Consider the following 57,671-nt stretch of genomic DNA (forward strand, 5'->3'; position numbering starts at 1 on the left):
GTGAAAAGTGAAGCTAGCTTCACTTTTCACATACCAAATCATTATAAATTCATACTGGATAAACCAATGTATTGGGCCTTATCAAATTACACAGACTTCTTGACGGAACCCTTATATCAGCGATTTTTTCATTATATCGACGATTCGACACAGAATATCGACTTACCGACATTTTTCGACAATCAATTTTCATCTATATACCTCCGCTCGGAATCCGAAACGAAACGTGTGCCCCGCCTCTCACCTCACTATTTTCTACCTGAATTTTACCACCATGCTTCTCAACGATTGTCTTAGTAATATATAACCCGAGTCCAAAATGCTCCTTGCTTCCTGAACGCGACTGATCTCCCTGATAAAAACGTTGTAATACTTTTTTAAAATCTCCTTCTTGAAAACCAGGCCCTGAATCATATACATGAAACTCTATTGCTTCATGCCAAGCACATACTTTCAAAAGCATCTTCCCTGACACCGGAGTAAATCGAACTGCATTCATTACGATGTTGTCCATTACTTGACTGATTCGCTCTTGATCAAATACTAAGCTTTGTATATCCTCATTATTTTCAAAGATGACATCCCAATCAATTTCTTTTTTTCTAGCTATGCATTCATATTCTTCTAGTTTTTTAAGAAAGAATGAATTTATATGTACTTTATTTAAACGTAATTGAAATGAGAAACTCTCTAGCTCATTTACTATTTGGAACTCCTCAAGAAGCTTTGTCATTCTGTTTGTGTTTCTTTCAATCGTTTGTAAATACCGATGTAACAAATCTTCATTTTTCCATAAACCACTTTGCAAACCTTCTGTATGACCTTGCACAATCGTTAATGGCGTTTTCAAATCGTGAGAAATAGCTCTAATATATTCTCTCCTTTCTTCTTCTAACTCCCATTGTCGTGACAAACTAGTAGCTAGCGCTGCACGCATATTTTCAAACGAACTGACTAATTCACCAATTTCATTTTTCGCGTTGTACTCTAAATGAAAATTTAAATCCTGCTCTTGAATTCTTTTTGAGGCCTCTGATAGTTCAACTAGTGGTTTCTTTATTCTTTTTCCCATTCGATTTGAAATAATGTAGGACAAAATTGTAATGTATATAAAGGGTGAAGCTAAAAATAAGATTACAAAAAAGGAATCAACTGCCGAAGCAGTAGATATTGTTAAATGATAATTAAACCCTATCGCTCCTTGTAAATCTCCATTCCTATCTACTAAAGGCAGATATGTCGTAACTTCATTATCATCTTCTTCACCATAAATATTTGTATTAATAACACTCGAAATCGGTCTCTCATTTGTTATTAATTTCTTGTTATATGTACCATAAGAAATATCTCCTTGCCTATTAACAATTTGATATTTAATTCCCTCTTTAGGGACAATTTTCTCTAATCCATTTCGCTCTTTCTCATTTAACAATAGTATGCCTTTATCTTTTACATATTCTTTTATCATAGGGATTTTCTGTTCATAATAATTCGCAGGAAATACTTTCCCATTCTTCGTTAGCCAATACCAACCACTAGCCGCTGTTAAAACCGTTAGTATTAAACTACCAAGTAGAACTATTAAGAAGCCAGCTACTAGCTGTTGTTTAATCCTTAACCTTTGCATCAATTCTGTACACTCCACTTATATCCAATTCCCCACACCGTTTGAATATATGTATTTTCTCTGTCATATACACTAAGCTTTGTTCTAATTTTCTTTATATGCTCAACTACAGTAGAGACATCACTTTCACTATCATATCCCCAAATCTTTTCAAACAGCTGCTCTTTCGTCAAAACTTGACCAGCATGAAGTGCTAACATTTTCACAACTTCATACTCTTTCTTTGTAAAATGAATTTTTTCTTTCCCATTCATTATTTCGTAGTTTTGCAAATCTATTAATATACTTCCATAGCGTAGAAATTCCTTTTGATCTACCATTCTTAAATCTGTCGTACGGCGCAAATTGGCAACAATTCTTGCTTTCAACTCTTTTAAACTAAATGGCTTACTAATATAATCGTCTCCACCAATCAATAAACCTTCTATCCGAGACCGTTCACTACTATCCGCACTTAAAAATAAGATTGGGCATGCATAAGACTCTCTCATCTTCTCGCAAACTTTAAACCCATTCATATCTGGCAACATAACGTCTAAAATAATGAGATCCACGCTATTATCTAATTTCTTCAAAGCTTCTTCACCACTTAATGCACTTCTTACTTCATATCCTTCCATGACAAGACTATCTTCAATAAATGTAAGAATATCTGGTTCATCGTCTACAAGTAGTATTTTGCTCGTCACGGCAAGTCCCCCCTAATTAAATATATCTTTTTTACACCAACTAAACATAGCCGCTATTGCACATCCTCCTAAAATTGTACCATTTATCAGGTAAAATGTTCCTTTCCCCTCACTTAATATTCTTAGAATTGATCCACTTCCAATTACAAAATAACTTAATTCTTCATTCACATATAAACTTGCTACTAATAAACCAACTATTACAAAATACGTAATGATAGCGTTTTGAAACCACAGACTTACAAAACTACTCAACATTGTTAAAGCACTTGCTATAAACCATAGTATTAAATAATATTTTACAGTATATAAAATAGAAGCATTCGCACTATAAATGACTTGTTTATCTAAAAAGAATGTCTCTTCTGCACGCCTTATAAAAAATGTTCCATATATATAACTCTCAATGAATGCCATTAACAAAAACAAACTTACAATGCTCATTTGAGTAATCCATTTCGCCAATAATAATTCCCATCTACCTACGGGACGAATCATAACAAGCCGATACGCACCAGATGAAATTTCACTATTAAAACTATCAATAAATAAGATTGGAAAAATTAATAAGAATAACGTAAAATACCATTCTCTTGTAACTGCGACAGGAAAGTTTAAATTACTTAAGATTGCTTCTGTTCCTTTTGTATCATAAATGGCAACTCCAAAAGTATGAACCCATACGCTATGCAAAATAAGTAGCAGCCCAAAAATAACTATTAATGCTTTCGTCTTTTTTCTATTAAAAATCCGTTCAAATTCACTTATAAGTATTTGTCTCATTCTTCACACCTCACACAAAATTATCTTTTTTCCCTATCCAATAAACTGTTACAGTATTACAAACAACAATGTATAGTAGTAAAACTACAGATCCAAAAAGAATCATTCTTGAACTACCAGATAAAGATATAGCAATTCCTTCATGTTGCAATTTAATTAAAGAAGAATAATTAATATAAAGAAAAGTCGGGGATTGGCCTATCACTAACGCCATCGCTGGGTATCCAAAGGAAAATATAATGAATCCCATACCAAGAAGAGTCGCACTTGTTGTCGATTTACTTATAACCGACAGCATAATTAATATGCTAGCCATTGCTATTAAAGTAAGATAAGCAATTCCGTAATAAGAAATACAGTATAAGAACACGCCAAGTGCATTCGTTTTTTCCGTATGATAAAACAAAAGAATATTCGGTTCATGCTCAAAGAAAATATAGCCAATACAATAACTGCAAATAAAATAAACACTTATAAATAGCAAACTTACCGCTACTATCGTAATTATTTTTGCAATCAAAACCTCCGAATACGTATATGATCTTTGGATTACCATCCTAATTTGACCGCTATGATACTCTTGAGCAAACACAAGAACAATTAAAACGAGTAAAACAAGATTACATATACTCATAAGCATTTCAGATAATGCAAGGACGGGGAACGAATTCGCATATGTATAATCAACCGCTATCCTTTCGACCTCTTGATTATGTTTTAAATAGTACTTAGCAGCCCCAAGTAACATCACTGGTATCATCAAAAAACAAAGCCATGTTACTTTCTTCGCCCAAAGCCGCTCCCATTCCGAGCGTACTAACATCATCATGAGCTCATCATCTCCACGAAAATATCTTCTAATTCTTTATTCCTTCCTTGCAATTCTTCCGTCGTTCCCCGCCATATTAATGATCCTTCTCGAATCATGACCCATGAATCACACATAAGCTCCAATTCACGAATTAAATGACTAGAAATAAAGAAAGTAATTCCCTTCTCACGCTGTAAATCGAGTACAATTTTACGAAGCTGCTTAATTCCAACTGGATCTAATCCATTAGACGGTTCATCCAAAATAATAAAATCTGGATTCCCAAGAAGCGCCTGTGCAATCCCTAAACGCTGCTTCATCCCTAACGAATACGTACCAACTTTATCGTCAGCACGATTTTCTAAACCGACGATTTCTAATACTTGCTGCACTTTATTTTCAAGAACTTCTCCACCAGTACGTAACGTAATCCTCCCTAAATTCCGCAAATTTTTTCGTCCTGACATATAAGGGAAAAAAATTGGAGCTTCTACAATTGCACCTACATGCTGAAGAGCTTCTTTCCGATTTTTTTGTACGCTAATACCATTAACTAATATCTCTCCTTCATTTGGTCGAATTAACCCCATAATTGTTCGAATAAGAGTTGTCTTCCCAGAACCATTTGGCCCAACAAAACCACAAATCTCATTTTTATAAACAGAAAAAGACATATGACTTAGCAACGTTCTCCCCTTCACCTTTTTCGTCACATCTCTTACTTCTAAAACCGCTTTTTTCATCTCTACCGCCTCCTTACTCTAAGAATAGAAGGTAAAAATAAACAATTTATAAACAAATAAAAAGAAGTTACCTTCACGGTAACTTCTTTTCCATATACCCCATCCAGTATCAACCGGATTATATTAACGATTTTTCAAATATATCGACGATTTCTCCACTTATATCAGCGATTTTTTCATTATATCGACGGTTCGACACAGGATATCGACTTACCGACATTCTTCGACAATTAAGACGCTCAACATACCCTATCCCCCAAGCAATTTACTGCCGAACTCTACGATTAAAAAGATAATTAATAAGATCGCGAGTATTTTTAATGCTACATATGCCACTTTAAAAACAGCATAAATGAGCAAGACGATTAAAATAATCGTTAAAATTTCCATCTAGAATTCCTCCAAGCTTTGCTCTTCACATCTTATTTTACTCGCCCCACACTTTTTATGGAACGGCATAAGACGACATAGAAAAAAGAGGATACCTCACCCATCGTAAGATACCCTCTCTTTCAGCTGCTCAAACCATTCTCTCTCTAATTGTAAATATCCCATTTCACTCTTCTCAGCGCTCTTCAATTCTTTATCGGCTTTCCTCATATAAACGTTGGAAGCTTCCATATCGCCCTCTACATATTTCACAATTCCTTGTGTACGATAATACCCATGTAAGTCTATTTTTGTAATAGCCTTTCCACGTTCCTTTGCTTCTTGCAAAGAAAGACGATCCATCTCATAAAGAGCTTTATATAAAAGATACCAACTATGAAAACTACTAACGAAAAACTTATTTTCTTTCGTTACAGGTAGTTGAACAATTGTTTCTACATACAGTATCGCTCTTTCCATTCCCTCTTGATCAGCTCTAGCATAAAAAACGAGCATAAGTCCACTCATTATATCTCTTATACTTTTATCCTCTTTTAATTTTTCCTCACTAAGCTCTATTAATCTCTCATCCCAATCTTTCGGCCTTTTATAACTAAATAATTCACTCGATACTTGAATGTTATATAAATGCTGCCTAGCCTTTTCATCATCTTTAATTAAAATAAGAAATTGCATGCCATCACTCAAAAACGTTCCTTTTATCGGTACGATTGTAGCTGCAAAAATGACAAAGTGTAAAACAGAAAAATATAAAAGATATTGATAATAACTCACCATGTATATGTAACCGGAAGTAATACCAAATAATAAACTCGTAATCGGTCCACCTAAAGTCATCCATGCCCATTTTTTTGAAAGATTCGGTGTCTCTATAGAAGGAGGCACTAACATCGCCACGCCTCCAAAGTACATCCACAATTTATTTTCTCGAATGCGTACTTTCCCCTTCTCTTTTTGAAAAGTAATCGGCCCTACTGTCATAAATTTGAAATTCAAACCGCCTATTAAACCAACTACTACATGTCCTAGCTCATGAATGGTTAACACTAACAATGCAATTCCAACTATTGCCCATAGGTTCAAAATTACTTCTAATTTCCCAGTTCGGATTACTCCGTATAAAATGGACAGAATTAGCGCCACTGTCATTGAGCCAGCTGGCCTTCTTAAAATATCCACCTTTTTCTCCCCTTAATAAATCATTTTTCTATGCATTTCGTACATATATGTTCCAACATGTAAAACCCAAATAAATGAAATCATAATAACCATAAGGAAGTCCTTCCCATCTAACAGCGCATACACAATCGCTACAAACCATGCACAAACAAGTGTCATATTTGTATAGCGATATGCTTTATATCCCGCTTCATGTACAATTTGTTGTTGTCCTTCATCTGCATTTTTCGCCCACATTTCCATTGACTGTGAATACGTTACACTCTGTTCTGGGTATAACGTGTTATATTTCTTTCTCGTTACACTTCCTAACCAAGTCGTTATCATAAAGCCGACTGTAGACAGCGTTAAACTGACGATCACCCAAAATAAATTCCCCGCAGCCACATACACTTTATAAACAGAAATAACAGAACAAACGAACCAGGACATAACGACAATTTCCATTACTCGTAAATAAATGAGTGCGATTCCAAGCCTTCGTCCGCTACTACTTTCTTCTTCATCTCTTGTCTGTAAAAGCGCCCTTGTACGCTTCCCAATATAATATATCGCCCCTACTCCAAGTAGCATCATTATAACAATACTTATAACAGATGGCATTTTGCTAGTACTAGTTGTCGCAATATCTCCTCCTACATACCCTATAAATCCACCAAAAACCGCTCCCACTAACAACTTTACTATTGCTGATTGTTTCCCCTTCACTTTACTCTTCCCCCTCCACCAACTCAAATATTTCCTCCACCGGTACGTTGAAAATTTGTGCAATTTTTAACGACAATACGATAGATGGTGCATAATCCCCGCGCTCAATTAAACTAATCGTTTGCCGCGATGATCCAATCGCTTTCCCTAAATCCCCTTGTGATAAACGATGCTTTGCCCGCAATTCTCTCACTCGATTTTGAAGCTTCATGTCTTCCCTCTTTTTCATTTATTTAATCAAATTGTAAATAATACCCTTATTTTTGTCAATTATAATTGTCATTTTGACGTTAATAATTGACAAAAATAAAGATATATTATGATGGAAATAACCTATATAATGAATGTGAAATATTAAACAAAGGAAGTGACCTATGAGTAAAACATCTACTTTTTTCTATATTCTTACTAAACTTACAGCGACTTTCTTTTTATTATCACTTATAAGCATGCTTCTCTTAACAACTAGTCAACCAACATTATATAGTTTCTTAGCTGGATTACGAGAACTACTATATGTTCCCTTCGTTCCTGTCCTTGCGGTATATGCAATTTTTTGTTCTATTTGCATAGATAAATTGAAATTAAAAACACATACAAGACTGAAGACATTATTACTTTATATTTTTTGCGGCTATTTATTTTTTCTTCCCTTTTTAATATTTAAAGAAGCTGATCTAATACAGTTCTTGTTCCTCGGATCAATCGGAGCAGTATGTTCTCTTTCTTTCTATTTATGTACAGTCATAGCAACAAAATTTAAGTGGATACCGTATTTCGTACCAAGCATTATGTTTATTATATTTATCACAATTCACTTAGTAGATATAGAAAGGGTTGGAACATCAAAAGAACAATGGGTCGAAACAAAAACCGATAACTCTTTCGAAGCATCTTTTCAACATTTTAGTGGTGAACATAAAGTCCCAATTGAATTAAAACGAGGTGATATATTAGAATTCACTATTGAATCACGAACTGATAATTTGAATGGCTACATAGGGGACATAAAAATGGCTAGTGAATTTCAAGAGGAAGAAAATTATTTAGCTCCAGCTGGTCCTAATACGTACCATTTCGCAGCAATTAAGACAGGTACTTATTACATTATAGTTAGCGGAAATCAATTAAAAGGAAAGTTGAAAATAGATTGGAACATCAAATAAAAAAGGCAGTGCATCTGCACTGCCTCCCTAATTTTGGACATAGAATGGATTCCATATTAACTTGCGTTTTGTAAGAATACTCGTTTTAACTGTTTGCGGAAACGAACTCCTAACGTAATTGCTACAATCGCAATCACTCCAAAAATAATTTTACCGATGTGACCTTCTAGCGCTCCAAAAATATCATGCAAGTTTCCACCTAACCAGTAACCACCAATTAAGAAGAATGATACCCAAAATAGAGCACCTGAGTAAATTGTAATTGCAAAACGGCGGAATGGTAAGTTAATAATTCCTGCAAAGTATCCTGTAAAGTGACGTACACCAGGAATAAAGAAACCGATAAAAATCAAGAAGTATCCATACTTATCAAACCACATTCTCGTTAAGTCGATTTTTCTTTGTGTTAAAAATACGTATTTCCCATACTTTTGAACAAAGGGCATTCCTAATTTATTTCCTAAAAAGTATTGGATCGTCATTCCTACACTTGTCCCAATGAAGGATAGGATAATTAAAATCGGTAAACTTAAATCACCTTTATGTGCTAAAAATCCCGCATATGCTAACGTTGGCTCTCCCGGAAACGGAAGTGCAATATATTCTAACAGCAAACCAACAAGTACAACATAGTACCCGTATTGCTGAAATAATTCATGAATCCATTCCATGTCATCTCTCCTCTCAATCACGTGCAACTTCTTACTAATATTGTATAAAAAAATTGTCGAAATAACTATCACAATAGCTTACATTTTTATTACATTTTTGTAAGACTCTCACTAAACTTTTACGTTCATTATGTACTCTCATTTTAAAACAATTTAACAAGTATACACTGCGAAAAATGAGGGCCTTAATATGCACTTTTTATCCATTTTTTAACACTTGAAAATCGTTATATTTTGTTCTTAATAAAAAACCACTACAAACTCATACTAACTTCATATTAGCTTCATATACGTATTGTAAGATTATATCGGAATTTGTTGAAAAATTTAACCAATATATGACTAAACATTAATTTGAATAAATATTAATCGCTTTTCGAAATTGAAAAAAGGGTGAATAAAAAATGGAAGCTTATAAAATGCACGATTTTATTAATACAAATGTTGAATCTCACCAAAATGAAACCGTTTTTAATTTACACATATGTGAAACAAATGAATTTGACGTAAGTTTAACAAAGTCTACAACACTATCTTTTATCGTTTCAAAAAAGAACATTAAGATTGTTACGAAAAAATGGATTAATTCAAATCAAGAAAGCATGATTGGCAAAAGCTACATCATTCCAACGAAAGCTTTTCACTACTTCTTACCAATTATTTCTGAAACGGAAGATGAATTAAATATTCAAGTTCAAAGTTTTGGACTACATGGCGAACTTTTATTAAATGAAAGATTACTTATTGATAAAAACAACAAACACAATGCCAAAATTACTACCTTCTTTGAAACATTAGATGAAAATGTAAATAAAGTATTACGAGGATTGCAAATTCATTGTATGTAAGACTATTACAATAGTAAAAAGGAGAATAAAATGAAAAAACTATTATTAAGCGCACTATTATCATTAGGAGTTTTAACTATTCCATTCACAAATGCTGAGGCAGCTACAACAAATGACCAGCTTATCGTGAATACACAGTTAAATAAAATGGATTACTATCAAAACGGAAAATTCATAAAAAGTTTTACTGTCGCTACTGGAAAAGCAGCTACTCCTACACCTAAAGGTACTTTTCAAATCGTAAATAAAATTAAAAATCGCCCTTATTACACAGGCAAAATTAAAGGCGGCGATCCACGTAATCCGCTTGGTGACCGTTGGCTCGGACTAAACATGGCAGGAACTTACGGAACAACTTATGCGATTCATGGTACGAACAATAATCAGGCAATTGGTAAGTGGACAACACTAGGTTGTATTCGTATGTATAACAATGATATACACTGGTTATTTGAGCGTATTCCCCAGCAAGCTACTGTCACTGTAAAATAACCTCAAAGCGCGATTTACGTGTAGCCAAGAATTTTATGTCTTGGCTTATTTTATTTCTTCATTTACAGTAGCAAAACAACTGTATTTACATATATAATAGGAATAGATTGTGTTAGGTAACATCCAAACATTGATAAACATGGATATTAAAATTATACAGTTATAATATTTTATAAATTTTATAATACATACTATAATAGAATTACTGTAATTCTTAAATATTCAGTTTCACTAAACAACTCCCCTTGCTACTTTCATGATTATTTTATGGCAGGGGCTTATTATATGTATAAACAATCTGAGTCATCGGAAAAATGATGAATTCGAATATTGCAGTTAAAAGCGTTATTTAGGAGGTGTTACTATGACGCATATACTGGTGATTGAAGACAACCCAGATATACAAGAACTAATTCGTGAATTTCTAATGGCACAAAACTTTACTGTTGATGTCGTTGGTGCTGGAACAGAAGGTATACTTCTTTTCCAAAAAAATTCATACGATCTTGTCCTCCTTGATGTGATGTTACCAGATATAGATGGCTATAGTATTTGTAAAATTATGCGAGGACAATCTGATGTACCAATCATTATGTTAACAGGCTTACATAATGAAGAAAGTGAAATTAAAGGATTTGAATTAGGTATTGATGACTATATTACGAAACCGTTCCATTACACCGTATTTATTAAACGTGTAGAAGCTGTATTAAGAAGGGCAGCAACGAAGGAAGCCGAAGCTGCGACTATACTACAATTCCATGAATTGATGTTAAATTCTACAGCATACGCCGCTTATGTTCATGGTAATCAAATTGAATTGACAACAAAAGAATTTGAAATTATTTATACTTTACTGCAAAATCGAGGAAAAGTATTATCAAGAAGTGATTTGTTGAATAAGGTATGGGGCTATGAACATTATGGTGATGTAAGAGTTATAGATACACACATTAAAAACTTACGAAAAAAATTAGGAATTCCTTATATTAAAACGGTGAAAGGCATTGGCTACAAAATCGAATCGTAGCAAAGACAACATCACCAAAAATATTTTCATCAAAACCTTATTATTTTGTATTCTTTTATCACTTTGTCTTTATCAAGTTATTTACTTCTTAGCTTCAAACTACGATAAAGAACGTTTTGCGAAAGAAAATGGAACGCATACTACAGAACAAGCGGATTCAGATGAACAAAACGACCAAAGTAAAATGAATCAAAATAAAGCTGTATCACAGGGGGATATGTTTAATTTCCAATCTTCTATTATAGATTATAATTCTCTCTCTACAGCTATCAACCATCTTTTGCAGCCTAGCCAAACTGCAAAAGCAAAAGAACATACTCAAAATATTTCGGGGAAAAATAGCGCTTCTGCTCCATCTACAGAAACGGAAAAGCAAGTCGCTACTAATGATGCCTTACATAAACAAAATGCAGCAAGTAAAGCAAATGATGCACAAGATGATCCAAAATTAACAGACGCACTGCAGCAGTTAGCTCCACATATTGGCGCGACAATGCTTGCATTATCTTTGCTCGGATCTTTAATTTATGCAAAACTAATTGCTAAACCTTTTCAATATATGAGTGATGCTTTAAAAGATATTATGAATCTTGATTTCTCAGATAAAAAGCTACTCAACAAAAATACGGATCAAACAGATTTTGATTTACAAGTAGCTGCTTCACAAGTACCAAATATAGTGAAGAATTTACATGCAAGCAATCAAGATTTAAGAAATGAACTCAAAAAGGAACAACAATTAGAACAATCTCGTAAAGAATTTATGTCTATGGTTTCCCATGAATTAAAAACACCAATCGCAGCCGTTATGGGACAACTAGATGGCATGATTCACGGAATTGGAGCTTATAAAGATAGAGATAAATATTTAAAACGTTCCTATGAAATGATGCAAGACATTAACATATTAACGGAAAAAATGTCGGAATTATCCAAAATACAAAACCCTCAATTTAAACCTGATTTAAAAGTTATCTCCTTAACTAATATTATTGAGGACGTTATGAAGAAAGTAGATTATTTCGTATCTGTAAAGCAGTTAAATGTTCAATCTAACATTAAACAAGATGTACAAGTTTTAGCTGATCCTAAATTTATTCAAACTGCCATTTTTAACATTATTTCAAATGCAATTCATTATACAATTGACCATCAGCATGTATATATAAAGCTTTATGAAAAGCCAAACGGTTACGCATTAGAAGTATTAAATACAGGTTCACAAATAGATGAGGATAAACTTGCCCATTTATTTGAGCCATTCTATCGCGCAAACCCTGACAAACATGGCTTAGTACAAGGCAGTGGTCTTGGGTTATACATTGTAAAACAAATACTAGATAAACATCAATTTCCTTATGGTATACAAAACACGCCTCAAGGTGTAAAATGTTCTATTGTATTCCCAAAAGCAATGTAAAAACCTACTACAATTTCATATCCCAAATTCATACTTCGTATGAGTGGCGGAATTTTGTAGAGTATATGACTCTGTTTCGTTCGCCCGTTATCCTTATTTAGATAGCGGGCGTTTTTTATTATGTAAAAGGAGGATTTTCATGGAGAAATTTAAGTATTCATTACTCGTTTTATTCGGAGCTTGTAGCTACGGCGTACTTTCAACTATTTTCAAACTCGGATTCATTGATGGATTTTCAGCCCATCAACTATTAGGAGGTCAATATGTCTTCGGATGGATCGGTCTTCTTCTGCTCGTTCTTTTCGTTTCACGTCATAAAGTAACAAAAAAGCAATTCTTTTCCTTACTAACAGTTGGCACAACGATGAGTATGACCGGTATCTTCTACGCTATTTCTGTAGAAGAACTACCAGCATCTATCGCTGTCGTCCTACTTTTCCAATTCACATGGATTGGTGTAGTCATTGAAGCAATTGCAAATCGAACTTTTCCGAGCCGTGAAAAGGTCATATCTATCATTATTTTATTTACTGGTACATTGTTTGCTGGCGGTGTATTTGAAGGCCTCGGACAAAGTTTTTCTACAAAAGGAATTATCTTTGGACTATTAGCCGCTGTCTCTTTTTCATTCTATGTTTTTGCAAGCGGGCGTGTCGCTACAGAAGTTCCGCCTTATACGAAAAGTTTTCTTATGACAACAAGCGCTACTCTTATCGTATGTCTATTCTTCCCGCCAACCTTTTTAACAGATGGTGCCCTGCAAGCTGGCCTATGGAAATATGCTTTCTTCCTCGGTTTGTTCGGTGTTGTCGTACCTGTCATTTGTTTTTCAATTGGCGTACCGAAAGTAGGAACAGGACTTGGTACAATACTAGGAGCAGCTGAATTACCAACCGCCATTATCGCTTCTATTACACTTGTACATGAAGTCGTAACGTTTATGCAGTGGATTGGGATCATCTTTATACTACTTGGGATTTTCACTCCTCAGTTACTTACGGCTAGGAAAGAAAAGAATCAGAGTAGCGTGCATAGCGCATGAAAATAGCAACTTGCATATAAATGTAAATGCAGTTACAATGTGATATAATTTCAAATCTATTTGGAGGTATAAATGACTATTTTAAGCGTAGCCTTTTTTGCTATTATGTGTATCTTCTTCCTAATAAGATATATGAAAGAAAAGAAATTTTACGATGTGCTCCTCATTCCCATTTGCATATATGCTGGGGCAGTCAAAACTCCTTTAGTAGAGTACTTAAACTTTAATACCACATTCAAAATAACATATGATATTGCAGCTATTATTCTCGTAATCCTTGCTGTGCTGTTCTTCTTAAAAGATAAGAAAGAGAATCCTACTGCATAACAAAAGACCTTTCATGTATTTGAAAGGTCTTTTTCTCTATCTCACTTTACTGCTCCATATAATTTCTCTACCTCATGCTCAATTTGTTTTACATCAATTCGCTCAAATAGTGGCTGCACGCTATCAATTCTATTCGGCAACGTGTTTTGAGGCTCCCAATTTCGGTTCACAATCGATAATGTGTTTCTAATTCTTTCACTTGAAAATGGTAAAAACGGTTCAAGGAGATTTACATACGGCCAAGCGCCTCCAATAAAAATACTCATCTTACATTCCTCCTTTTAAATATAAAAAGCCCCGCCCCTATCTAAAAAAAGATAAGGGCGGGGCTGTATAAACAGTCGCGGTACCACCTTATTTCGCCAATTACTCACATAATTAGCCTTAACAAATACGGAGCTATATGCTCTTATACTGTGGTTTTGATAACGAGTACCAACTCTCGTCGCGCCGCCTACTATTATCATTTGATAAGTTCAGGACGAAGCTCAAAGGCCATTGTTCAAATGAATATTCTTGCTTCTTCTCAGCTACCGAAGCTCTCTGGACAGAATGCATTCATTCTACTTTTCCTTTTCAACGCTTTTGTATATAACACGTATTTCACGACTTAATAACAGAAAAATCAAACTTTTATTCAGGAAGAAAAGGAAATCCCATCCCCCTGCCGAATAACTATACGTTCACAAAAGGAGTGATATGATTGAATCAAAAACAACTAAGCGCACGTAATGAAAAAAGCTGGAATGCAGCTGCTTATGAAGCTTGGACGAATCGCCACGGGGCACCAGCTGATTATGCGAAAAAAATCATGGAAGACCCTATGCGCGAGGTAAATCACTATTTACCTTACATACAATCTCCAACAGGAAAACGTATTATTAATTTACTCGGATCAAAAGGGAATAAAGCTGTTGCTCTCGCTCTTTTAGGAGCTGACGTAACAGTTGTTGATATTTCAGCAAGTAATGCAAAATATGCAAATGAACTTGCAGAAGCAGCAGGTGTCTCTATACAGTATGTCGTTTCTGATGTATTACATGCGCAGCTCTCCGAATCATTTGATATCGTATTGCTGGAACTCGGTGTACTCCATTATTTTTTAGATTTAAAACCGCTCTTTCAAAAAATTGCTACTTTACTTAAAGAAGATGGAATGCTGATCCTTCGTGACTATCACCCTGTTTACACGAAATTATTAGGAGTCGACCATCCATCATTTCGGGCCAATGGAAATTATTTTGATAAAGAATTAATTGAAGAGGATGTTGCTTATAGCATCCTTCTTACAGAAGCGCAGAAAGAATCGTTACCGAAAACAACCATCCGTCGCTGGACGCTAGGAGAAATTATTACAACACTTGCGGGGGAACATTTTAAAATTGAAAAACTAGTTGAAGAACACGGGCCTCATCAAAGATGGGTCTTCCCTTCTACTGCACCGGAAGGAATGGAAGAGCGTGTGCCGGGTCTCTATACATTAATTGCGACAGCATGCAAAAAAGGATCCCTTCACGGATAGGATCCTTTTTGCATGCTCACGCATATAAGTTGAGGTTGGAGATTACCATAATTCTGTAGAATAGGACACAAGATATTTCAACATTTCGTCTCTGACTTACGTCGTCAAAAAGGGGTATGACCAACATAACGAAGAGTAATGTTTATAGTTGATACTGATAATCGTTATCAACTAATTAGAAGTATACATGATGTTATTTCAAATTACAATAGCATTTCTCATTTTTATTTATGAATTTTTTGATATACAAATGTATACATTTTAAGAACATTTACTCATATGAATCTGCCATATTCCATTATCTGCTATAATTTTTATTGAACAGATTAATAACTTCATAATGATGTTTTTATTAATTCTGCTCTAAATATTTATAAATTATAATAAACAGTTTTTAAAAGGCAGGGGTAACGATGAAATATGTTAGTATTCGACAAAAACTACTGTTCACACTCTTAAGCATTTCTTCTTTATTTAGCATTGCTCTTATTGTTATTCTTTCATTCGCTATGAGCCAAGCGAGCGAAATTGAAATGTTAAAAAATGACGTATCCAAAAGAGCAACGATTTTAAAAGAACGCGGTGATTGGTTCCAAGCACAAGTTGCTGGTTTACAAGAATATTTACTATCACATGATCAAAAAGGATTGGATAAATTCAACCGAGAAGGAAAAAAACTAGCTGATACGAGAGAAAAAGTAACAAGTGATAAAAAACTCCCAGAAGGAATGAAAGAAGCCATTTTAATGGGCGGAAAATGGCGAAGCGTCATAGATAATGAAGTCCTCCCTCTCGCTCGAGAAGGAAAATGGGACGAAGCATCTAAAATCGCTTTAGCTCAAACTGATTACGTAAACGACCTTTTAAGTCGTTTTACGAAATATGCGAATGAAGAAAATAATAAACGTGACGCATTAATTGCTGACGTGGAATCTTCTTCATCCCTTATTCAATATATTATCTTCTTCTCACTCATTACATGTACAGTAACGTCTATTTTATTAGCATGGTGGTTCTCTGGTAAGCTTGTTAAACCAATACGACAAATTGATGAGAAATTAAAAGAATTAGCTTCGCAAGATGGTGATTTAACTGCTAGATTGCATGTAACGAGTAAAGATGAAATTGGTGATATCGCCAATTCCTTTAATCAAATGCTCGCTAATTTACAACGTATAATAAAACAAGTGCAACAAACATCAACAAGTGTAAAAGAAGCATCTGAAAATGTGTTTATCGAAACAACTGCTTCTATGGAAAATACAGCAAAAACTGAGGAAACTATGAATGCTCTTGAGCATAATATTCGTTCACAAGTCTCCAGCATCGAAGAAAGTTCAACTGCAATGGACGATATGGCAACGAGTGTTCAACGTATTGCAGAATCCGCCTCTTCTGTTGCTAGCCTAGCTGTTACTACTTCAGAAAAAGCTGATAGTGGGAATAAAGTCATTGAGAAATCTATTACACAAATGCATACCATTAATGAAGCTGTGAACGCTACATCACAAGTAGTAGAACGACTCATTACACATACAAATCATATTGATACTGCACTTCAATCTATTTCTAATATCGCGGAACAAACGAATTTACTCGCTTTAAATGCTTCCATTGAAGCGGCTCGTGCTGGTGAACATGGAAAAGGCTTCGCTGTTGTTGCCGATGAAGTACGAAAGCTTGCTGAACAATCTCAGCTAGCAGCAACTGATATTAACCATTTACTTCATCAAATTCAAGCAGATACAAAAATAGCAAATGAAATGATGACGCAAGGTCAGTCAGAGGCTTCTGAAGGCATTACAGTCATTCGTACTGCTGGATCTTCATTCTCAGAAATTGTTAACCACATTAACAAAGTTTCTACACAAATGCAGGAGGTGTCTGCAACTGCTGAAGAAATGGCCGCAAGTTCTGAAGAAATGAATGCAGCTTTAAATAACATCGCTTCTATTTCAAATGAAGTTGCCGCCGAAACATCACAAACAGCAACTTCAGCTGGTGACCAAGTAAACAAAATGAGTGTCGTTGCTAAAAAAGCATCTGAAATGAAAACGACCGTACAAGAACTTGAAGTCCTCGTTTCCCATTTTAAAACAAATGCTTAAAGTGAAAAAAGAGAGATTTACAATCTCTCTTTTTTCACTTTAAAATATCTCTTTCTATCTCTCATTCCGTCTGCTATAATTCCTAAAGGAAAGAAGAAAGCTTTATTCCAAACGGAGTAAAGCTTTCTTTCAATTTTTTACATTAATTAATTCTAATACTATGATTTCACAAAGGAGGATTTTATGATATGAGTTTTATTAGCATTCGAAAAAAACTAATGTTCATGATGGGAACGATTTGCGCTTTATTTGGAATCGCCTTAGCTTTTATTTTGTTTTTTGCTATTGATCAATCTCGTCAAGCTGAAGCATTACAAAAAGAGATTTCCCCCCTTGCAACACAATTAAAAGAGCGCGGGGATGCTTATCAAGTACAGCTCTCTGCTTTAAGAGGGTATTTATTACAACATGATCAAGTTGAATTAGACAAATTTAACGAAATGAGTAAACTTCTTGAAGATAAGAAAGATGAGCTTCTTTCTTATCCTAACCTTTCTCAATCTGTAAAAAATACAATGGAATCAGGATCCACTTGGAGAAAATTCATTGAAGAGAAAGTTTTCACTCTTGCAAAAGAACAAAAGTGGGAAGAGGCCCTGCAAGTAGCTTATGCAGAAAATGGTACTGTATATAAAGTAATTGGTGACTTCACAAATTACAGTAATGAACAAGCTAAGTTACGTGATCAATCTATTAAAAAAATTGATCAATCTTCACTACAAATTGAATATGTTATTTTCTTATCACTTGTTATTTGTATTATTGTAGCTATGATTCTTGCATGGTGGTTCTCTGGTAAACTTGTAAAACCAATTCAACAAATTGATGGTAAACTAAAAGAATTATCATCTCAAGAAGGTGACTTAACAGCCCGCCTACAAGTAAATAGTAATGATGAAATTGGTACGATCGCAACATCATTTAATAAAATGTTAGAAAACCTACAACATATCATTAACCGTGTTCAAAAAACATCTGTAGAAGTACAAAGCGCTTCTGAAAATATGCTAGAAAAGACGAATATATCACGTGAGGCAACAATAAAAGTTCAAAGCTCGATGTCTAGCTTAAATGCAAGTATTCAATCACAATCTGCTAGCATGGAAGAAAGCTCAACTGCAATGGACGATATGACAGTAAGTGTTCAGCGCATTGCTGAATCTGCTTCATCTGTAACTGAACTTGCTGTAGCTACATCTGAACAAGCTAACGATGGAAATACTGTTATTCAAAAATCTGTTTCACAAATGACAACGATACACGACGCGGTAAATGCTACATCAGAAGTGGTCGAACGTCTAATCACTCATACAAAATATATTGATACAGCTGTACAATCTATTTCTAATATTGCAGAACAAACAAACTTACTTGCTTTAAACGCCTCTATTGAAGCAGCTCGTGCTGGCGAACAAGGAAAAGGTTTCGCTGTCGTGGCTGACGAAGTTCGAAAACTTGCTGAACAATCTAAAACAGCGGCAACAGATATTAACCAGCTACTACATCAAATTCAACAAGACACTGAAACTGCTAACTCTATGATGTCACAAGGCCGTTCGGAAGCATCTGAAGGCATTCATGTTATTCGCGAAGCTGGCAATTCTTTCACAACAATTGTAGAACAAGTAAACAAAGTATCTACTCAAATGCAAGACATCTCAGCAACTGCTGAAGAAATGGCTGCAAGTGCTGAAGAAATGAACGCTTCACTGAATAACATCGCTTCTATTTCTACTGAAGTATCTAGTGAAACAGCGGCAACAGCACAATCTGCTGAGAAAAAAGTCGTTACGATGAATGAAATGACACAAACAGCTAAACAAATGAAACAAACAGTTGAAGAATTAGATCAACTCGTATCTCATTTTAAAACTGAATAGCCATTCCAAAAATATTCCTCTTCCAAGAGGAATATTTTTTTGAGCTCATTTCCTGCACTTTATACATATATCCGTTATAATGAGAATCGATATCATTAATATGTAGGGGGTGCTACACATGTCACAACAAGCATTTGAAGAAAAGTTATATGCAAACTTAGAAGCTGTTATTGACCCTGAACTCGGTGTTGATATTATTAATCTTGGATTAGTTTATGACGTTACAGCAGATGAAAATAATAATGCTATCATTACGATGACGATGACTTCTATCGGTTGTCCAATGGCTGGGCAAATTGTATCAGACGTTAAAAAAGTATTATCAACGAACGTACCTGAAGTCAATGAAATAGAAGTAAATGTCGTTTGGAATCCACCATGGTCGAAAGAACGCATGTCACGTATGGCGAAAATTGCATTAGGTATTCGCGACTAAATAAAGTGAACCTTGAATCAGTGGGGGGTTCCTCATCCCCACTGCCCATAAAAGCGGGATAAAGAAAGACCTGACATCCTAGTCAGGTCTTTTTCTCTTATTATTTTACGCCTACTGCATCATAAGCTTTCGTTACAGCTTGTACAGCTTTAGAGTTTTTACCATATAAATCTTCAGCTGACTGAAGTGCTGCTTGACGCATCATCTTAAAGTCAGAGTTTGCAGTTAAATATTTCGTAAGAGCACGGTAATAAATTTTTTCTGTCGCTTCACGGCCTACTCCTGTTACTTTCACGCCGTAATGCTCCCCGCCTTCAGATACTAAGTATGCAGCTTTATTGTTAATGCTACTGTTAATATGAACGCCGCCATTATCAGCTGTTCCAGTGTAGCGTTTATTGTAATGATCTGGGTAACCTTCACCTGGTTTTAATGGGTTTGGAATAGACGCTGGATCTTTCAATGAACGAAGTGCATCACCAGGTTTACCAGGTGTATAAATGTCAGCACCTAAATCCCAGCTCTTCTTCTCAACCATAACACCCATAATATCAGATAACGATTCATTTAACGCACCCGGCTCATTTTTATAAACAAGATTTGCTGTATGCTCAGTGACAGCATGCGTTAATTCGTGACCGATAACATCTAGTCCAGCAGATAATGGAATGAATGTTTTACCATCGCCATCACCATACATCATTTGCACACCGTTCCAAGCTGCGTTATTCCAGCTTTCTCCAACGTGAACAGTAGAAATTAGCTTCGCACCTTTATCATCGAAAGAGTTACGATTAAATGTCTTTTTATAGTAATCATATACTTTCCCTGCATTTACATGCGCATCAACTGCCGCTTTATCTTCGAAGAACTTAGATTTACTTTCAACTTCTTCTCCTGTATATCCAAGCCATTGCGAGAATAAATTAAACAAGTTTTCATCCATATTTTCTGCGTCAAATGTATGAATACCTTGTCCTCGCTTACCATCAAATAAGTTGAATTGTCCTGTTTTCGTATCTTGAGCAATTTCAAATGATTGTCTAGCACCTAATACTCCGTAACCAAATCCAGTAATGTTATCTACAGCGTTATATTTCTCAATCACATTTCCATTTGTCGCATCAACAAAATAATGCCAATACCCTGGAGCTGGCTTTGAAATCGATGCTTTCACTAAGTATGCAAGATAGTAATTTCCATCTTTTTCATACACATATAAATCTTTTTTCACACCGTCATAATTCTTTACTTTACCAACTTCTTTTTCAATATCTGCCTTTGCAATCGTTTCTGCTTGTTCCGCGCTAATACTTGCAAACTCAGGAATATTTTTATCCTCTAAATTCGGAATAACTTGTCCGAAGAATGCTTTTACATTATTCTCTTTATCTAGTGTAACTGTTTGATCTGAACCGTACACAGGAATGTTATTATGTTTCTCAACTAGCTTCACGTGTGTTGTACCGGATTCAGCATCTTTTTCTTCCCCAACGACATTAAAGTGTTTATCAATATTTCCTGCTAATTTGAACATATCTTTCTTACTCTCTAAATATTGAAAGACCGTTTCTTTTTTATCTAGTCCTTCCGGTGCTTTCCATTCTTCACCTATGTATGCAGGCGTTTTAAATTCTTGATGGTATTGAATTTTTTGTTCTTCCGCTTTCGTTGTCGTTGCTCCAAATGTTCCAAATCCCCCGGCGATAACAGTTAACGCTAATGCTGATGAAATGACTTGCTTTTTCACTATAACATTCCCCATTCCCTAAAGATTTTTGACACTTTTATACAATTCTTATTTTTTTAGCTAATACCTTTTTCCATAATTTGAGAAAGTTTTTTCTGACAATTCCACTCAAAAAAAGAGGACATCCTATCGGACGTCCTCTTTTTTATAAACATTTTATTGCTTTTTCAATTCAATTGCTAAATAGTGTGATTGCTCTTTCGCTTCAATATGAATATCTTCTTCAATCGCTTCTGCCGCATCACGCATAACAAGTGTCTCACCATTGATTACACTACTTCCTTCAATTTGAACAACATACAACTGACGACCTTCTTTCACAGGAAAATGAATTTCTTTTCCTGCTTCTAACGATAAAGAATATAAATTCGCATCTTGATGAATTTGAATTGGAGCCTCTCCTTCTAATGGAGATACCATATGGAACCATTCGTTTTCACGCTTACTCCAATCAAATTTAAATTCACCATAGTTTGGCTTATGATCTGCACGGTCTGGTAAAATCCAAATCTGTAATAAACGTAGTGTTTCATTTCCTAAATTATGCTCACTATGAAATACACCTGTGCCAGCACTCATATATTGAACATGTCCTCGCTCAATTGTTCCGCGGTTCCCCATGCTATCTTCATGTGTTAAAGCACCGTCTACAACATACGAAATGATTTCCATATCGCGGTGTGGATGCATATCAAAACCAGTTTGCGGTGCTACTAGGTCATCATTAATTACACGTAATGCACCAAAGTTCATGTTATTAGGATTATAATAATTTGCAAATGAAAAATGAAAATGTGTATTTAACCAACCGTGATTTGCTCTTCCCATATTTTTATGATCAACTTTTCTAAACATACCCTTCACCTCATATTATCTCGAGTTCGAGATTTATTTTAAAATTTTTCTCACTATAACTTTTTTAGTAATTGTAGTAATTGATGTTGTTCTTCTACGTTTAAATTTTGAAACTGCTCCGCTTGGAATGTTTCTTGAGGCGGGACGATTTCTTCATATAAAGCTCTTCCCTTTTCTGTTAACGAAATATATTTTGTAGTACCTTCTTGTTCACGACGAATCCACTCGAGTTGCTCCATTTTATTCAAAAGCTGCGTGATATTTCCTTTCGTAACAAATAGCTTATTTCCAAGCTCTTGCTGCGTTAAACGATCATGCCCTCCAACTTGAGCTAGTACATCAAACTGCGCGGCAGATACATTCCATTCTTTCAAATGCTGATTCGTCTCACGAATACTTTTATTATAAAAACGTGATAAACGAAACCATAGTAGTAAACCTAGTCTATCTTCTGTTTTCATTTCATCACCTCGCTCGTTTTATACCATTAGTTTAGAACTAAACTTTATAAAAGTCAATTACTTATTTTTAGTAAGAAACAAAGAAAGCACAGCGTCATTTCTCCACTATGCTTTACATTAACTTTCTATTTTTATATTCATCCAGCTTCCTCTCCGCGAACTTTCTCGCATCTTTCTCAATCCATCTATCTTCGTACAATTCACTTCCCACATACAATACTTCGCTCTTATGCTGCATTGCATGACGAAATTCATGCAGTAGTGTTTTAAGGACTTGCTCATACTCTTCCCACATACAAATAAAAATTAATTGTTTTTCTTTATGATAAAAACCACCTACCGGGAATAAAAATTCCTCTTCTTCTTCTCCTAGTGATAAAAGGACATGATTCACATCACACGTATCACAAAAAATAACCGGTGTTTTACAGACTTCAATCAGTGAAAATAAATCGTCTCTAAGCCTTTTGACATCCCAAGGAAGCTCCGAATCCAACACATACCAATTCTCCACTTGTTGATATACATTTTGAAACTGGAGTTCCATTTCTCTTTATTCCCCTTTCCAAGCACCTTTTTCTATATGTATGCCACAATATGGTAAATATTAAACGTATTCTTTCATCCTTGAAAAAATGCCAATCAAAAAGGAATCTATGTCGTCATAGATTCCTTTTCCGTAATCACTTTTTCATACATATCTTTTACTTTTATTTTTTTAATTTAGTTAGTCTTCGTATCCCACTTAAAGATTTTATTTAAAAATTTATATACATTTTTTGACTCTTTTGTCAGAAGTGGACCTAAGATAGATAGTATAAGCACGTATAGTGCTGAGAATGGCTTCAAGACTGACATTAAACCACCAGCGATACCGATATTGGCCATAATGATGGAAAATTCTCCTCTTGAAACGATTGTTAATCCAATATTTGTTGACGCTTTATGAGATAATCCAGCTTGTCGTCCTGCAATCATCCCTGCTATAAAGTTTCCGATGATTGTAAGAAGGACAGCACCTAACGTTAACCATATCGCTCCGCCCAGTGAGAACGGATCAATGCTTAATCCGAAACTGAAGAAGAAAATAGCTCCGAAAAAATCTCTAAATGGAACAACGAGATGTTCAATTCTGTCACTATGCTCTGTCTCAGAGAAAACTAACCCTAAAAGAAGTGCTCCAATTGCTTCAGCAACGTGAATTGTTTCCGAGAATCCTGCAATAAAGAATAATGAAGCAAATACTACAATAATGAAAATTTCATCCGAACTAATATTGAGCAATTTATTTAATAACGGCGTCGCCTTTCTAGCTACAATAAAGAATAGAAGCATATATCCTAAAGCAATTCCAATTGAAGTAAGGGCACCCAAGAATGAAGCGTGATCCCCTAGAACTAATCCAGAAACGACTGATAAATATACAGCCAGGAATATATCTTCGAACATGATAATTCCTAAAATTAATTCGGTCTCATTATTACCAGTTCTTCTTAAATCCACTAACACCTTTGCAACAATAGCGCTAGAAGAAATCGTAATAATCCCCGCAATAATTAAGATTTCTAGTAAAGGGAATCCCATTATAAATCCGTACAATAACCCAAGTGAAAAGTTAATTAAAATATAGATCGTTCCGCCAATCGCAATAGAACGTCCAGATTTAATTAGTTTTTTCATCGAAAATTCTAGTCCTAGATAGAACAGAAGAAACAGAACGCCAATCCGTCCAAGGAAGGAAATGACACTTGCACTTTCAATAAATTTGAAATCGATCACACCAATTGTCGGCGCGTGTGGCCCCACTAACATTCCAAGAACAATTAGAAACGGAATGACTGAGAATTTAAACTTTCCAGCAATTACTGCCGCAATTGCAACTAATACTAACGCTGTACCCACTTCAAAAATTAACGTATCCATCTAGTCAGTCCCCCTATTCGAAAGTAACTCATTAATAATTTTTTTAATTTCTTCTCTCTCGCCTGAAACTACAAGCATATCGCCTGCCTCAATTACTGTTTCTGGTCCTGGATTAAATAGCTTTTTCATATTCTTTTTCATAACTGCAATAATCGTTACGCTATAGTTTTTTCTTATTTCAAGATCACCAATTGTTTTTCCAATTGCTGGCGCTGCATTCTCTACTTTAAACCACTCAATCGCTAAACCTTCAAAGACCATTTCAACATTTTCTAATGCTCTAGGTTTATACACCATTCCACCTAATATTGCTGCAATTTGTCTCGCCTCTGAGTCACGTAATGAAATACTTGAGATACTTTCTTCATGGTCTGAATCAAAATGATACATTTCTCTACGCCCGTCATCATGAATAACAATCACCATCTTCTCGTTACCTTTCGTAACGATTTGAAACTTATAACCAATACCTGGAAGTTCACTTTCTCTAATATTCATATTTAGCTCCTCCACAACATTTTTATTTAAATTTTCTGTTTTTCTGTCTTTTATTCATCCAATCAACTTTAGAAACTCTAACCATTCAGGATACCTATGATTTGGAAATCTTTTATTGTAATAATAAGTGGCTCCTAAAAAGATACTTAAAGATGTAATGATAAAAAATATATTACTTCTCATTTTCAAACTCTTAAGGCTTACTTTCCATAAAGTTTCTTCTTTCAAATCATCCCCTCTTTCTCGCTTTACATTTAGTTTTTTAAAATGTAAATAATTCTAAAAATATTACGATGTAACATAATCATAACATAAAATAACTTTAAGTAACATAATTTTTTAGAAAAATTGATTCTCGTATATTTTTTGCATATAATTTTCTTATTACGGAAAAAAGGAAGTGTATTATATGGTTGATATCTTTAGCAGATTCCTTGAGGTAACGAATAATATTTTATGGTCATATATTCTTATTGCAATGCTAATCGGCTTCGGTCTTTATTTCTCTTTTAAATTGAAGTTTGTCCAAATTACTCATTTCGGTGAGATGGTCGGTTTAATTAGTAAAGGATTTAATCGAAAAGAAAAAAAGAAAGATAGTATCTCCCCGTTCCAGGCATTTTGCTTAAGTGCAGCTGCACGTATCGGTATCGGAAACTTAGCTGGTGTAGCATTAGCTATCTCAATGGGCGGACCTGGCGCAGTATTTTGGATGTGGTTTATCGCTATCCTTGGAGCAGCTACTAGTTTCGTAGAATGTACGCTCGCGCAAATTTATAAAGTAAAAGATGGAAGCAGATTCCGTGGCGGCCCAGCATATTATATGGAAAAAGGATTAAACAAACGCTGGATGGGTGTTTGGTTCTCACTTCTTATTACAGTTGCGTACGGATTAATTTTCAACTCTGTACAAGCAAACACAGTAACAATAGCATTTGAAAATGCTTTTGGACTAGAGCGAACGATCGTAGGAGCTCTATTAGCTTTATTAGTTGCAGTTATTATTTTCGGTGGTATTAAGAGCATTTCACGTATTACGGAAATGATTGTTCCTCCAATGGCAATCATTTATATTGGTGTGGCTATTTTTGTTGTTATTAACAACTTTACTATGTTACCAAGCATTTTTATGGAAATATTTAATGGTGCATTCGGCTTAGACCAAGCTATCGCTGGTGGTATTGGAGCAGCAATTAAGTTCGGAATTCAGCGCGGTCTATTCGCAACAGAAGCAGGTATGGGTAGCTCTCCTAACGCAGCCGCAACATCAGATGTATCTCACCCTGTTAAACAAGGACTTGTTCAAGCATTAGGTGTTTTCGTAGACACGTTCTTAGTATGTACATCAACAGCATTTATCGTATTATGCTCTGGACTTTACAAAGGAACAAATTTACAAGGTATCGAATTAACACAAAATGCATTAAGTTCACAAATCGGACCATGGGCAAGTACTTTCTTAGCAATTATTATTTTCCTATTCGCGTTCAGTTCTTTACTAGGAAACTACTATTATGGTGAAACAAACATCGCATTTATTAAAGAAAGCAAAACATGGTTAATGATTTATCGCGTTGCAGTTGTCGGAATGGTATTCTTCGGATCAATCGCTGCCCTTCAAACAGTTTGGAGCTTAGCTGATTTATTCATGGGACTAATGGTATTGACAAACTTAATTGCCATCTCATTCCTAAGCAAATTCGCCTATGCAGCATTAGTAGACTATATGAAGCAAAAGAAACAAGGAAAAGATCCTGTTTTCATTGCAAGCTCTATCCCTGGCTTACAAAATACAGAGTGCTGGGATGGACAGGATGTAGAAGAAAAACAGAAGGCTGTGTAACAAATAAAAGCGGAAGCGGCTTGCTCAGAATGTGAGGGGGATGGAGCTTTTGACGTAGAGGCGCTCTTTGCCTCGCAGGAAAAAGCGAAGCCACCGAACATTCTAGCCGCTGAAGCTGGATATCACCTAAAAGCGGAAGCAGCTCGTTTAGAACAACAGCTATATATCAAACAAAATCCCTATTACTTCAACGTAATAGGGATTTTTATGTACAACAGTTCATAATTTGTTCAAATTAATTCCAACAAAAGGGTTGATTTATACGAATTACTACATTATAATTATTATAAATTAGTAATTGATATCACATAACAACTCAAAAGGAGATTGATCATAATGAACAAACAAGTAATCGAAGTATTAAACAAACAAGTAGCAGACTGGAGCGTTTTATTCACAAAATTACACAACTTCCATTGGTACGTAAAAGGACCTCAATTCTTCACATTACATGAGAAATTCGAAGAACTTTACACAGAATCAGCTACTCACATCGATGAAATTGCAGAACGTATTTTAGCAATTGGCGGCAAACCAGTAGCAACAATGAAAGAATACTTAGAAATATCTTCTATTCAAGAAGCAGCATACGGAGAAACTGCAGAAGGGATGGTCGAAGCAATCATGAAAGACTACGAAATGATGCTAGTCGAACTGAAAAAAGGCATGGAAATCGCTCAAGACTCTGACGACGAAATGACATCTGACCTACTACTAGGCATCTACACAGAACTAGAAAAACACGCTTGGATGCTACGCGCGTTCTTGAATCAATAATAGACTTTAAAGCGGAAGCGGCTTGCTCAGAATCGCAGGGCATTGGAGCTCTCGACCTTGAAGCGCTTTTTGCTTCGAGCGAGAGAGCGAAATGACCGGAGATTCTAGCCGCTGGAGCTGGATATCATTTAAAGCGGAAGCGGCTCGTTCAGAACAGGAGGGTGTTGGAACTCCTGATTACGATGCGCTTTTTGCCTCGAATGAAGGAGTGAAACAACCGACTGTTCTAGCCGCTGGAGCTGGATAATACAAAAAGCGGAAGCGGCTTGCTCAGAGTCGCTTTTTTCTATGAAATGGTCGCTTTTGTTGGTACATGAAATTTATATCAGCGATTTCATCCAATATATCAGCGATTTTTCAATTATATCGACTTACCGACAAATCACGACAATATGAGCACCTCCCCATCCCCCACTTTCATCAATATATTACAATCTCTTTTATGCTAAAATATAGGTAACACCCTTTAGTAAAATAGATCCAAAAAAGCTTTTCCATATTCATCATTTACTACTTAAATGGCGGGAGTGGTTCAGTTGAAAGACTACTTAATTAGAGCATTTTTTGCGTTAATAACAGTTGGGATTGTCTTACTTATAGCTAATATTTTCAATATACGTATCGAGGTTAAAGACTATGCTTTCCTCATTGTCTTAGCAATTGGTGGCGGCTGGGGTGGCTGGTACTTGTATAAAAAACAAAGTAATCAAAATGATAAAGGCATTCCAAAGTAATACGGAATGCCTTCTTTTATTGCCGTCTATAATAAATAATAAAATTCAAACCGCTAATACAACCAATCGCAATAAACATACAAAACGATTGTGGATCTCCACTTAAATTATACTCATCAACGATAAACCCAATCATAAACAACGTAATCGCAGAAACACCGATACACAATATCGAAATAAACCAAAGCGAAAATTCATTAATTCGCTCTTTCTTCTGTGTTGAAATAATTAGCATAACAAGAATAGATGCTGCTAAAATACATTTAAAAACCGGCCTTAAAAATACGAACTCCTCCATTTATTTCTCCTTTTCCCAAAACATTACACCTTAACATTAACATATTTAACCAAATTAAAAACACATGCCTTTTCAAGATAAAATGACATGTGTTTCCAAAAATATCTATACAATTGTATTATGATAACTGCTTCCACTTCGTTCCTAAAACAGGACGCTCGTAATTTTGTATCTTATGAATGAGTGCATCTGCCGTCTCAGCGGCAACGATTAACTCTTTATTCGATGGATTCATAAATCCCTCTTCCGCTGCGCGTTCAACCATTTGCAAAATTGGTCCATAAAAATCTTTTATGTTCAATAAACCAACTGGCTTATTATGTATACCAATTTGTGACCAACATACTGCTTCAAATAGCTCTTCAAACGTTCCATATCCGCCTGGCAGTGCGATGAAAGCATCCGCAAGCTCTGCCATTTTCGCTTTACGTTCATGCATCGTTTCTACTTCAATTAATTCTGTTAACCCTGTATGAACGATTTCTCCTCGAAATAGACCGCGCGGCATAACACCTGTTACACGGCCACCTAAGCGAAGAACTTCGTTTGCTACTTCTCCCATTAATCCGACGCAAGAACCACCGTATACAAGCTCATACTCGTTCTCAACAAACATTTTTCCTAACGCTATTGCCTGCTCTTTGAACTCTGGTCTCTCCCCTAAGTTGGAACCTGCAAACACACAAATCTTTCTCATCCTTACACCCCAAAACTATATATTGTTATGATACAATGAACATTGTACAACATATTGAGGGGATGAGAAAGAAATGGATATCGTCGCATTTCAAAGATGGGTGGAGGAATTTTACGAAAAACGAAGCTGGTCACAGTATAATGCTTTTATTCGCTTAAATTTCTTAACAGAGGAAGTTGGGGAAGTTTCACGCGTTGTTCGCGCAATTGAAATCGGTCGTGATCGTCCTGATGAAGACGCGAAAACAGAAGAAGAGCTAAAACAAGAACTAAAAGAAGAACTTGGTGATGTACTATCTAACCTTATTATTCTTTCGCAAAAATATGATTTAGACTTACAAGACATTATGGACGCACACGTCACAAAGCTTTCGAAAAGGTTCGAGACATCCAAATGAGAATATTATCAATTATGGTATAATATTCTTGTCACAATACTAAGGGGGATTTTATGTTATCTAAAAAATTGCACGACGCACTAAACGATCAAATGAACTTTGAATTTTACTCTGCCCACGCTTATATGGCGATGGCTGCTTACTGTACGGCGGAGAGCTATGATGGATTCGCTAACTTTTTCCTTGTACAAGCTGAAGAAGAACGTTTCCACGCAATGAAGCTTTACAACTACATTAATGACCGCGGTGAGCGCGCTATTATTACTGGATTTGATAATCCGAATAACGAATATGAATCTGTACTGAATGCTTTTGAAGTGGCACTTGAGCATGAGCGTGAAGTAACGAAACGTATTTACAACTTATCTGATATCGCTTGGGATGAGCGTGAACACGCAACAATTACATTCTTAAAATGGTTCGTCGATGAGCAAGTAGAAGAAGAAGCTTCATTCGATAGCATCATCCAAAAATTAAAACGTATTACAAGCGATTCAAACGCATTATTTATGCTAGATGCTGAATTAGAGAAACGTACATTTACGCCTCCAGCTGAGTAGTATTTCAATCACCTTAATGAATGGATTAAGGTGATTTTTTTATTTGCTTTCTATCTTAAAATCACCTTAAAATTCCTAGCATTTGACATAGAACTAGTTAAAAAATGGTATTATTTTCAATATAAAGTGAAACTTTGGTCCGTGGGGGGCGTTCATCCACCACGGATTATTAGTTGAACTAATCGGGTCTTTACAGGCAGTAAGACTCCCACCTAATCTCTTTGCCCCCGGCAAATTTTGAGGTGGGAGTCTTACTGCTCGTTAATGCTGGATAAAACAATATGTGAGGAGAGAAAAAATGAATCAACGTGTAGAAGCTGTTGATGCAATTCGTGGTTTCGCTTTATTTGGCATTTTACTTGTTAATATAACATTAATTCAATTCGGGTTATTCGCTAATGAAAAACCCACTTATATTTTCGGAAAACTCGATGAAAGTGCTAATTGGTTTATTCAATTTTTCGGCACACAAAATTTCATTTCCCTATTCTCTTTTTTATTTGGGCTTAGCATTATTTTGTTACAAAAAAGTATTATCGCAAAAGGAAAAAAGTTTTTCCCCACATATATAAGACGTATTAGCATTCTTTTACTACTAGGTTTCATTCACGGTACCTTTATTTGGTCCGGAGATATTTTATTTGCATACGGACTTATCGGGATTTTCTTAATGATGTTTATAAATAGAAAACCAAAAACATTATTGATTTGGGCAACTATTCTACTCGCACTCATTACACTTATGTCTTATCAAACTGATCCAAATACAAATATTAATGATTTTGCTCCTTATATTGAAAAAGAGCATAAAGTTCATGAAACTGGAAGCTATATGGATCATGTCAACTTTAGGTTAACTGAAAGTCCTTTCGATTATATTGGGATTAACGGTTTCTTCGGACTAGTTTTCATATCAATTTTCGCAATAATTTTTATGTCCCCACTTTTCTTACTCGGAATGTATGTAGGAAAAAAGGGCTGGCTATTTGAGATTGATAAACACATACCTTCTATCAAAAAGATTTGGCTTATCACTGGTATTTTCTCTTTTACAATTAAAATCTTAGCCATGTTCGTAAAGCATCCAATTTTAATTATGTTACAAGATGGCCTTACACCAGTAACCATGACCTTCTTTTACGGAAGCACAATTATTTTATTATTCCATTACAAAAAAGCAACCCGTCTACTAACATACATGGCCAATATGGGAAAAATGTCGGTTAGTAATTACTTAGCCCAGTCCATTATCGCAACAACAATTTTTTATGCATACGGTTTTGGCTTATTCGGAAAAATAGGATATTTCTTCGGTATTCTTTTAACGATTGTAATCTATACAATTCAATTATTTGCTAGCACATATTGGCTGCGGAAATACCGAATGGGGCCTATTGAATATATATGGAGGCTTGGAACTTATTTGGAGAAACCACGTTTTAAAAGAAACTTAGATAAAGCAAGCTAAACGAAAAAAAGCAATGAGCCCATACGCTCATTGCTTTTCTTATTCTTAAAGCATAACCCCAACGATAACCGCTGATAATATACTTACTAATGTTGCACCGTATACAAGTTTTAAGCCGAATGATGATACAACGTTTGCTTGTTTGCCATCGATACTCTTCGTTGCACCTGCGATAATTCCAATAGATGAGAAGTTCGCAAATGATACAAGGAAGATAGATAAAATACCTACTGTACGAGCTGATAAATCACCAGCTACTTTACCAAGGTCAAGCATTGCAACGAATTCGTTCGTTACTAATTTCGTTGCCATAATTTGTCCTGCTGTTAGCATCTCTGATGTTGGGATACCCATTACGAATGCTAATGGTGAGAAAATGTATCCTAAAATGCTTTGGAATGTGATTCCGAAAATTGAATCGAACACACCATTAATTGCTGTAATTAATGCTACGAAACCAATTAACATCGCCGCTACTGTTACAGCGATAGAGAAACCAAGCATAATATATTCGCCTAACATTTCAAAGAATGTTTGCTTTTTATCTTCTTGTAATTCTAAAATGTCGTCTTCTTCTTTCACGTCATATGGATTAATAATATGAACGATAATGAATCCACTAAATAAGTTTAATACAAGTGCTGTTACTACATATTTTGGATCAATCATTTTCATGTAAGAACCGACGATTGACATCGATACTGTTGACATGGAAGATGCACAAAGTGTGTATAAACGATTTTTCGGTAATTTGCTTAATTGATCTTTTACTGTAATGAATACTTCCCCTTGACCAACAATCGCAGCTGCTACTGCATTATATGATTCTAGTTTTCCTAAACCGTTCACTTTACTTAATAGGAAACCGACTGCACGAATGATAATCGGTAAAATTTTAATATGTTGTAAGATCCCAATTAATACTGCTAAGAAAATAATTGGTAATAATACTGTTAAGAAGAATGGTGCTTGTCCATCATTTGCTAGACCACCAAATACGAAATTAACCCCTGCTTCCGCAAATTTTAAAATAGCGCCAAACCCATCTGCAATTCCTTTTACTAATACAAATCCGACCTTTGTATTTAGTAAGAAATATGCAAGTACCAATTGAATGACAAGCATAAGTGCAATTGGTTTATATTTAATTTTCTTACGATCTGAACTGATAAGGAAACCTAGTACAAATACTACAAGTAAACCGACTAGAAACATTACTATTTTCATATGTGAATCCTCCACTTCTCCCACGAGTTATTGGTCGTATAACGAATGACGTCTGACCATTGATGTTAAAAAAATTTAAAACCCCTAAATACTATTCAACTGTTATCTAAAATCAGTAAGCGTTTACATAAATTGCAATTTATTAAAGGTAGCCTCTTCTCTCCTACCATACTTGAAAGTCTGAAATTGATACCACCTACAAATCAAATTGTAAGCGTTATCTAACTGAAAAGCAATATAAATTTAAAAAGATTTTTATATGTTAATATATTCCTAATTAATTGGTTTTTCTATGCAAATTTACCATAAAAAAACAGCCCTAACTATGAGCTAGGACCATCTTTTTTATAACATAACACCAACGATAATCGCTGATAAAATACTTACTAATGTCGCACCGTACACAAGGCGTAGACCGAATGATGATACAACATTTGATTGATTTTCATCGATACCTTTCGTTGCCCCTGCAATAATGCCGATAGATGAGAAGTTCGCAAATGATACAAGGAACACAGAAAGAATTCCAACTGTACGAGTTGATAAATCACCCGCTACTTTTCCAAGATCAAGCATCGCAACAAATTCGTTTGATACTAATTTCGTTGCCATAATTTGTCCTGCTGTTACCATCTCTGCTTGCGGGATACCCATTACGAATGCTAATGGTGAGAAAATGTATCCCAAAATAGCTTGGAATGTAATACCGAACATGGAATCAAACAAGCTATTAATTGCTGTAATTAATGCTACGAAACCAAGTAACATCGCTGCTACTGTAATCGCGATTGTAAAACCAAGCATAATGTACTCGCTCAGCATTTCAAAGAATGACTGTTTTTTCTTATTTTCTAAATTCAGTGTATCTTCTTCTTCTGTAATATCGTACGGGTTAATAATATGAATAATAATGAAACCACTAAATAAATTTAATACAAGTGCTGTTACTACATATTTTGGTTCGATCATTTTCATGTAAGAACCGACGATTGACATTGATACTGTCGACATGGAAGATGCACATAATGTATATAAACGATGTTTTGGGATTTTACTTAATTGATCTTTTACTGTAATAAATACTTCCGCTTGCCCAACAATAGCAGCTGCTACTGCGTTATATGATTCTAGTTTTCCTAGACCATTTACTTTACTTAACAAAGTACCAATAGCACGAATAAATATCGGTAAAATTTTAAAGTGTTGTAGAATTCCGATTAAAACGGCAAAGAATACGATTGGTAATAACGCTGTTAAGAAGAATGAAACCTCTCCTTTATTAACAAGACCACCAAATACGAAAACGATTCCAGCTTCCGCATATCCAAGAAGCGCGCCAAATCCATCTGAAATTCCTTTTACTAAAATATAACCAACTTGCGTATTTAATAAGAAATAAGATAGTGCTAGCTGAATAACAAGCATAATTGCGATTGGTTTATACTTAATCTTCTTTCGATCGGAGCTTATAAGAAAACCGAGTACAAATACAACGAGTAATCCTACAAGAAACATAACAAACTTCATTAATAAAATCCTCCATTTAACTCTTCATTAACGTTGAACGTCTGACCACTCAAAACGAGAAATAATCCGAACTTTCCATTTCTCCTTCAAAACCTTCAATCGGATAGGAAAAATCATAAAACCTCTTGTTTCAAAGGCATTTTCCATTCTAACATAAATCACAACTCATATCCGCACTTTTCTTTAAAAAAATTACATTTTATTATAAAACATCTATTAATGTTCGTCTTTTACTATCTGCAAATAGCTGAATAAAACAAAAAAATGGGCATCAAGTTTCACTTGATGCCCATTCCATTATACCGCTTTTTCTTTATCTGCTACTTGCTCTTCCCAGCACTCTGTATTTTTCAGACCTGGAATAGAATTTGCATAGAAGACTGGATCTTTCCCTTGTTTCTTTTGCTTTACGTAATCTGATAATGCTGCAAAAGCATACTTAGAAAGGAATACGATTGCAACTAAGTTAATAACAGCCATAATACCCATGAATAGATCTGCTAAATCCCAAACGATTTGAATTGTTGCGACAGACCCTAACATAACCATACCAAGTACAGCAATGCGGTAAGCTGTTAATAGCACTTTACTTCCATTTAAGAATTCAATATTCGTCTCACCATAGTAGTAGTTACCTACTAATGAACTAAATGCAAACAAGAAGATTGCAACTGCTACAAATATAGATGCCCACGGTCCGATATGTTGACTTAATGCTTGTTGCGTTAATTGAATACCATTTAAATCAGCTGCATTATGCACATCTGATAAAAGAATGATAAATGCTGTACAACTACAAATTAATAATGTATCTGTAAATACCCCTAAAGTTTGAATGAAACCTTGTTTAACTGGGTGCGTTACGTTTGCAGTCGCAGCTGCGTTCGGCGCACTACCCATACCTGCTTCATTTGAGAATAATCCGCGTTTTACCCCTAATAAAATCGCAGCACCTAATCCCCCGCCCACTACTTCTTTAATTCCGAAAGCATGTAAGAAAATTTCTTTAAATACATACGGAATTGCCGTAATGTTTGTTACAACAACGAATAATGCTACTGCTACATAAATAATCGCCATCACTGGAACAATCATTTCAACCGCGCGTGCAATTCGCTTTACTCCGCCAAAAATAATAACTGCAAGTAAACCAGCCATTACAAGACCTACTAATCTACTATCTGTTTTGAATGCCCCATCAAAAGCAGCTGCTACAGTATTAGATTGTACAGCGTTAAAAATTAATCCGAAACTTACTGTTATTAATACAGAGAAAATAGCTCCAAGCCAGCGCTTATTTAAACCCTTTTCCATATAATACGCTGGACCACCACGGAACGTATTCCCATCTTTCACTTTATAAATTTGCGCTAATGTGCTCTCGACAAATGCAGAAGCACCCCCAATTACCGCGATTAACCACATCCAAAATACTGCTCCTGGACCACCTGCTGAAATTGCAATAGCTACACCAGCTAAGTTACCAGTACCTACACGAGAAGCTGTACTCATACAAAAAGCCTGGAATGATGATACACCACTCTTCTCTTTTTGTGCTTTCCTCGTTTTCGAACTCGCCCCATCCCCAAGCAATCGAATCATTTCACCGAAGTAACGAACTTGGACAAATTTCACACGAAATGAAAAGTAAAGTCCTAACCCAATTAACATCGCAATAATGATATATGACCAAAGGACATTATTTATATCCCCAATTACCTTAGCTAAAAAATCCATAATTGCATTGCCCCCTCTTCCTAACAATAAGAAAATTATATTCTAAAAACTCTTAGTAATCAAGAACTTTATGTTAGGTTTTCTAACACGAGCAAGTTAACTTACTTAACACATGTGTTTTTTTACGCAAAATTATAACTAGTACGCGCATTTATCCAATACTAAATCACTCATCCTATGTGACCAGCCATACCTTTAAGACAGTACGTTCCCTACAAATAATATGAGAAATGAACAAACAAAAATTATATTAACAATTACCTCTCACCCTTTTCATCCTTTACTACAACAAAAAAGGCGAGCATCGAATTCAACTCGATGCTCGCCTTTTCATTTACACTGCTTTTTCTTTATCAGTTACCGCTGACTTATCCCAACACTCTGTATTCGTTAAACCAGGAATAGAATCTGCACGGAAGACTGGATCTTTTCCTTGTTTCTTTTGCCTTACATAGTCTGCCAATGCCGCATACGCAAATCGGCCAAGAAGTGTAATCGCAATTAAGTTTGTGATTACCATTAGACCCATAAATAAGTCTGCCATATTCCATACAACTTGAAGCGTCGCAACAGAACCGAATAATACCATTCCCACTACCGCAATACGGTAAATTGTTAACCAAGTTTTACTTTGTTTAATGAATTCAATATTCGTTTCACCATAATAGTAGTTTCCTAAAAGTGAACTAAACGCAAATAAGAAAATAATAATCGCTAAGAAGCTACTTGCCCATGGGCCAATTTGTGAACTTAATGCATTTTGTGTTAGTTCAATACCTTCTAAATTCGTTGCTTTATATGCACCAGAACATAGTACGATAAATGCTGTTGATGTACATACTAAGAATGTATCTACTAATACGCCAATTGTTTGAATAAAACCTTGTTTTGCTGGATGCGTTACATCAGCTGTTGCTGCCGCGTTCGGCGCACTACCCATACCTGCTTCGTTCGCAAATAATCCGCGCTGAATACCATATTTCATCGCAGCACCGATACCGCCACCTACAGCTGAATCTAAGCCGAATGCACCTTTAAAGATTTCTGTAAACACATCTGGTATTAAATAGAAGTTTTTAATGACAACGAAAATAGCTACCGCAATATAAATAAGCGCCATTGGCGGAACAATCATTTCCGACATACGTGCGATACTTTTTACACCACCAAAAATAATAACTGCAACTAATACAGCTAATACAATACCAACAATATAACGTTCTAAACCAAATGCATTTTTAAACGCTAATGTAACTGTATTTGCTTGTACTGAGTTGAAAATTAAACCGTAACTAACTGTAATAAGAATAGAAAACCAAATTCCCATCCAACGTTTATTTAAACCTTTTTCCATATAATAAGCAGGACCACCACGGAAGCCACTACCATCTTTTACTTTATAAATTTGGGCAAGCGTACTTTCTACAAAACTTGAAGACGCTCCGATAATCGCAATCACCCACATCCAAAATACTGCGCCAGGTCCTCCCATAGAAATAGCTAACGCTACACCAGCTAAGTTACCGATACCAATACGAGCTGCTGAACTCATACAAAACGCTTGGAAAGAAGATACACTACCTTTTTTACGCGTCTTTCCAGTTAATCCATCACTCATTAATCGAATCATTTCCCCTAAATGAGTAATTTGTACGAATTTCAATTTAATAGAAAAATAAAGACCTAAACCAATTAACATCGCAATAAGAATATATGACCAAAGAATTGTATTTGTTGATGAAATAAATTGTTCTAAAATATTCATACAATTAACCCCTCCTTTTCTCCATAAAACGAATTATATTTAAAAAACATTCAAAAATCAACATTTTTCGACAATTTGCAATTTCCAAATATTAGCCAAGCTCGCAGTAACAATCTCGTTATGACTACCCTCCCTCTAACTGTGCATACTAAAACAAAAAATAAATTCACAAACAACACTATTGACAAAAATACCAACATGTAACTATAATGATTACAACAAGTTGTAACAAACTTAATTACAACACATTCATTCACTTTCAGATATACACTTTAACAAAACACTTTGGAGGGATTTATTATGAAAATCGGAATTATCGGAGCAACTGGTAAAGCAGGAAGTCGTATTTTAAAAGAAGCATTGGATCGCGGACATGAAGTAACTGCAATCGTAAGAAACGCTGCAAAAATTACAGAAGAAAACGTAAAGGTTTTAGAGAAAGACGTATTCGCTCTTACATCTAATGACTTACAAGCATTCGATGTAGTTGTAAATGCATTTGGCGCTCCAGCAGGAGAAGAACATCTTCATGTAGATGCAGGAAACGTACTTATTGAAGCGATGAAAGGTGCACCTAACACAAAATTACTTGTAGTTGGCGGCGCTGGAAGCTTATTTGTAGACGAAGAGAAAACAACACGTGTATTTGAGACGCCAGGTTTCCCAGGTGAATACCTTGCAACAGCTCAAAACCAAGGTAAAAACTTAGAAATCTTGCAACAAACTAACGATATTACTTGGACATTCATCAGCCCTTCTGCACTATTTGCATTAGGAAAACGCACTGGTTCTTACAAAGCTGGAAAAGATAATCTTCTTGTTAACTCAAAAGGTGATAGCTACGTAAGTTACGAAGACTTCGCAGTTGCGGCACTTGATGAAATCGAAAATCCAAAACATGTAAACGAACGCTTCACAGTAGTATCTGAAGCTGAATAATAAAAAAGCTCGTAAAACGTTATGTTTTACGAGCTTTTTCTATTATTGTACTTGTTCTAAACCATTCGGAGTAATCTTGAAAGAAATTTCTTTAAACTTCTTCGCATTCCCTTTTCCAACTAGCTCATTCTTATTATACCAATTCAAACGATCTGACTCCGCATGATACACTTTCAACACATCACCGTACTCAAACATTGCTCCGTTTACTTGTTCAGCAAACTTCTTCGAAGTTTCCTGTCCTTCTGCTGTTACATGCTTTTTCTCTTTACCATTTGAATCATAAAGCGTAAGACCTATATACTGCTCATTTACAAATCGATAATGGATTGTCTCATCTGTAAATGTTGCATGTAATTTCTTTTCTCCATGATTTAGCGTAACGATTGAACGGGTTATATTAGATACACCTTGATACACTACGCTATCTCCGTATGTTACTTCCATAGGAACTTCTGTCACCTTTTTATTTCCAAAACGATCTTTCGTTTCTACTCTTACTGTTTGCTTACCAATTGTTGTTGTATCTGGTTTCCCTACAAAACCTACTACTTCTCCATCATTCACTTCAACAAACTTCTTCGCGTCTAACGTTTCGCTATCTGTTCCGATTACTACTTTTTGTGGCACGGCTTTTACTTCTTGTTGCGTCTCGATTCTCTCAAAACCTTTTGCTGTTACTTTGAAGAATAGTTCTTTTGCCCCTTTTTTCTCACCTTGGCCAGCAAAGTTATTATTTTGATACCATTTTAAGCGGTCTGGTTCTGCATGGAATACTTTCACTACATCTCCATACTCAAACTGCAGTCCATTCACTTGCTCTGCAAAGTTCTTTGAAGTTTCTTGTCCTTCTGCTGTTACATGCTTTTTCTCCTTTCCGTTTTGATCATATAACGTGATTCCCATGTATTGTTCTTTATCAAAGTATTCATGAATTTGTTCATCCATATCAGTCGCATGTAATTTCTTCTCTTCATGCTTTAATGTTACCACTGACGCGATTTCATTGTTATATCCTACATATACAATACTATCTCCATATGTTACTTCTAACGGTACTTCTGTTACTTGCTTATTTCCAAAACGATCCTTTGTTTCTATTTTTACTTTTTGTTCACCGATTTTTGTTGTAATTGGTTTCTCTACAAATCCAATTACTTCTCCATCTTTTATTTCAACAAAGTTTTTCGCGTCTAGTGTCGCAGCGTCCGTTCCAACTACCACTTTTTGCGGCACTGCCTTTACTTCTTGCAAACCATCTACTAACTCATATCCTTGTTCTGTAATTTTAAAGAACTTTTCTTTCTTACTTTTTGCAGTACCTTGATCTACAAGTTTATTTTCATGATACCACTCTAAATATTTAGGTTGGATATGATACACCTTCAAAATATCACCATATTCGAACGACATTCCATCTAGCTCTTTTACAAAGCTCTTTAATCCTTCATGTCCTTCTGCTGAAACATTCTTCTTTTCATTTCCGTCTGCATCGTAGATCGTAACACTTACATATTTTTGATTTCGATAACTATGTTCTAATATATTCCTTACTAATGTCGTATTAAATTTTTTCTCCTTATGATCTAAAGTCAACACAGAATTTGTATTCCAATATGTTTTAAATGCCATACTATCCCCATATACAACGTTAACTGGTACAGGAATTGCATTTACATTACCTTCTGCATCCACAATTTCTACATCTACAATTTGTTTTCCATTTTCTTGTTTAGGCCAAGCTATTTTCCCTGTTACCTTTACACCTTCACCTAAATTTTGTACAAGTTCACTTGCCTTTTTCTCATCAAATTCCGTGCCTATAAAAATATCCGGTACGGTATTAACCGCTTCACCGTAAGGAACTTTGTATGCTTCAACTTGTTTTTCACGAATCGGATTACTATCTCTTGATAACCATATTTCATTTTTCGGTTCAGGTAATTGTAGTTTATTTACTTTTTCTACCGTGTCCTCCTCTGCATGTAATCCCCATTTCGCAAAGTAAGAAATTAAATTTTGTCCCGATGCTTTTGAAGCCATATATATGAACATTTGCTTTTTCTCTCTACTCGAAATAACCTCATCTGTCTCGAACATAGAATATTCTGTATCAGATAGCACTCGGTACATTTGATGTAACTTCGGATAGAATTGATCGCCATACACTAAATGCAACTGCCAGAACATAATGATCGGATCTGATGTATCAAAGTCTTTTTGATCGTCTGGTTGATTCAAATATGCAAATGCCTTTTCATAACGCCCATCTACTTCCATTCGTGATTCATTTCCAAATGCTAGCTGAACAGCTAAACTGTAAATATTAACCGTCGTCTCACCCATACCTTTAGATAACCAAGGTACTTGTTGATGTGCGTGTCCTACTTCATGCCACGGTCCCCACCCATCAGTTGTAAACTTCTCTATATCTAATACATACTCTATCGATTCTTTCGCATACCCTGTAAGATAATTATTTGCATACATATATGGATTAGTTGGATATCTCGCTTCAATAAATTGAATGTAATGTTTCCCTGGATTCGCAACCCCAATCCCATCTTCCGATAATCCAGATAATGCATTTTCAATCCGAATTGCTTCATCATGCTTCTTCATTAACTCTGCCGGATCAGTCTTTTTCATATTTTTTTCTACTTTTTCATAACTTGTAGTTATTAAACTTCTATCACCCTTTAACTCTATCGCATAAGGGTTTTTATATTTTTCTAACATTTCATCCCAATCTTTTTTCGTATGTTTCCCTAATATAAATAAAGGGAAATGAGTACCACCACTTGTAACAGCCGCTGTAACTTCTCCTGTACGATTTATATTATAAAAGTATAAAATTCCCCCATTCTTTGAGGAAATAGTATTTTCACCAGGATTTAAATCAAATTCTTCCGGTGACTCTTTGTCATAAGCTCGTGTGCCTATAAACGCTTTAATGGATTGATTTCCTTTTATTTCAACTTTAATTTCTTCATCTGGTTTTGCATAAATTCCAGTCGGTTCATTAGGTGAAAAGGCAAATTGCATCTTTAAACGATCTCTATTTTCTTCTACACTGCCTTTCCCCGGCAACTGAAATACTCTCTGCTCAAATTTATTCTCTGTAACCTCTTCTAATTTCCCACCTTTATTTTCTTCCAAAGGTGCTGCATATCCTTTCGATGCTTCGAAAGCTACTGGCGATAATAATGTAGATATACATATTCCAGCCACTAATACCCTACTCGTCTTTTTCTTCGACATAATCTGTGTCCCCTGTTCCTTTATTTAGAAAAAACATCCTATATATTCATTTAATAAAGCATCCTATTATCTTCATAAAAACATTTAATGAATAGACTAACACCTCGCGCACCTGTATCAATTACTACCGCATTCCTCTCCATGTATTCGCTTTCTTACATTATAAAATTTTTATGTACTGTATCCTCCTCACTTCTCTCTATTTGTGATGAGTTCTCTCTACATAAAAAGAGAATAGTAAAAGATATATTTCAGTATTGTCATCTATACATCTAAAGTTGCAAATAACAACAGAACCTTACATTTTCTTCATATATGACCATCTATAGGTAGTTTTTTCAACTGAATTTTACACGCTTTACACTTTGTTTGATAGCCTTTCCAATCAGAATAATGTTACAATTTTGTGAATACAATCTATTAATCGTAACGTTAGAATTTTATTATATTTATATTATTCCAAAATGAAGTTTACGCTATACAAATAGTGTTATTATCTTTCATTTAATTTTCCTGATATAATTTTCAGTTCGTAAAAAAAGCATTGGCACACGCCAATGCTTTTTCGTTATCTCTTTTGATTCGGTTTATGTGGTTCATTCGGAGTATGTGGTTTATTATTATCATGACCATTTCCTTTTTTCCAGCTCACTGATAACTCCGGACTTGTTTCTTCTTCACTGCGCTCAAGTAATACGACTGCATTTTGAATTGTCGGTGTACCTTTATGTGCAATCCCTTGTAGCTTCGTTAATTTCCCGATTACCTTAAAGCTAAATCCACCAGCTGGTGTTTGTTTCGGAATTAAAATGCGGAACTTTTCCCCTACATTAAATTCTGTTTTTGATTCGCCTTTTTCATTTACAAATTTCGCTCCCACTGGTGCACCTGTTGCTTGCACTTTATACGTTCCGCTTTTTGCATTTGTTTCTACTGTATATAAGCCTGTTTCAAAGAAATCATTTTTTAATACTGCTTCTTGTTCTTCTGTAGGAGTTACACTCATTGTAATTTCTTGTAACTCTTCACTAGCACTTGCTTTTGCAACGATATCTTTCGTTACCTTTTCTACATTTTTATTGCGGAAGTCTAAATCATTAATATCGATTTGTTTTAACGCATTCCATACTGCAAGCTGCGTTGCATAATGAGCTTCTCTCCAATCAGAAACACCTAATTCTTGCGGGCTCTTTTGTGGATATCCATTCAATAATACGCGGTACACGTTAATATCCACTTTCCCCATTTCCGGTAAATCTTGACCGCTTGGAGATTTTAAATCTACATTTAAGCAAAAAGCAATTTTGCCATCTGCCGTTTTAATAAGCTCTGTTCGGATTGGTTTCTTCTTAGACTTACTATAACTCCAATCCATTTGATACTTTGTATGGTCCATAACTTCTGCAAATGCTTTTTGAAGTGGGAATAACACAAATAAAATACTTAAAAACATAGCTAAAAGTTTGAACGATTGCTTTATATTCATGTTTACAGCCCCTTATAACAAACTTGATACTAAGTAGTATTTAATTAGAAAATATTTTTATGCACAAAAAAAGAGTGCTTTTACGCACTCTTCTTTCTTACTTTAATTTTAGAAATCAAAGTTATCAGGATCTGGACCAACGCGGTGATTTTCGTTTAACGCATCGATTTTTTCCATATCTTCTTTCGTTAATTCGAAATTAAATATATCGGCATTCGCAACGATGCGGTGTTCTTTCGTTGATTTTGGAATTGTAATTACTCCATTTTGAAGATCCCAACGTAAAATCACTTGCGCTGTCGTTTTGCCGTGTTTCTCAGCAATCTCTTGTAATGTTTCGTTATCTAATAATTGACCTTGCATTAATGGTGACCATGCTTCCATTTGAATACCTTGTTCTTTACAGAAAGCTTGTAATTCTTTTTGTGTTAAACGAGGGTGGTATTCTACTTGGTTAATCATTGGTTTAATTTCTGCATCTTTCATTACATCTTGTAAATGATGGATTTGGAAGTTACTTACGCCAATTGCACGTACGCGCTTTTCTTTATAAAGTGTTTCTAGCGCTCTCCATGTATCTTTATACTTTCCTTCTACAGGCCAGTGAACAAGATATAGATCTAAATAATCTAGTTCTAATTTCTTTAAGCTTTCTTCATATGCAGCAAGTGTCGTTTCATATCCTTGATCCGAATTCCACACTTTTGAAGTAATGAATAAATCTTCACGAGAAATGCCTGCTTCTTTTATACCTGCGCGAATTCCTTCTCCCACAGCTTTCTCATTTCCATAAATCGCAGCTGTATCGATACTACGGTATCCTGCTTTAATCGCAGATTTCACAGCTTCTACAAGTTCCGGTCCATCTTCTACTTTAAAAACACCTAAGCCGAACCAAGGCATTTCTACACCGTTATGCAATGTTGTTGTACTTTGTAAATTTTTCATTATATTTTCTCTCCTTTATTTCACTCGATCTCTTTTTTCTAATGTCATACTCCACGCTGTTAAAATAACAGCAGCTACTACCATAAGACCACCTACCCAAGCAGTATGGATTAATCCTAACGAATTCGTTACAAGGCCACCTATATAAGAACCTAAAGCGATTCCTCCGTTAAATGCGGCAATATTAATTGCTGAAGCAACATCAACCGCACTCGGAACAAAGCGCTCTGCCAATATAACTACATATACTTGTAGCCCCGGAACATTCATAAACGCGAATAGTCCCATGAAAATAATTGTGATTAATCCAGCTACTTTAAATGGCGCTGTAAATGTTAAAACAAATAATATGATCGCTTGAATCAAGAACATGTAAAATAGCGCTCGAATTGGATTATGGTTCGATAATTTTCCGCCGACCATATTCCCTATCGCAATTGCAATTCCATACACTAATAAAATGATCGTAACGGTACTTGCTTCAAACCCTGTTACTTCTTGTAATAGGGGTGATAAATACGTAAATGTTACAAATGTACCGCCGTATCCAAGTGCAGTAATAATGAAAACAAGTAATAGTCTTCCATTTTTAATTAGTTTGAATTGATCACGAAACGATACAGGTACACCATTTTTCAAATTAGATGGGACTAGTATACTGTTTGCGATAAAAGCAATAATTCCAATTACGACAATCGCCATAAATGACGCTCTCCAGCCAAACTGTTGACCGATAAACGTTCCAATTGGCACACCTGTAATAGTTGCAACTGTTAATCCAGTAAACATAATAGCAATCGCACTAGCACGTTTATTCTCTGGTACGATTGCTGCCGCGATTGTAGATCCAATTGACATAAACACACCATGTGCAAATGCAGATACAACCCTTGCAATAATTAATATGGTGAAGCTTGTTGCTAATGCCGCAATACCATTACCAATAATGAAGATAACCATAATCCACATTAATAATGTCTTTCTCGACATACTAGCCGTTAGCGCTGTTAAAACAGGAGCTCCTACTGCCGCACCTAATGCATATAGGGAAACAGTTAAACCAGCTGTTGTAACAGAAACATGTAAATCCTCTGAAATGGATGGCAATAAACCGACACTAATAAATTCGGTTGTACCAATCCCAAACGCACTAATTGCTAGTGCTAATAAAGCAAACATACTTCTTCGATTCGTCTGAACTTCCGAAGATGGTACTGTATATGAACTCAATTGAATTCCTCCTTATTGCAAGAAATCCAATCATAATAGTGCGATAAAAAGGCCCTTCTATCTTCTAAAAATATATTTAATCTCTACAAATGCTATTATGAATGGTTTCATTCTTTTTTTGAAGAACGCACTTTAAAGTACGATAGGCACCAAAAAGTAACATAGTCACTTTTCAGTACCGTACTACTCATTTGCCTCTTACATGTGCTATTATGAAACATATTTAACATGATAAAAAGTACGTACTTTAAAGTGCTATAGGTACTAAAAAGTAACATTTGTATGACTTAGCTTACTTTACTCACAAAAGGAGGGCTTTATTATGAAGAAATACAATATTCCTGTAGAGGCGACCTTAGAAGTTATCGGCGGAAAATGGAAGGTTGTTATCCTTTGTCACTTAACGAAAGGTACAAAGAGAACGAGTGAACTAAAACGTTTAATGCCTGGTATTACACAAAAAATGTTAACACAGCAATTACGTGAATTAGAAGACGACGGCGTTATTCAAAGAAAAGTATACAATCAAGTCCCACCAAAAGTAGAATATTCCCTTACTGATTACGGTTGGTCTTTAGAATCCATTCTTGATTCTCTTTGTTCTTGGGGCGAATGCCACCTTGAAAAAGAAGGTAAGACATCGATGTTAATAACAGAAGGTGAACAATAAAAAAAGGAAAAAATGAACATAAATTTGTCCATTTTTTCCTTTTTTTATTTGTATATACGTACATTTCTAAGCTTAACAAAATAATTTATGCGCTTTCATGCCTTGGCAGTACTACGTTATACACGCAATATCAAATAATTAGGAATCATTTTTATGTTAACATAGGTGTATATAGTATATAATATAGGATATATATTATATACACTTTCCGGTAACGGAGCTTTTCCATTATGCGGACAAGCCATGTATCGGACAGTTCATAAATAATAGGTAGGACATTATGGTTTTGGGTTTATGATTTCAGCTTACTTGCTGACATAAATTTAAAGGCATTTTATTGTGTTTTGTGAAACTTTGTATAAAGTTTCGCAAGCGTTTACTATCTTACCTATCAAAAATAAGAGTATTGCTATCGTAAAGGAGAATTGGAGATGCCAGAAACTATGACTCAAACAAAGCCAGAACAAGAAACTGTACAAATTTCTGCTAGCCAAGGACAACTTGATGTACTTGATCAGTTGTTAAAACCTGAGGTACAAGAATCATTAACAACACTAGTAGAACAGCTTCCAAAATTAACTGAGCTTGTTAACATTTTAACTAAGTCTTATGACTTCGCTCAAACTGTTGCTACTGATGAAGTATTAAAAAGCGACACTGTTGGTGCAATCACAGAGCTTGTAGAACCTGTAAAAGATACAGTGAAAAGCATGGCTGCAACTGCAATCGAAGCGAAAGATCGTGCTGACGAAAGCAACGAGGTTATCGGCCTGTTCGGTCTATTGAAATTATTAAAAGATCCACAAGCACAAAAAATGTTCCGATTTGTGAACGCATATCTTCAAATTAGTGCAGAACGTAACAATAAATAAGTTAACTTATAACAACAATTAGTAAAGACGGGGGATATCATACTATGTCAAAACAAATTGTCATCTTAGGCGCTGGTTATGGCGGTCTTCTTGCCGCTTTAAACGTACGTAAATATTACAGCAAATCAGAAGCACAAGTTACAGTGATTAACCAATACCCAACACACCAAATCATCACTGAACTACACCGCCTTGCAGCTGGTAACGTGTCTGAGCAAGCAGTTGCAATGCCACTTACAAAGCTTTTCAAAGGTAAAGATATCGATCTTAAAATCGCAACAGTTGAGTCATTCTCAGTTGATAGCAAAGAAATCAAATTAGCTGGCGGCACTACTTTATCTTACGATGCACTTGTAGTTGCTTTAGGAAGTAAAACTGCTTACTTCGGTATTCCAGGACTAGAAGAAAACAGCATGGTATTAAAATCTGCTGCTGATGCAAACAAAATCTACAAACACGTTGAAGACCGTATTCGTGAATACGCGAAAACGAAAAACGAAGCTGATGCTACAATCGTAATCGGTGGTGGCGGATTAACTGGCGTTGAGCTAGTTGGTGAGCTTGCTGACATTATGCCTAAACTTGCAAAAAGCCACGGCGTAAATCCAAAAGAAGTGAAACTTCTTCTTGTTGAAGCAGGTCCAAAAATCCTTCCAGTATTACCAGACCACTTAATCGAACGTGCAACTACTAGCCTAGAAGCACGCGGCGTTACATTCTTAACTGGTCTTCCTGTAACAAACGTTGCTGGCAATGAAATCGACTTAAAAGACGGTCAAAAACTTGTTGCTAACACATTCGTTTGGACGGGCGGCGTTCAAGGTAACCCACTAATCGGTGAATCAGGTCTTGAAGTAAACCGTGGTCGTGCAACAGTTGATGCATACCTACAATCTACTTCTCACAAAAACGTATTCGTTGCTGGAGATAGCGCTGTTGTCTTCGCTCCAGACGGACGTCCATACCCACCAACTGCACAAATCGCTTGGCAAATGGGTGAGTTAATTGGATACAACTTATACGCAGCACTAGAAGGCAAAGCATTCGAAGAGTTCGCACCTGTAAACTCTGGAACACTTGCTAGTCTAGGACGTAAAGATGCTGTTGCTACAATCGGAGCAAGCAATACTCCACTTAAAGGCTTACCAGCATCATTAATGAAAGAAGCAAGTAACGTTCGTTACTTATCACACATTAAAGGTCTATTCAGCTTAGCTTACTAATCTGAATATAAGCCCGAATCATGCCCTGCATGGTTCGGGCTATTTTTATCCGAAATTTTCTCTAACTTATTTATTCGTCAAAAAAATGATATACCCTTTAAATTTATCTAAATATACTGACTTTTTATAATAAAAGCTGTCCCGTTTTGGAACAGCTTTTATTGTCGCTTTTTGTCGGTAAATCGATATATCGGAGAAATCGCTGATATATTTCGAAAATCGCCGATATAATTTTTAAACCTTCTTCATTATCCTAACTTCACAAGGCTGTAGTTCTTCTTCCCTTTACGAATAATAATAAATCGTCCATCAAATGAATTTTCTACCGTAACATCCGTATCTACATCCGTTACTTTTTCGCCATTCATAGAAATAGCTCCATTATTAATATCTTCACGCGCTTGTCGTCTAGATGGTTCAATTCCTAAATCAACTAGCCATTCTACGATGTTTTTCGTCTCTTTTGAGGACTGGAATGTTGGCATTTCTTTAAAGCCTTGCTCAATTTCATCAGCTGTTAACGATTTAATATCTCCGCTAAATAACGCTGCTGTAATTTTCACAGCTTGCAGCAATGCTTCTTCTCCATGAACGAATTTCGTCATTTCTTCCGCTAATACTTTTTGCGCTTCACGTTTATGAGGCTCTGTTTCTACCTTCACTGCCAACTCATCGATGCGCTCTTTCGTTAAAAACGTAAAGTATTTCAAGTATTTAACGACATCACGGTCATCTGTATTTACCCAGAACTGGTAAAATTCAAACGGTGTTGTTTTTTCAGAATCAAGCCAAACGGCACCACCTGCTGATTTACCAAACTTCGTACCATCTGATTTCAATAATAACGGAATTGTCAATCCAAATACTTTTGCTTCGTGCCCTTCTAACTTACGAATTAAATCTAAACCACTCGTAATATTTCCCCATTGGTCACTACCGCCAATTTGCAGTTGAACATCTTCTTTCGTGTATAAATGATGGAAGTCCATCGCTTGTAAGATTTGGTACGTAAATTCTGTGAAAGAAATTCCTGTATCTAAACGACTTGCTACGATATCCTTTGCTAACATACTATTAATGCTAAAATTTTTCCCGTAATCACGTAAAAACTCAATAATATTTATTTCATGTGTCCAGTCGTAGTTATTTACCATCTTTACTTCGCTATTTCCGCCAAAACCAAATAGCTTTTTCATTTGTGCTGTTAACGCATCCACATTATGTTGAACTACTTCTAACGTTTGAAGTTGGCGTTCTGATTGACGTCCACTCGGATCACCAATTGTTCCTGTTGCCCCGCCAATTAAAATAACTGGATGATGGCCAGCTAACTGGAATCTTTTCATCATCATAAACGGAATCAAATGTCCGATATGCATACTATCACCAGTCGGATCAACTCCGCAGTATAGCGAAATCTTTTTCTCTTCTACTAGCTTACGTAAACCTTCTTCATCAGTCTGTTGATTAATGGCGCCGCGCCATTCTAATTCATCAATAATGTTCATCTTTTGTCATCCCCTTTATTTTTTAAAAACAAAAAATCCCTATGTCTATGACATAGGGACGATGATTCACCGTGTTACCACCCAGTTTGTATAAATAGCATAGCTACTCATACCACTCTTAGCAATAATATCGATTGCCAATCCGCTTAGCATTACCTAAGATACTCCAGAGTGTAATTCGCAAATTTGTTTGTGCTAGGTTCCAGCATCCCCTAGCTCTCTCGTTAACAGTGACAAACTGCTACTGGGCTCTTTCAACGTATGTTATTTGTTAAATTATTAGCCATTATATTGAATTGAAAACAAATTGTCAACAATACCCAAATATTATTTTAAAATAATTCGCAGTTTCATACGTATATGTTATTCTTTATCTTCTCCAATAATCCTTACTTCACGCTCTAACTTCACGCCAAATTTCTCTTCAACTGTTTTTTGTACGAAGTGAATTAAATCGATGTAATCTTGTGCTGTTCCGTTATCAACATTCACCATAAATCCAGCATGTTTTAGAGAAACTTCTACTCCACCAATTCGCTTACCTTGTAACCCTGAGTCTTGAATCAATTTACCAGCAAAGTTATTTGGTGGGCGTTTAAATACACTACCACATGAAGGATATTCTAGAGGCTGTTTTGACTCACGTTTAAACGTTAAATCATCCATTTTTGCTTTAATTTCTTCATGTACACCTTCTTCAAGTTCAAATCTCGCTTCAAGAATAATGTAATGGTTGTTCGCAAATACACTCTTACGATATCCAAATTCAAATGCTTCTTTCGTCAAAGTACGTAGCTCTCCATCACCTGTCATTACGACAGCTTCTGTTAATACATACGAAATTTCACCGCCGTATGCACCTGCATTCATATATAATGCTCCGCCAACTGAACCTGGAATACCACAAGCAAACTCAAGACCCGTTAAGTTATGTTCTAGCGCAATACGTGATACGTCAATAATTGCTGCACCGCACTGTGCTACAATCGTCGTTCCTGTTACAGTAACACCTGTAATATGAATTAAACTTACTGTAATCCCGCGAATTCCACCATCTTTAATAATAACATTCGATCCATTTCCTAAAAACGTAACTGGAATATTATATTTGTTCGCATATTTAATAACTTCTTGAATTTCGTCATAATTTGTCGGCGCAACAAAAACATCTGCTTTTCCGCCAACTTTAATATGCGTATGATTCTTTAACATTTCATCTTGTTTCACATGACCTTCAGGCAATACCGTACTTAAATATTCATAAACCTCTTGCATATTCATTTTACGATTCCTCTATTTCTATATTCTTTTTATCCCGTTATACGGGCCCATAATATCCCCACATACATGAAATGAACCTAAAGTGGTGGATACAGTGTACCCAAAATCAATTCGAGACACCTATTAACCTCTTAATTTATAAGAGGTGCCACTCATATTAAAATATATATTGCATAATAAAGCAACCCAAATGGGCTACTAAACTTGACATGTCATCAGAAAGACAACAATTTGTAAAATATATTACTTTTTCAAAACACTACCCTTCAGTATCTTACTATACCACACGAAAATAAAGTGGTATTTTTTTGTAATCTTTACTTTATTTTCATCAACAAAAAAAGATGCTTTTACATAGGTAAAGGCATCTTTTTCATTACTTATTTTAAATTACTTTTCGTTCTCTTCTTTTTCTTTATCAAACCATAACAGTTCATCGTTATCCACTTCACCATTATAATTGATTAAGATTTCTTCTCCTGCTTTTATATCTTTATAAGCATAGAAGTTAAATGTATGATTCTCAAAGACAATATCATACGTCGCATTCGGTGTATATGAATGATTGAATAACATGCCGTATCCTAAAAGGATTGCCGTATGATTAATCCCATACTCAAATGCGTAGTCAGCAAGTAATGTTTTCTCAATGTGTTCATGCTGTTCATTCGGATAAGAGATAACTGGCGCTGCGTGTATCAACTCACCTTTTTTAATATCACGAGTTGCAAATACACCTCTATTAAATTCTCCATCACTAAGTTCAGAAGTCTTAACTTCGATCATATACGTCACCTATTTAATTCTTTCTTTGAAGTATTTTAATTCCGCTATTAGCTGAATTTCATCTTCTTAAGCTTGGCAGAAAACGAGCAGAAAAGCAATTAAAATCCGAGCAAGTCTTCGTTTAAATGAAAAAAGGGCTCAAACGTTGTGCCCTTTTTAAGTGATATTACTTTTCTAAAATATCTTCTAACAATTTCACTTGCTCGCTAACAGTATGTAATGTCTTCACAGATGTATCATTTCGATGTTTTTCTTCTTCCACACTTGCTAACACTTCTTCTGTAGCCGCAGAAGTTTGCTGGATTACATTGGAAGCATGTGTAACATCCTTTACGATATTCGTCGTTTTAACTTGGAAACTTTCTTGATGACCAACGATTTCTCTCATTACATCATTAATTTCATCAATAAATTTCCCTAAATCCGTTACATTTGTTAAAACACTTACTAGCATTTCATTACATTCTTCTTGTACTCTTTCTGATTTCTCTACTTGCACTTCTACCTTACTTGCTTGATTACTAAAATCCTTCAAAATCCCTTGAATTCTTCCAGCAGAACGATTCGATTCCTCAGCAAGCTTTAGTACTTCATTCGCTACAATAGCAAATCCTTTTCCATGTTCGCCTGCTCTTGCAGCTTCAATATTTGCATTTAAAGCTAGTAAACTCGTCTGACTTGAAATATTTGTTATTACATCTACAATTTCATTAATTTGCTTCGATTGCATCATTAAATCTCTAAATATAATTCCTGATTGTGAAACAACATCATTTAAACTTCTCATATTCGCTTCAAAATTTCGTAGAGTATGTACACTACCCTTTGAAATTTCTAAGCTTTCATCAACACGAATCGATGCATTTCTTACTTGAGAAATGATTTGTTCAATATTTCCTTCCATATCTTTCAATACTTCTACTGAACGTGACATCATCTCTGATTGTGATTGTGTACCAACTGCCACCTCTTCAAAAGCAAAATTAATGTCACTCATCGACTCCATCGATGTATTCATATTTTCTCTTAAATAATTAAAATTACTATCTAGTTTCACAACTGTTTCTTCAATAAGCCTTTGCGTCTCTTCTAGCTCCTGAGCTTTTCTCATTACTTCTTGCTTCTCATCACTTAAACGAGCCAGTAGGTTAGAACCAATTTTCGTGACGCCCCACATAGCGATTGTAACGATCGCTAACAAGCTTGCGAAGTTTGCAGCTTCAGATGCAGCTGTATAAGCAAAAAATTGCTCCGGCCAATAACTACAAAGGATAAATGTAAGAACAACTGCCACTCCGCCGAGAATTACAACGAGACGCTCACTTAAATAAATAAGTGAAACCGCTAGTGTAAAATAAACCATTTGAAATACAGCCGGACTTTCATTAAAAGCTTGTACCATAATGAAAGACATCATAAGCAACATAAATGTCATGACATATTTATACATCGCTTCCATGCTTTCTATAAAAGTCAGAAGCGTTCCAAATAGAACGACAGAAATACCACAAACCCAAAACGCGATTGCTCTCTCTGTAAAAATATATCCGTAATACCCAATCGCGATGATTCCAAGGAAGAAACTACAAATTGTAATAAACAGCAATAAATGATTTTTCTGTGATTCTTTCTCAAGGTTAGAAAAACAAGTTTTCTTTAACCATTCCATATATACAGTCCCACCTTCTGCCTTTAATTACTTCAACTTAAATACCGCACTTACTGGGTTATGATCACTATTCTCAAACTTTAAATCTTTTCCTTGCACATTTACAATCTCAACATTCGGTGAAACGATAAAGCCATCAATAATCGTGACGAAGTTTTCACCTTCTACATATTTCTTCACATCGTCTCTCACCGTCATCACAGACGGATCTACAGCCCATTTAAAGCCACCATCAGTAAAGTCCTTTGGTAACTCTACTAACCACTCAGGACGCTCCTTCACAAACTTCGGATCACTTAATTGAACGTCAGAAACTAACTGATTCCAATCTCCGCCCATTATTACGTAATCACCTTTTTCATAATGCTTGTTCATATATGCTTTTAAATACTCTACTTGCTGTTTTCTAATTTTCCCGCCTTCATCGTACGCAGACAAATGTAAGTTTACAAGTCTAACATGCTTTCCATTATTAACAGGGATTGTATGTTCAACAATCGCTCGATCTAAATCGAATAAACGCTTCGGCCAAGGCTCCATTCCAGGGAGCTGGAATCTCTTCGCTGTTTGAACTGTATATTTAGAAAATGTACTTAATCCAGCCTCCGCATATCCCATTGGACTTGTAACTGGAACGGGAACCCATTTTGTATCATAGTTCTTCCCGAACGACGAAGCATAATCAGGTAATCCTTTTTTCAAAAATTCATGCCCATTTACATCAAAAGATCGCATTGATTTTATATCGACTTCTTGTAATAACGCAAAATCACTATTCTCATTTTGTAAAAACGAAAGCATACTCTTTAAGTTCGTTTCCGTTTGCGCTTTACTGCTTGAACCAGATCCCTTTCCCCCATCCATAAAGAAATCTTGATCCTTATCTAATCCAGCATATCCAATATTAAATGTTGTAACTTTAAATTCATTTCCTGTCGCTAATACGCGCTCTTTATTCTTTTCTACCTTCAAACTTATAACATCAGCAGGCTGTTCTTTAGTAAGTGTCATATACGCTAAAAAACCACCTACCACTCCCACCCCTACTAAAATACATATAAGTACTATTTTTAATAATTTCTTCAAATAAACGCCCCTTTTCTAAAACACACAACTTAATTATCTTTATTTTCAGTTAACTAAAACTGAATGACAACATACGAAATATTTTATCACAACAAAAACCTTATATCACTATATTTAGTTTATAAGCGATATTTCTTACTCTTACATTATCAAAAATACAAAACGCCCCAACTCCTTCACTGGAAATCAAGCGTAATGTTTAGTACACTATATGTAATAATCATAGGTGATGGAGTTCGCCATAAACGCTACTTAGCTAATGACTCCTACCAGTATAACTACTGGTAGGAGTCTATTTTTTTGAGCAAGCTATTTAAAGAGGTGAGAAAATTGATTTATATTATGGTCGGCATTGCCGGTATATTAGGAGCCCTTTCTCGTTATTATTTAGGTCTTACTATTCATGAATTTTGGCATCATACATTTCCACTAGCTACATTACTTATTAACTTAGCCGGATGCTTCTTACTAGCTTGGCTGACTACGTATATCGCTAAGCTTAACATCTTGCCTTCAGAAATTATCACAGGCATCGGGACTGGATTCATCGGTTCCTTTACGACGTTTTCAACATTTAGTGTAGAGACTATTCAATTGATCAATCATTCTGAGTGGAGCATAGCCTTCTTATATGTATCATGCAGCATACTTGGTGGTCTCATTATGTCTGGTCTTGGCTATACATTAGGTGCTTTCTTAATTAAGAAACATCTTACGGAAGGTGATCATTTATGATAGAAGCTTTATTAGTAGCAACAGGAGGATTTTTCGGTGCGATTACACGATTTGCAATTAGCAATTGGTTTAAAAAAAGAACTAAAACTTCCTTTCCAATCGCTACATTTCTCATTAATATAACAGGAGCGTTTTTACTCGGATATATAATTGGCAACGGAGTCACTACAGGTTGGCAATTATTGTTAGGCACTGGATTTATGGGGGCCTTCACGACGTTTTCAACATTTAAGCTAGAGTCCATTCAGCTTTTCAATCGTAAAAATCTTAGCATACTATTCCTATATTTAAGTGCTACTTATATCATTGGTATCCTCTTTGCATTCCTTGGAATGAAGCTAGGCGGAATATAAAAAAAGCGACTCTTATCAGTCGCTTTCTTTTTATAAGAAGTAAGTCCCGCCATATGGAATGGAAAGTAAACCCGCTGGATACACATCATAATGCACACTTTGCATTGGAAGTTGTGAGTATGGCATATACTGTCCTTGCATCATTTGTGCCAAATATGCTTGTTGCTGCATTTGAATCACTTGATTCACAGCATGGATAGTTCCCTGTGCCCCAGCCAAAGTAATAGCTGCTCCTATTCGTCTATCATTATAAAAATAATGATTCATCATGATTCAACTCACTTATTATTTTTCTTCCATATTATATGTTTCTATTTCATAGTAGGTGTTTTAGCTCATAAAATTCCATTTGCCGTAAGCTAATAACCTATCAGGCTGGCCCCACAGACTAAAGTTCTATTTTGTCTATTACTGCTTTTTCAACTTCGAAGTAATAACTTCAAATAGTAATACACCAATACCACTCAAGAACAATACATAACTTATCGGTACTAGGAAAAAGAAAGGCTCTACAAGCAAACCATTATCCGCTATTTTACTAGTTGCCCCGTGCATTAATAAACAAGTAACTCCTAACGATAGCAGTACGATAGCTAATAAAAATTTATTTTCCATAATATATTCTCCTTTAACTTCATAATTCATTTATTTGTATTCCTTTTTACTACCATCATAATAAATTCAACAAAACTATAAGTCAATATTTTTTTATCGTTTTTCAATAAATGATTATTGATTTGTAATTAAAACAAAAGGTTTATGAAGCACCTTAAATTGCCTCACAAACCTTTTTAATCATGAATATTTACACTTCAAACCTCTTACTTACTACAACATATATCGCACATAACAGCACGAATATCCCAGCATAAATTAACAAAATTTCTACACTAAACATATCAGCCAATGGGCCAAATAGTATCATTCCTAAAGGAAGGGCGCATGAATTAGCGATTTGTACAAGACTAAACATTCGTCCGTGCATGGAAGTTTCTACTTTTTCCTGCAATAACACGTTAACCGGTGTATTGAAGCACGGCATTGTTATACCAATTAAAAAGTTACATACTAAATACATAATAAATACCGGAGCGATCCCTAGTCCAATCATAAGCAGTCCATATAACGCACAAGCTAGCGCTGTTGTATGCATACGATTACGGAAACCACCCCACGCTGCAATCAATATGCCACCAGCTGCCGCTCCCGCACTAAAAGTCATCTCACTAGCAGTA

58 protein-coding genes, 1 pseudogene, 1 riboswitch and 2 other annotated features (1 of these 62 running past the window's edge) are annotated in these 57,671 nt (G+C 35.4%); of the genes and pseudogenes, 24 read left to right on the forward strand and 35 right to left on the reverse strand.

Annotated features, from left to right (window positions below; genetic code table 11):
* Nucleotides 1-193: 193 nt before the first annotated feature.
* From MR070_RS23505 to MR070_RS23545, 9 genes are all read right to left on the reverse strand, one after another.
* On the reverse strand, nucleotides 194-1,627 hold the full coding sequence (locus tag MR070_RS23505; protein ID WP_138322588.1) for a sensor histidine kinase: 1,434 nt from the start codon (nucleotides 1,625-1,627) through the stop codon (nucleotides 194-196).
* Nucleotides 1,627-2,316: a response regulator transcription factor gene (locus tag MR070_RS23510; RefSeq protein WP_000202047.1), complete on the reverse strand. Its 690-nt coding sequence runs from the start codon at nucleotides 2,314-2,316 to the stop codon at nucleotides 1,627-1,629. The genes MR070_RS23505 and MR070_RS23510 overlap by 1 nt, the downstream gene beginning before the upstream one ends.
* A gap of 12 nt (nucleotides 2,317-2,328) precedes the next feature.
* Entirely contained in the window at nucleotides 2,329-3,099 is a 771-nt protein-coding gene (locus MR070_RS23515; RefSeq protein WP_087994663.1) for an ABC transporter permease, read from the reverse strand.
* Between the two features lie 10 nt (nucleotides 3,100-3,109).
* Entirely contained in the window at nucleotides 3,110-3,928 is an 819-nt protein-coding gene (locus tag MR070_RS23520) for an ABC-2 transporter permease (protein WP_000980091.1), read from the reverse strand.
* A complete protein-coding gene (locus MR070_RS23525) occupies nucleotides 3,925-4,653 on the reverse strand; it encodes an ABC transporter ATP-binding protein (RefSeq protein WP_000710432.1) in 729 nt (242 codons plus the stop codon). The genes MR070_RS23520 and MR070_RS23525 overlap by 4 nt, the downstream gene beginning before the upstream one ends.
* Before the next feature lie 249 nt (nucleotides 4,654-4,902).
* Complete coding sequence (locus MR070_RS23530; RefSeq protein ID WP_000404782.1) at nucleotides 4,903-5,043, reverse strand: DUF3985 family protein; 141 nt, start codon at nucleotides 5,041-5,043, stop codon at nucleotides 4,903-4,905.
* Nucleotides 5,044-5,139: 96 nt separating this feature from the next.
* Nucleotides 5,140-6,192: a M50 family metallopeptidase gene (locus MR070_RS23535; RefSeq protein ID WP_138322587.1), complete on the reverse strand. Its 1,053-nt coding sequence runs from the start codon at nucleotides 6,190-6,192 to the stop codon at nucleotides 5,140-5,142.
* Between the two features lie 42 nt (nucleotides 6,193-6,234).
* Complete coding sequence (locus tag MR070_RS23540; RefSeq protein WP_000676873.1) at nucleotides 6,235-6,930, reverse strand: DUF3169 family protein; 696 nt, start codon at nucleotides 6,928-6,930, stop codon at nucleotides 6,235-6,237.
* A gap of 1 nt (nucleotide 6,931) precedes the next feature.
* On the reverse strand, nucleotides 6,932-7,141 hold the full coding sequence (locus MR070_RS23545; RefSeq protein ID WP_000776163.1) for a helix-turn-helix transcriptional regulator: 210 nt from the start codon (nucleotides 7,139-7,141) through the stop codon (nucleotides 6,932-6,934).
* 163 nt (nucleotides 7,142-7,304) lie between these two features.
* Between MR070_RS23545 and MR070_RS23550 the strand changes: the two genes are divergently transcribed.
* Nucleotides 7,305-8,096 carry a hypothetical protein gene (locus tag MR070_RS23550; protein ID WP_242262095.1) on the forward strand — a complete coding sequence of 264 codons (792 nt, stop codon included), beginning with the start codon at nucleotides 7,305-7,307 and terminating at the stop codon, nucleotides 8,094-8,096.
* A 56-nt stretch (nucleotides 8,097-8,152) separates the two neighbouring features.
* Here the strand turns inward: MR070_RS23550 and MR070_RS23555 are convergent, their stop codons facing one another.
* Nucleotides 8,153-8,767 (reverse strand): DedA family protein, encoded by a 615-nt coding sequence (locus MR070_RS23555; RefSeq protein WP_000454758.1) that lies wholly within the window; start codon nucleotides 8,765-8,767, stop codon nucleotides 8,153-8,155.
* Between the two features lie 404 nt (nucleotides 8,768-9,171).
* Between MR070_RS23555 and MR070_RS23560 the strand changes: the two genes are divergently transcribed.
* From MR070_RS23560 to MR070_RS23585, 6 genes are all read left to right on the forward strand, one after another.
* On the forward strand, nucleotides 9,172-9,615 hold the full coding sequence (locus tag MR070_RS23560; protein ID WP_000388752.1) for a DUF3978 domain-containing protein: 444 nt from the start codon (nucleotides 9,172-9,174) through the stop codon (nucleotides 9,613-9,615).
* 30 nt (nucleotides 9,616-9,645) lie between these two features.
* Nucleotides 9,646-10,107 carry a L,D-transpeptidase gene (locus MR070_RS23565; protein WP_000735065.1) on the forward strand — a complete coding sequence of 154 codons (462 nt, stop codon included), beginning with the start codon at nucleotides 9,646-9,648 and terminating at the stop codon, nucleotides 10,105-10,107.
* A gap of 364 nt (nucleotides 10,108-10,471) precedes the next feature.
* Nucleotides 10,472-11,137, forward strand: a complete 666-nt coding sequence (locus MR070_RS23570; RefSeq protein WP_000148833.1) for a response regulator transcription factor — start codon at nucleotides 10,472-10,474, stop codon at nucleotides 11,135-11,137.
* Complete coding sequence (locus MR070_RS23575) at nucleotides 11,115-12,557, forward strand: sensor histidine kinase (RefSeq protein WP_000201970.1); 1,443 nt, start codon at nucleotides 11,115-11,117, stop codon at nucleotides 12,555-12,557. The genes MR070_RS23570 and MR070_RS23575 overlap by 23 nt, the downstream gene beginning before the upstream one ends.
* Nucleotides 12,558-12,696: 139 nt before the next feature.
* Nucleotides 12,697-13,599, forward strand: coding sequence for an EamA family transporter (locus MR070_RS23580; protein ID WP_044791141.1), 903 nt, complete (start codon nucleotides 12,697-12,699; stop codon nucleotides 13,597-13,599).
* 72 nt (nucleotides 13,600-13,671) lie between these two features.
* The gene (locus MR070_RS23585) at nucleotides 13,672-13,926 is read left to right on the forward strand and encodes a hypothetical protein (RefSeq protein ID WP_000154154.1); all 255 of its coding nucleotides are present in this window, start codon (nucleotides 13,672-13,674) and stop codon (nucleotides 13,924-13,926) included.
* Between the two features lie 41 nt (nucleotides 13,927-13,967).
* Here MR070_RS23585 and MR070_RS23590 read toward each other — a convergent pair.
* Nucleotides 13,968-14,162 (reverse strand): annotated as a pseudogene (locus MR070_RS23590) (methionine--tRNA ligase); the annotation flags it as partial.
* Nucleotides 14,163-14,242: 80 nt separating this feature from the next.
* Nucleotides 14,243-14,515: a binding site (T-box leader), on the reverse strand.
* Between the two features lie 114 nt (nucleotides 14,516-14,629).
* On the opposite strand from MR070_RS23590, the gene MR070_RS23595 reads away from it, so the two are divergent.
* From MR070_RS23595 to MR070_RS23610, 4 genes are all read left to right on the forward strand, one after another.
* Nucleotides 14,630-15,448: a class I SAM-dependent methyltransferase gene (locus MR070_RS23595; RefSeq protein WP_242262096.1), complete on the forward strand. Its 819-nt coding sequence runs from the start codon at nucleotides 14,630-14,632 to the stop codon at nucleotides 15,446-15,448.
* A gap of 413 nt (nucleotides 15,449-15,861) precedes the next feature.
* The gene (locus MR070_RS23600) at nucleotides 15,862-17,556 is read left to right on the forward strand and encodes a methyl-accepting chemotaxis protein (RefSeq protein ID WP_242262097.1); all 1,695 of its coding nucleotides are present in this window, start codon (nucleotides 15,862-15,864) and stop codon (nucleotides 17,554-17,556) included.
* A gap of 188 nt (nucleotides 17,557-17,744) precedes the next feature.
* The gene (locus MR070_RS23605) at nucleotides 17,745-19,436 is read left to right on the forward strand and encodes a methyl-accepting chemotaxis protein (RefSeq protein WP_242262098.1); all 1,692 of its coding nucleotides are present in this window, start codon (nucleotides 17,745-17,747) and stop codon (nucleotides 19,434-19,436) included.
* Between the two features lie 118 nt (nucleotides 19,437-19,554).
* Nucleotides 19,555-19,872 carry a metal-sulfur cluster assembly factor gene (locus MR070_RS23610; RefSeq protein WP_000082520.1) on the forward strand — a complete coding sequence of 106 codons (318 nt, stop codon included), beginning with the start codon at nucleotides 19,555-19,557 and terminating at the stop codon, nucleotides 19,870-19,872.
* A 100-nt stretch (nucleotides 19,873-19,972) separates the two neighbouring features.
* Here the strand turns inward: MR070_RS23610 and nprB are convergent, their stop codons facing one another.
* From nprB to MR070_RS23640, 6 genes are all read right to left on the reverse strand, one after another.
* Nucleotides 19,973-21,622, reverse strand: coding sequence for a neutral protease NprB (gene nprB, locus MR070_RS23615; protein WP_242262099.1), 1,650 nt, complete (start codon nucleotides 21,620-21,622; stop codon nucleotides 19,973-19,975).
* A gap of 156 nt (nucleotides 21,623-21,778) precedes the next feature.
* Complete coding sequence (locus MR070_RS23620) at nucleotides 21,779-22,477, reverse strand: pirin family protein (protein WP_000488941.1); 699 nt, start codon at nucleotides 22,475-22,477, stop codon at nucleotides 21,779-21,781.
* 53 nt (nucleotides 22,478-22,530) lie between these two features.
* Nucleotides 22,531-22,938 carry a MarR family winged helix-turn-helix transcriptional regulator gene (locus MR070_RS23625; protein ID WP_242262100.1) on the reverse strand — a complete coding sequence of 136 codons (408 nt, stop codon included), beginning with the start codon at nucleotides 22,936-22,938 and terminating at the stop codon, nucleotides 22,531-22,533.
* A 112-nt stretch (nucleotides 22,939-23,050) separates the two neighbouring features.
* Complete coding sequence (locus MR070_RS23630) at nucleotides 23,051-23,485, reverse strand: DUF3920 family protein (RefSeq protein WP_113712212.1); 435 nt, start codon at nucleotides 23,483-23,485, stop codon at nucleotides 23,051-23,053.
* Nucleotides 23,486-23,661: 176 nt separating this feature from the next.
* Nucleotides 23,662-24,861 (reverse strand): cation:proton antiporter, encoded by a 1,200-nt coding sequence (locus MR070_RS23635; protein ID WP_000380215.1) that lies wholly within the window; start codon nucleotides 24,859-24,861, stop codon nucleotides 23,662-23,664.
* A complete protein-coding gene (locus tag MR070_RS23640; protein WP_001026066.1) occupies nucleotides 24,862-25,359 on the reverse strand; it encodes a cation:proton antiporter regulatory subunit in 498 nt (165 codons plus the stop codon).
* Nucleotides 25,360-25,768: 409 nt separating this feature from the next.
* Between MR070_RS23640 and MR070_RS23645 the strand changes: the two genes are divergently transcribed.
* The 4 genes from MR070_RS23645 to MR070_RS23660 all read left to right on the forward strand — a co-directional run bounded on the left by MR070_RS23645 (nucleotide 25,769) and on the right by MR070_RS23660 (nucleotide 28,713).
* Nucleotides 25,769-27,202, forward strand: a complete 1,434-nt coding sequence (locus MR070_RS23645) for an alanine/glycine:cation symporter family protein (protein WP_000227569.1) — start codon at nucleotides 25,769-25,771, stop codon at nucleotides 27,200-27,202.
* Between the two features lie 336 nt (nucleotides 27,203-27,538).
* The gene (locus MR070_RS23650) at nucleotides 27,539-27,979 is read left to right on the forward strand and encodes a Dps family protein (protein ID WP_001041889.1); all 441 of its coding nucleotides are present in this window, start codon (nucleotides 27,539-27,541) and stop codon (nucleotides 27,977-27,979) included.
* 91 nt (nucleotides 27,980-28,070) lie between these two features.
* Entirely contained in the window at nucleotides 28,071-28,226 is a 156-nt protein-coding gene (locus MR070_RS23655) for a hypothetical protein (RefSeq protein WP_242262101.1), read from the forward strand.
* Nucleotides 28,227-28,515: 289 nt separating this feature from the next.
* Nucleotides 28,516-28,713 carry a hypothetical protein gene (locus tag MR070_RS23660; protein ID WP_000656318.1) on the forward strand — a complete coding sequence of 66 codons (198 nt, stop codon included), beginning with the start codon at nucleotides 28,516-28,518 and terminating at the stop codon, nucleotides 28,711-28,713.
* 16 nt (nucleotides 28,714-28,729) lie between these two features.
* Here the strand turns inward: MR070_RS23660 and MR070_RS23665 are convergent, their stop codons facing one another.
* Together MR070_RS23665 and MR070_RS23670 are read right to left on the reverse strand one after the other, a co-directional pair.
* A complete protein-coding gene (locus MR070_RS23665) occupies nucleotides 28,730-29,011 on the reverse strand; it encodes a hypothetical protein (protein ID WP_000390888.1) in 282 nt (93 codons plus the stop codon).
* Nucleotides 29,012-29,129: 118 nt separating this feature from the next.
* A complete protein-coding gene (locus MR070_RS23670; RefSeq protein WP_001225732.1) occupies nucleotides 29,130-29,708 on the reverse strand; it encodes an LOG family protein in 579 nt (192 codons plus the stop codon).
* Nucleotides 29,709-29,781: 73 nt separating this feature from the next.
* Between MR070_RS23670 and MR070_RS23675 the strand changes: the two genes are divergently transcribed.
* From MR070_RS23675 to MR070_RS23685, 3 genes are all read left to right on the forward strand, one after another.
* Nucleotides 29,782-30,105: a MazG nucleotide pyrophosphohydrolase domain-containing protein gene (locus MR070_RS23675; RefSeq protein ID WP_000355748.1), complete on the forward strand. Its 324-nt coding sequence runs from the start codon at nucleotides 29,782-29,784 to the stop codon at nucleotides 30,103-30,105.
* 53 nt (nucleotides 30,106-30,158) lie between these two features.
* Complete coding sequence (locus MR070_RS23680) at nucleotides 30,159-30,665, forward strand: ferritin (RefSeq protein WP_000949392.1); 507 nt, start codon at nucleotides 30,159-30,161, stop codon at nucleotides 30,663-30,665.
* A gap of 298 nt (nucleotides 30,666-30,963) precedes the next feature.
* Nucleotides 30,964-32,133: a DUF418 domain-containing protein gene (locus MR070_RS23685; RefSeq protein ID WP_242262102.1), complete on the forward strand. Its 1,170-nt coding sequence runs from the start codon at nucleotides 30,964-30,966 to the stop codon at nucleotides 32,131-32,133.
* A gap of 45 nt (nucleotides 32,134-32,178) precedes the next feature.
* Here the strand turns inward: MR070_RS23685 and MR070_RS23690 are convergent, their stop codons facing one another.
* The 4 genes from MR070_RS23690 to MR070_RS23705 form a co-directional block, all read right to left on the reverse strand.
* The gene (locus MR070_RS23690) at nucleotides 32,179-33,360 is read right to left on the reverse strand and encodes a NupC/NupG family nucleoside CNT transporter (protein ID WP_000706846.1); all 1,182 of its coding nucleotides are present in this window, start codon (nucleotides 33,358-33,360) and stop codon (nucleotides 32,179-32,181) included.
* A gap of 345 nt (nucleotides 33,361-33,705) precedes the next feature.
* On the reverse strand, nucleotides 33,706-34,887 hold the full coding sequence (locus tag MR070_RS23695; RefSeq protein ID WP_242262103.1) for a NupC/NupG family nucleoside CNT transporter: 1,182 nt from the start codon (nucleotides 34,885-34,887) through the stop codon (nucleotides 33,706-33,708).
* A gap of 297 nt (nucleotides 34,888-35,184) precedes the next feature.
* Nucleotides 35,185-36,624 (reverse strand): alanine/glycine:cation symporter family protein, encoded by a 1,440-nt coding sequence (locus MR070_RS23700; RefSeq protein WP_000346385.1) that lies wholly within the window; start codon nucleotides 36,622-36,624, stop codon nucleotides 35,185-35,187.
* A 334-nt stretch (nucleotides 36,625-36,958) separates the two neighbouring features.
* Nucleotides 36,959-38,389, reverse strand: a complete 1,431-nt coding sequence (locus tag MR070_RS23705) for an alanine/glycine:cation symporter family protein (RefSeq protein ID WP_001022920.1) — start codon at nucleotides 38,387-38,389, stop codon at nucleotides 36,959-36,961.
* Nucleotides 38,390-38,689: 300 nt separating this feature from the next.
* Here MR070_RS23705 and MR070_RS23710 point away from each other — a divergent pair, with 300 nt between their 5' ends.
* Nucleotides 38,690-39,328, forward strand: coding sequence for an NAD(P)-dependent oxidoreductase (locus MR070_RS23710; protein ID WP_000689885.1), 639 nt, complete (start codon nucleotides 38,690-38,692; stop codon nucleotides 39,326-39,328).
* Nucleotides 39,329-39,370: 42 nt separating this feature from the next.
* Here the strand turns inward: MR070_RS23710 and MR070_RS23715 are convergent, their stop codons facing one another.
* From MR070_RS23715 to MR070_RS23730, 4 genes are all read right to left on the reverse strand, one after another.
* A complete protein-coding gene (locus tag MR070_RS23715; protein WP_242262104.1) occupies nucleotides 39,371-42,589 on the reverse strand; it encodes a putative mucin/carbohydrate-binding domain-containing protein in 3,219 nt (1,072 codons plus the stop codon).
* A 568-nt stretch (nucleotides 42,590-43,157) separates the two neighbouring features.
* Nucleotides 43,158-44,075 (reverse strand): thioester domain-containing protein, encoded by a 918-nt coding sequence (locus tag MR070_RS23720; protein ID WP_001022521.1) that lies wholly within the window; start codon nucleotides 44,073-44,075, stop codon nucleotides 43,158-43,160.
* 108 nt (nucleotides 44,076-44,183) lie between these two features.
* Nucleotides 44,184-45,023, reverse strand: coding sequence for an aldo/keto reductase (locus MR070_RS23725; RefSeq protein ID WP_277931334.1), 840 nt, complete (start codon nucleotides 45,021-45,023; stop codon nucleotides 44,184-44,186).
* A gap of 15 nt (nucleotides 45,024-45,038) precedes the next feature.
* Nucleotides 45,039-46,202: an MFS transporter gene (locus tag MR070_RS23730; protein WP_242262118.1), complete on the reverse strand. Its 1,164-nt coding sequence runs from the start codon at nucleotides 46,200-46,202 to the stop codon at nucleotides 45,039-45,041.
* A gap of 373 nt (nucleotides 46,203-46,575) precedes the next feature.
* Between MR070_RS23730 and MR070_RS23735 the strand changes: the two genes are divergently transcribed.
* The 3 genes from MR070_RS23735 to MR070_RS23745 all read left to right on the forward strand — a co-directional run bounded on the left by MR070_RS23735 (nucleotide 46,576) and on the right by MR070_RS23745 (nucleotide 49,018).
* Nucleotides 46,576-46,923, forward strand: a complete 348-nt coding sequence (locus tag MR070_RS23735) for a winged helix-turn-helix transcriptional regulator (RefSeq protein WP_000760470.1) — start codon at nucleotides 46,576-46,578, stop codon at nucleotides 46,921-46,923.
* 431 nt (nucleotides 46,924-47,354) lie between these two features.
* Nucleotides 47,355-47,795 (forward strand): DUF1641 domain-containing protein, encoded by a 441-nt coding sequence (locus tag MR070_RS23740; protein ID WP_001115309.1) that lies wholly within the window; start codon nucleotides 47,355-47,357, stop codon nucleotides 47,793-47,795.
* A 44-nt stretch (nucleotides 47,796-47,839) separates the two neighbouring features.
* A complete protein-coding gene (locus tag MR070_RS23745; RefSeq protein ID WP_000043204.1) occupies nucleotides 47,840-49,018 on the forward strand; it encodes an NAD(P)/FAD-dependent oxidoreductase in 1,179 nt (392 codons plus the stop codon).
* Nucleotides 49,019-49,266: 248 nt separating this feature from the next.
* On the opposite strand, the gene tyrS is transcribed toward MR070_RS23745, so the two are convergent.
* The 5 genes from tyrS to MR070_RS23770 form a co-directional block, all read right to left on the reverse strand.
* Nucleotides 49,267-50,526 carry a tyrosine--tRNA ligase gene (gene tyrS / locus MR070_RS23750; protein ID WP_242262105.1) on the reverse strand — a complete coding sequence of 420 codons (1,260 nt, stop codon included), beginning with the start codon at nucleotides 50,524-50,526 and terminating at the stop codon, nucleotides 49,267-49,269.
* Between the two features lie 51 nt (nucleotides 50,527-50,577).
* Nucleotides 50,578-50,793 (reverse strand) — a binding site (T-box leader).
* A gap of 96 nt (nucleotides 50,794-50,889) precedes the next feature.
* On the reverse strand, nucleotides 50,890-51,807 hold the full coding sequence (gene murB, locus MR070_RS23755; protein WP_001057091.1) for a UDP-N-acetylmuramate dehydrogenase: 918 nt from the start codon (nucleotides 51,805-51,807) through the stop codon (nucleotides 50,890-50,892).
* A 390-nt stretch (nucleotides 51,808-52,197) separates the two neighbouring features.
* Nucleotides 52,198-52,593: an SET domain-containing protein gene (locus MR070_RS23760; RefSeq protein WP_000573649.1), complete on the reverse strand. Its 396-nt coding sequence runs from the start codon at nucleotides 52,591-52,593 to the stop codon at nucleotides 52,198-52,200.
* A gap of 166 nt (nucleotides 52,594-52,759) precedes the next feature.
* Nucleotides 52,760-54,262: a DUF4077 domain-containing protein gene (locus tag MR070_RS23765; RefSeq protein WP_242262106.1), complete on the reverse strand. Its 1,503-nt coding sequence runs from the start codon at nucleotides 54,260-54,262 to the stop codon at nucleotides 52,760-52,762.
* 27 nt (nucleotides 54,263-54,289) lie between these two features.
* Entirely contained in the window at nucleotides 54,290-55,348 is a 1,059-nt protein-coding gene (locus tag MR070_RS23770; RefSeq protein ID WP_242262107.1) for an endonuclease/exonuclease/phosphatase family protein, read from the reverse strand.
* A 216-nt stretch (nucleotides 55,349-55,564) separates the two neighbouring features.
* Nucleotides 55,565-55,624: riboswitch (Fluoride riboswitch) on the forward strand.
* A 54-nt stretch (nucleotides 55,625-55,678) separates the two neighbouring features.
* On the opposite strand from MR070_RS23770, the gene crcB (MR070_RS23775) reads away from it, so the two are divergent.
* Nucleotides 55,679-56,083 carry a fluoride efflux transporter CrcB gene (gene crcB, locus MR070_RS23775; protein WP_044791168.1) on the forward strand — a complete coding sequence of 135 codons (405 nt, stop codon included), beginning with the start codon at nucleotides 55,679-55,681 and terminating at the stop codon, nucleotides 56,081-56,083.
* Nucleotides 56,080-56,436 carry a fluoride efflux transporter CrcB gene (crcB, locus tag MR070_RS23780; RefSeq protein ID WP_073530970.1) on the forward strand — a complete coding sequence of 119 codons (357 nt, stop codon included), beginning with the start codon at nucleotides 56,080-56,082 and terminating at the stop codon, nucleotides 56,434-56,436. The genes crcB (MR070_RS23775) and crcB (MR070_RS23780) overlap by 4 nt, the downstream gene beginning before the upstream one ends.
* A 30-nt stretch (nucleotides 56,437-56,466) precedes the next feature.
* Here the strand turns inward: crcB (MR070_RS23780) and MR070_RS23785 are convergent, their stop codons facing one another.
* From MR070_RS23785 to MR070_RS23795, 3 genes are all read right to left on the reverse strand, one after another.
* Nucleotides 56,467-56,706, reverse strand: a complete 240-nt coding sequence (locus MR070_RS23785) for a DUF3947 family protein (RefSeq protein ID WP_044791172.1) — start codon at nucleotides 56,704-56,706, stop codon at nucleotides 56,467-56,469.
* A 138-nt stretch (nucleotides 56,707-56,844) separates the two neighbouring features.
* The gene (locus tag MR070_RS23790) at nucleotides 56,845-57,051 is read right to left on the reverse strand and encodes a DUF3955 domain-containing protein (RefSeq protein WP_242262108.1); all 207 of its coding nucleotides are present in this window, start codon (nucleotides 57,049-57,051) and stop codon (nucleotides 56,845-56,847) included.
* A gap of 190 nt (nucleotides 57,052-57,241) precedes the next feature.
* Nucleotides 57,242-57,671: the 3' end of an MFS transporter gene (locus MR070_RS23795; protein WP_242262109.1), read on the reverse strand. 764 nt of this gene lie beyond the right edge of the window; the window shows 430 of its 1,194 coding nt (coding positions 765-1,194); its start codon lies off the right edge, out of view; the stop codon is at nucleotides 57,242-57,244.

It is taken from the genome of Bacillus cereus group sp. BfR-BA-01453 (assembly GCF_022662915.1).
In the GTDB taxonomy this organism is placed as follows: Bacteria; Bacillota; Bacilli; order Bacillales; family Bacillaceae_G; genus Bacillus_A; species Bacillus_A paranthracis.

Bases quoted from the DNA above. Each gene is read 5' to 3' on its own strand.
- MR070_RS23505 (WP_138322588.1), bottom strand. From the start codon at position 1,627: ATGCAAAGGTTAAGGATTAAACAACAGCTAGTAGCTGGCTTCTTAATA.
- MR070_RS23515 (WP_087994663.1), bottom strand. From the start codon at position 3,099: ATGAGACAAATACTTATAAGTGAATTTGAACGGATTTTTAATAGAAAA.
- MR070_RS23520 (WP_000980091.1), bottom strand. From the start codon at position 3,928: ATGATGATGTTAGTACGCTCGGAATGGGAGCGGCTTTGGGCGAAGAAA.
- MR070_RS23525 (WP_000710432.1), bottom strand. From the start codon at position 4,653: ATGAAAAAAGCGGTTTTAGAAGTAAGAGATGTGACGAAAAAGGTGAAG.
- MR070_RS23530 (WP_000404782.1), bottom strand. From the start codon at position 5,043: ATGGAAATTTTAACGATTATTTTAATCGTCTTGCTCATTTATGCTGTT.
- MR070_RS23535 (WP_138322587.1), bottom strand. From the start codon at position 6,192: ATGACAGTGGCGCTAATTCTGTCCATTTTATACGGAGTAATCCGAACT.
- MR070_RS23545 (WP_000776163.1), bottom strand. From the start codon at position 7,141: ATGAAGCTTCAAAATCGAGTGAGAGAATTGCGGGCAAAGCATCGTTTA.
- MR070_RS23550 (WP_242262095.1), top strand. From the start codon at position 7,305: ATGAGTAAAACATCTACTTTTTTCTATATTCTTACTAAACTTACAGCG.
- MR070_RS23555 (WP_000454758.1), bottom strand. From the start codon at position 8,767: ATGGAATGGATTCATGAATTATTTCAGCAATACGGGTACTATGTTGTA.
- MR070_RS23560 (WP_000388752.1), top strand. From the start codon at position 9,172: ATGGAAGCTTATAAAATGCACGATTTTATTAATACAAATGTTGAATCT.
- MR070_RS23565 (WP_000735065.1), top strand. From the start codon at position 9,646: ATGAAAAAACTATTATTAAGCGCACTATTATCATTAGGAGTTTTAACT.
- MR070_RS23570 (WP_000148833.1), top strand. From the start codon at position 10,472: ATGACGCATATACTGGTGATTGAAGACAACCCAGATATACAAGAACTA.
- MR070_RS23580 (WP_044791141.1), top strand. From the start codon at position 12,697: ATGGAGAAATTTAAGTATTCATTACTCGTTTTATTCGGAGCTTGTAGC.
- MR070_RS23585 (WP_000154154.1), top strand. From the start codon at position 13,672: ATGACTATTTTAAGCGTAGCCTTTTTTGCTATTATGTGTATCTTCTTC.
- MR070_RS23600 (WP_242262097.1), top strand. From the start codon at position 15,862: ATGAAATATGTTAGTATTCGACAAAAACTACTGTTCACACTCTTAAGC.
- MR070_RS23605 (WP_242262098.1), top strand. From the start codon at position 17,745: ATGAGTTTTATTAGCATTCGAAAAAAACTAATGTTCATGATGGGAACG.
- MR070_RS23610 (WP_000082520.1), top strand. From the start codon at position 19,555: ATGTCACAACAAGCATTTGAAGAAAAGTTATATGCAAACTTAGAAGCT.
- MR070_RS23620 (WP_000488941.1), bottom strand. From the start codon at position 22,477: ATGTTTAGAAAAGTTGATCATAAAAATATGGGAAGAGCAAATCACGGT.
- MR070_RS23625 (WP_242262100.1), bottom strand. From the start codon at position 22,938: ATGAAAACAGAAGATAGACTAGGTTTACTACTATGGTTTCGTTTATCA.
- MR070_RS23630 (WP_113712212.1), bottom strand. From the start codon at position 23,485: ATGGAACTCCAGTTTCAAAATGTATATCAACAAGTGGAGAATTGGTAT.
- MR070_RS23635 (WP_000380215.1), bottom strand. From the start codon at position 24,861: ATGGATACGTTAATTTTTGAAGTGGGTACAGCGTTAGTATTAGTTGCA.
- MR070_RS23640 (WP_001026066.1), bottom strand. From the start codon at position 25,359: ATGAATATTAGAGAAAGTGAACTTCCAGGTATTGGTTATAAGTTTCAA.
- MR070_RS23645 (WP_000227569.1), top strand. From the start codon at position 25,769: ATGGTTGATATCTTTAGCAGATTCCTTGAGGTAACGAATAATATTTTA.
- MR070_RS23650 (WP_001041889.1), top strand. From the start codon at position 27,539: ATGAACAAACAAGTAATCGAAGTATTAAACAAACAAGTAGCAGACTGG.
- MR070_RS23655 (WP_242262101.1), top strand. From the start codon at position 28,071: ATGACCGGAGATTCTAGCCGCTGGAGCTGGATATCATTTAAAGCGGAA.
- MR070_RS23665 (WP_000390888.1), bottom strand. From the start codon at position 29,011: ATGGAGGAGTTCGTATTTTTAAGGCCGGTTTTTAAATGTATTTTAGCA.
- MR070_RS23670 (WP_001225732.1), bottom strand. From the start codon at position 29,708: ATGAGAAAGATTTGTGTGTTTGCAGGTTCCAACTTAGGGGAGAGACCA.
- MR070_RS23675 (WP_000355748.1), top strand. From the start codon at position 29,782: ATGGATATCGTCGCATTTCAAAGATGGGTGGAGGAATTTTACGAAAAA.
- MR070_RS23680 (WP_000949392.1), top strand. From the start codon at position 30,159: ATGTTATCTAAAAAATTGCACGACGCACTAAACGATCAAATGAACTTT.
- MR070_RS23685 (WP_242262102.1), top strand. From the start codon at position 30,964: ATGAATCAACGTGTAGAAGCTGTTGATGCAATTCGTGGTTTCGCTTTA.
- MR070_RS23690 (WP_000706846.1), bottom strand. From the start codon at position 33,360: ATGAAAATAGTAATGTTTCTAGTCGGTTTACTTGTAGTATTTGTACTA.
- MR070_RS23695 (WP_242262103.1), bottom strand. From the start codon at position 34,887: ATGAAGTTTGTTATGTTTCTTGTAGGATTACTCGTTGTATTTGTACTC.
- MR070_RS23700 (WP_000346385.1), bottom strand. From the start codon at position 36,624: ATGGATTTTTTAGCTAAGGTAATTGGGGATATAAATAATGTCCTTTGG.
- MR070_RS23705 (WP_001022920.1), bottom strand. From the start codon at position 38,389: ATGAATATTTTAGAACAATTTATTTCATCAACAAATACAATTCTTTGG.
- MR070_RS23710 (WP_000689885.1), top strand. From the start codon at position 38,690: ATGAAAATCGGAATTATCGGAGCAACTGGTAAAGCAGGAAGTCGTATT.
- MR070_RS23715 (WP_242262104.1), bottom strand. From the start codon at position 42,589: ATGTCGAAGAAAAAGACGAGTAGGGTATTAGTGGCTGGAATATGTATA.
- MR070_RS23720 (WP_001022521.1), bottom strand. From the start codon at position 44,075: ATGAATATAAAGCAATCGTTCAAACTTTTAGCTATGTTTTTAAGTATT.
- MR070_RS23725 (WP_277931334.1), bottom strand. From the start codon at position 45,023: ATGAAAAATTTACAAAGTACAACAACATTGCATAACGGTGTAGAAATG.
- MR070_RS23730 (WP_242262118.1), bottom strand. From the start codon at position 46,202: ATGTTTGCTTTATTAGCACTAGCAATTAGTGCGTTTGGGATTGGTACA.
- MR070_RS23735 (WP_000760470.1), top strand. From the start codon at position 46,576: ATGAAGAAATACAATATTCCTGTAGAGGCGACCTTAGAAGTTATCGGC.
- MR070_RS23740 (WP_001115309.1), top strand. From the start codon at position 47,355: ATGCCAGAAACTATGACTCAAACAAAGCCAGAACAAGAAACTGTACAA.
- MR070_RS23745 (WP_000043204.1), top strand. From the start codon at position 47,840: ATGTCAAAACAAATTGTCATCTTAGGCGCTGGTTATGGCGGTCTTCTT.
- tyrS (WP_242262105.1), bottom strand. From the start codon at position 50,526: ATGAACATTATTGATGAATTAGAATGGCGCGGCGCCATTAATCAACAG.
- murB (WP_001057091.1), bottom strand. From the start codon at position 51,807: ATGAATATGCAAGAGGTTTATGAATATTTAAGTACGGTATTGCCTGAA.
- MR070_RS23760 (WP_000573649.1), bottom strand. From the start codon at position 52,593: ATGATCGAAGTTAAGACTTCTGAACTTAGTGATGGAGAATTTAATAGA.
- MR070_RS23765 (WP_242262106.1), bottom strand. From the start codon at position 54,262: ATGGAATGGTTAAAGAAAACTTGTTTTTCTAACCTTGAGAAAGAATCA.
- crcB (WP_073530970.1), top strand. From the start codon at position 56,080: ATGATAGAAGCTTTATTAGTAGCAACAGGAGGATTTTTCGGTGCGATT.
- MR070_RS23785 (WP_044791172.1), bottom strand. From the start codon at position 56,706: ATGATGAATCATTATTTTTATAATGATAGACGAATAGGAGCAGCTATT.
- MR070_RS23790 (WP_242262108.1), bottom strand. From the start codon at position 57,051: ATGGAAAATAAATTTTTATTAGCTATCGTACTGCTATCGTTAGGAGTT.